The sequence below is a fragment of the Microbacterium sp. AG790 genome (genome assembly GCF_003634765.1).
Classification (GTDB): domain Bacteria; phylum Actinomycetota; class Actinomycetes; order Actinomycetales; family Microbacteriaceae; genus Microbacterium.
In genome coordinates, this window is sequence record NZ_RBWZ01000006.1 from 568,464 (window position 1) to 624,505 (window position 56,042).

At 70.8% G+C, this 56,042-nt stretch carries 53 protein-coding genes (2 of these 53 cut by a window edge); 29 read left to right on the forward strand and 24 right to left on the reverse strand.

Annotated features, from left to right (window positions below; genetic code table 11):
• From DEU37_RS03240 to DEU37_RS03260, 5 genes are all read left to right on the forward strand, one after another.
• Positions 1-1,219: the 3' portion of an ABC transporter substrate-binding protein gene (locus DEU37_RS03240; RefSeq protein ID WP_121189220.1), read on the forward strand. Its footprint begins 116 nt before the window's first position; the window shows 1,219 of its 1,335 coding nt (coding positions 117-1,335); its start codon lies off the left edge, out of view; it ends in the stop codon at positions 1,217-1,219.
• A gap of 117 nt (positions 1,220-1,336) precedes the next feature.
• Positions 1,337-2,683, forward strand: a complete 1,347-nt coding sequence (locus DEU37_RS03245; RefSeq protein ID WP_121189221.1) for a carbohydrate ABC transporter permease — start codon at positions 1,337-1,339, stop codon at positions 2,681-2,683.
• Positions 2,680-3,657, forward strand: coding sequence for a carbohydrate ABC transporter permease (locus DEU37_RS03250; protein ID WP_121189222.1), 978 nt, complete (start codon positions 2,680-2,682; stop codon positions 3,655-3,657). Before DEU37_RS03245 ends, DEU37_RS03250 begins: the two co-directional genes overlap by 4 nt.
• Before the next feature lie 75 nt (positions 3,658-3,732).
• Positions 3,733-6,600 (forward strand): HAD-IC family P-type ATPase, encoded by a 2,868-nt coding sequence (locus tag DEU37_RS03255; protein ID WP_121189223.1) that lies wholly within the window; start codon positions 3,733-3,735, stop codon positions 6,598-6,600.
• Positions 6,597-8,261: an amidohydrolase gene (locus DEU37_RS03260; RefSeq protein WP_121189224.1), complete on the forward strand. Its 1,665-nt coding sequence runs from the start codon at positions 6,597-6,599 to the stop codon at positions 8,259-8,261. The genes DEU37_RS03255 and DEU37_RS03260 overlap by 4 nt, the downstream gene beginning before the upstream one ends.
• A gap of 18 nt (positions 8,262-8,279) precedes the next feature.
• Here the strand turns inward: DEU37_RS03260 and DEU37_RS03265 are convergent, their stop codons facing one another.
• The gene (locus DEU37_RS03265; RefSeq protein WP_121189225.1) at positions 8,280-8,957 is read right to left on the reverse strand and encodes a DUF305 domain-containing protein; all 678 of its coding nucleotides are present in this window, start codon (positions 8,955-8,957) and stop codon (positions 8,280-8,282) included.
• Positions 8,954-9,664: a DUF3105 domain-containing protein gene (locus DEU37_RS03270; RefSeq protein ID WP_121189226.1), complete on the reverse strand. Its 711-nt coding sequence runs from the start codon at positions 9,662-9,664 to the stop codon at positions 8,954-8,956. Before DEU37_RS03270 ends, DEU37_RS03265 begins: the two co-directional genes overlap by 4 nt.
• Positions 9,665-9,723: 59 nt before the next feature.
• Here DEU37_RS03270 and DEU37_RS03275 point away from each other — a divergent pair, with 59 nt between their 5' ends.
• The 7 genes from DEU37_RS03275 (at position 9,724) to DEU37_RS03305 (ending at position 16,981) form a co-directional block, all read left to right on the forward strand.
• Positions 9,724-11,208 carry a multidrug effflux MFS transporter gene (locus tag DEU37_RS03275; protein ID WP_121189227.1) on the forward strand — a complete coding sequence of 495 codons (1,485 nt, stop codon included), beginning with the start codon at positions 9,724-9,726 and terminating at the stop codon, positions 11,206-11,208.
• A 27-nt stretch (positions 11,209-11,235) separates the two neighbouring features.
• Positions 11,236-11,880, forward strand: coding sequence for a phosphatase PAP2 family protein (locus DEU37_RS03280; RefSeq protein ID WP_121189228.1), 645 nt, complete (start codon positions 11,236-11,238; stop codon positions 11,878-11,880).
• Positions 11,881-11,885: 5 nt separating this feature from the next.
• Positions 11,886-13,808 carry a helicase HerA-like domain-containing protein gene (locus DEU37_RS03285; RefSeq protein WP_121189229.1) on the forward strand — a complete coding sequence of 641 codons (1,923 nt, stop codon included), beginning with the start codon at positions 11,886-11,888 and terminating at the stop codon, positions 13,806-13,808.
• Positions 13,809-13,882: 74 nt separating this feature from the next.
• A complete protein-coding gene (locus DEU37_RS03290; protein ID WP_121189230.1) occupies positions 13,883-15,442 on the forward strand; it encodes an SDR family oxidoreductase in 1,560 nt (519 codons plus the stop codon).
• A 9-nt stretch (positions 15,443-15,451) separates the two neighbouring features.
• Positions 15,452-16,072 (forward strand): GNAT family N-acetyltransferase, encoded by a 621-nt coding sequence (locus DEU37_RS03295; RefSeq protein ID WP_121189231.1) that lies wholly within the window; start codon positions 15,452-15,454, stop codon positions 16,070-16,072.
• A gap of 4 nt (positions 16,073-16,076) precedes the next feature.
• Entirely contained in the window at positions 16,077-16,553 is a 477-nt protein-coding gene (locus DEU37_RS03300) for a molybdenum cofactor biosynthesis protein B (protein ID WP_121189232.1), read from the forward strand.
• Positions 16,553-16,981, forward strand: coding sequence for a molybdenum cofactor biosynthesis protein MoaE (locus DEU37_RS03305; RefSeq protein ID WP_005051429.1), 429 nt, complete (start codon positions 16,553-16,555; stop codon positions 16,979-16,981). Before DEU37_RS03300 ends, DEU37_RS03305 begins: the two co-directional genes overlap by 1 nt.
• Before the next feature lie 4 nt (positions 16,982-16,985).
• On the opposite strand, the gene DEU37_RS03310 is transcribed toward DEU37_RS03305, so the two are convergent.
• From DEU37_RS03310 to DEU37_RS03325, 4 genes are read right to left on the reverse strand one after another with little or no spacing between them, the layout of a single operon-like run.
• Positions 16,986-17,219, reverse strand: coding sequence for a MoaD/ThiS family protein (locus DEU37_RS03310; protein ID WP_121189233.1), 234 nt, complete (start codon positions 17,217-17,219; stop codon positions 16,986-16,988).
• A complete protein-coding gene (gene moaC, locus DEU37_RS03315; RefSeq protein WP_121189234.1) occupies positions 17,219-17,689 on the reverse strand; it encodes a cyclic pyranopterin monophosphate synthase MoaC in 471 nt (156 codons plus the stop codon). Before moaC ends, DEU37_RS03310 begins: the two co-directional genes overlap by 1 nt.
• Positions 17,686-18,951, reverse strand: a complete 1,266-nt coding sequence (glp, locus tag DEU37_RS03320) for a gephyrin-like molybdotransferase Glp (protein WP_121189235.1) — start codon at positions 18,949-18,951, stop codon at positions 17,686-17,688. Before glp ends, moaC begins: the two co-directional genes overlap by 4 nt.
• Positions 18,948-20,057, reverse strand: coding sequence for a ThiF family adenylyltransferase (locus tag DEU37_RS03325; RefSeq protein WP_259457116.1), 1,110 nt, complete (start codon positions 20,055-20,057; stop codon positions 18,948-18,950). The genes glp and DEU37_RS03325 overlap by 4 nt, the downstream gene beginning before the upstream one ends.
• Before the next feature lie 127 nt (positions 20,058-20,184).
• Here DEU37_RS03325 and DEU37_RS03330 point away from each other — a divergent pair, with 127 nt between their 5' ends.
• From DEU37_RS03330 to DEU37_RS03345, 4 genes are read left to right on the forward strand one after another with little or no spacing between them, the layout of a single operon-like run.
• Complete coding sequence (locus DEU37_RS03330) at positions 20,185-20,580, forward strand: molybdopterin-binding protein (protein WP_061682759.1); 396 nt, start codon at positions 20,185-20,187, stop codon at positions 20,578-20,580.
• Entirely contained in the window at positions 20,580-21,389 is an 810-nt protein-coding gene (modA, locus tag DEU37_RS03335) for a molybdate ABC transporter substrate-binding protein (RefSeq protein WP_121189237.1), read from the forward strand. Before DEU37_RS03330 ends, modA begins: the two co-directional genes overlap by 1 nt.
• Positions 21,386-22,210, forward strand: coding sequence for an ABC transporter permease (locus tag DEU37_RS03340; protein WP_121189238.1), 825 nt, complete (start codon positions 21,386-21,388; stop codon positions 22,208-22,210). Before modA ends, DEU37_RS03340 begins: the two co-directional genes overlap by 4 nt.
• Positions 22,186-23,319, forward strand: a complete 1,134-nt coding sequence (locus tag DEU37_RS03345) for a sulfate/molybdate ABC transporter ATP-binding protein (RefSeq protein WP_121189239.1) — start codon at positions 22,186-22,188, stop codon at positions 23,317-23,319. Before DEU37_RS03340 ends, DEU37_RS03345 begins: the two co-directional genes overlap by 25 nt.
• Before the next feature lie 24 nt (positions 23,320-23,343).
• Here DEU37_RS03345 and DEU37_RS03350 read toward each other — a convergent pair whose 3' ends face one another.
• Positions 23,344-23,859, reverse strand: a complete 516-nt coding sequence (locus tag DEU37_RS03350) for a tetratricopeptide repeat protein (protein WP_121189240.1) — start codon at positions 23,857-23,859, stop codon at positions 23,344-23,346.
• A gap of 12 nt (positions 23,860-23,871) precedes the next feature.
• Complete coding sequence (locus DEU37_RS03355) at positions 23,872-25,383, reverse strand: HNH endonuclease signature motif containing protein (protein WP_121189241.1); 1,512 nt, start codon at positions 25,381-25,383, stop codon at positions 23,872-23,874.
• A 174-nt stretch (positions 25,384-25,557) separates the two neighbouring features.
• Here DEU37_RS03355 and moaA point away from each other — a divergent pair, with 174 nt between their 5' ends.
• Positions 25,558-26,628, forward strand: coding sequence for a GTP 3',8-cyclase MoaA (gene moaA, locus DEU37_RS03360; RefSeq protein ID WP_121189242.1), 1,071 nt, complete (start codon positions 25,558-25,560; stop codon positions 26,626-26,628).
• Between the two features lie 2 nt (positions 26,629-26,630).
• Here the strand turns inward: moaA and cydC are convergent, their stop codons facing one another.
• The 5 genes from cydC to DEU37_RS03385 form a co-directional block, all read right to left on the reverse strand.
• Positions 26,631-28,310 carry a thiol reductant ABC exporter subunit CydC gene (gene cydC / locus DEU37_RS03365; RefSeq protein ID WP_121189243.1) on the reverse strand — a complete coding sequence of 560 codons (1,680 nt, stop codon included), beginning with the start codon at positions 28,308-28,310 and terminating at the stop codon, positions 26,631-26,633.
• Positions 28,307-30,010: a thiol reductant ABC exporter subunit CydD gene (cydD, locus tag DEU37_RS03370; protein WP_121189244.1), complete on the reverse strand. Its 1,704-nt coding sequence runs from the start codon at positions 30,008-30,010 to the stop codon at positions 28,307-28,309. The genes cydC and cydD overlap by 4 nt, the downstream gene beginning before the upstream one ends.
• A 78-nt stretch (positions 30,011-30,088) precedes the next feature.
• The gene (gene cydB / locus DEU37_RS03375) at positions 30,089-31,123 is read right to left on the reverse strand and encodes a cytochrome d ubiquinol oxidase subunit II (RefSeq protein WP_121189245.1); all 1,035 of its coding nucleotides are present in this window, start codon (positions 31,121-31,123) and stop codon (positions 30,089-30,091) included.
• Positions 31,124-31,131: 8 nt separating this feature from the next.
• Entirely contained in the window at positions 31,132-32,577 is a 1,446-nt protein-coding gene (locus DEU37_RS03380; RefSeq protein ID WP_121189246.1) for a cytochrome ubiquinol oxidase subunit I, read from the reverse strand.
• A 100-nt stretch (positions 32,578-32,677) separates the two neighbouring features.
• Positions 32,678-33,301 (reverse strand): metalloregulator ArsR/SmtB family transcription factor, encoded by a 624-nt coding sequence (locus DEU37_RS03385; protein WP_005051389.1) that lies wholly within the window; start codon positions 33,299-33,301, stop codon positions 32,678-32,680.
• Positions 33,302-33,525: 224 nt separating this feature from the next.
• Here DEU37_RS03385 and DEU37_RS15140 point away from each other — a divergent pair, with 224 nt between their 5' ends.
• Together DEU37_RS15140 and DEU37_RS03395 are read left to right on the forward strand one after the other, a co-directional pair.
• Complete coding sequence (locus DEU37_RS15140) at positions 33,526-36,318, forward strand: lamin tail domain-containing protein (RefSeq protein ID WP_310790672.1); 2,793 nt, start codon at positions 33,526-33,528, stop codon at positions 36,316-36,318.
• Between the two features lie 70 nt (positions 36,319-36,388).
• Complete coding sequence (locus DEU37_RS03395; protein ID WP_121189247.1) at positions 36,389-37,693, forward strand: esterase family protein; 1,305 nt, start codon at positions 36,389-36,391, stop codon at positions 37,691-37,693.
• 278 nt (positions 37,694-37,971) lie between these two features.
• Here the strand turns inward: DEU37_RS03395 and DEU37_RS03400 are convergent, their stop codons facing one another.
• From DEU37_RS03400 to DEU37_RS03420, 5 genes are all read right to left on the reverse strand, one after another.
• Positions 37,972-38,907 (reverse strand): PHB depolymerase family esterase, encoded by a 936-nt coding sequence (locus tag DEU37_RS03400; protein WP_121189248.1) that lies wholly within the window; start codon positions 38,905-38,907, stop codon positions 37,972-37,974.
• A gap of 22 nt (positions 38,908-38,929) precedes the next feature.
• Entirely contained in the window at positions 38,930-39,574 is a 645-nt protein-coding gene (locus DEU37_RS03405) for a dihydrofolate reductase family protein (RefSeq protein WP_121189249.1), read from the reverse strand.
• Positions 39,575-39,748: 174 nt separating this feature from the next.
• Positions 39,749-40,780, reverse strand: coding sequence for an LLM class flavin-dependent oxidoreductase (locus DEU37_RS03410; RefSeq protein WP_121189250.1), 1,032 nt, complete (start codon positions 40,778-40,780; stop codon positions 39,749-39,751).
• Between the two features lie 45 nt (positions 40,781-40,825).
• Positions 40,826-41,317, reverse strand: coding sequence for an FBP domain-containing protein (locus DEU37_RS03415; protein WP_121189627.1), 492 nt, complete (start codon positions 41,315-41,317; stop codon positions 40,826-40,828).
• A 184-nt stretch (positions 41,318-41,501) separates the two neighbouring features.
• Positions 41,502-41,834: a hypothetical protein gene (locus tag DEU37_RS03420; RefSeq protein WP_147424845.1), complete on the reverse strand. Its 333-nt coding sequence runs from the start codon at positions 41,832-41,834 to the stop codon at positions 41,502-41,504.
• Positions 41,835-41,890: 56 nt separating this feature from the next.
• On the opposite strand from DEU37_RS03420, the gene DEU37_RS03425 reads away from it, so the two are divergent.
• The 6 genes from DEU37_RS03425 to DEU37_RS03450 all read left to right on the forward strand — a co-directional run bounded on the left by DEU37_RS03425 (position 41,891) and on the right by DEU37_RS03450 (position 48,451).
• Positions 41,891-42,841 (forward strand): aldo/keto reductase, encoded by a 951-nt coding sequence (locus tag DEU37_RS03425; protein ID WP_121189252.1) that lies wholly within the window; start codon positions 41,891-41,893, stop codon positions 42,839-42,841.
• Positions 42,842-42,861: 20 nt separating this feature from the next.
• Entirely contained in the window at positions 42,862-43,608 is a 747-nt protein-coding gene (locus DEU37_RS03430; protein ID WP_121189253.1) for a sulfurtransferase, read from the forward strand.
• A gap of 39 nt (positions 43,609-43,647) precedes the next feature.
• Positions 43,648-44,724 carry a DNA glycosylase AlkZ-like family protein gene (locus DEU37_RS03435; RefSeq protein WP_121189254.1) on the forward strand — a complete coding sequence of 359 codons (1,077 nt, stop codon included), beginning with the start codon at positions 43,648-43,650 and terminating at the stop codon, positions 44,722-44,724.
• Positions 44,725-44,757: 33 nt separating this feature from the next.
• Positions 44,758-45,723 (forward strand): squalene cyclase, encoded by a 966-nt coding sequence (locus DEU37_RS03440; protein ID WP_121189255.1) that lies wholly within the window; start codon positions 44,758-44,760, stop codon positions 45,721-45,723.
• A 104-nt stretch (positions 45,724-45,827) separates the two neighbouring features.
• Complete coding sequence (locus DEU37_RS03445) at positions 45,828-47,138, forward strand: O-acetylhomoserine aminocarboxypropyltransferase/cysteine synthase family protein (protein ID WP_121189256.1); 1,311 nt, start codon at positions 45,828-45,830, stop codon at positions 47,136-47,138.
• Positions 47,135-48,451, forward strand: a complete 1,317-nt coding sequence (locus DEU37_RS03450) for an LLM class flavin-dependent oxidoreductase (RefSeq protein ID WP_121189257.1) — start codon at positions 47,135-47,137, stop codon at positions 48,449-48,451. Before DEU37_RS03445 ends, DEU37_RS03450 begins: the two co-directional genes overlap by 4 nt.
• Positions 48,452-48,580: 129 nt before the next feature.
• On the opposite strand, the gene DEU37_RS03455 is transcribed toward DEU37_RS03450, so the two are convergent.
• From DEU37_RS03455 to DEU37_RS03470, 4 genes are read right to left on the reverse strand one after another with little or no spacing between them, the layout of a single operon-like run.
• On the reverse strand, positions 48,581-49,510 hold the full coding sequence (locus tag DEU37_RS03455; protein ID WP_121189258.1) for an ABC transporter substrate-binding protein: 930 nt from the start codon (positions 49,508-49,510) through the stop codon (positions 48,581-48,583).
• Between the two features lie 36 nt (positions 49,511-49,546).
• Positions 49,547-50,260, reverse strand: a complete 714-nt coding sequence (locus DEU37_RS03460; protein WP_121189259.1) for an ABC transporter permease — start codon at positions 50,258-50,260, stop codon at positions 49,547-49,549.
• The gene (locus DEU37_RS03465) at positions 50,257-50,949 is read right to left on the reverse strand and encodes an ABC transporter permease (protein WP_121189260.1); all 693 of its coding nucleotides are present in this window, start codon (positions 50,947-50,949) and stop codon (positions 50,257-50,259) included. Before DEU37_RS03465 ends, DEU37_RS03460 begins: the two co-directional genes overlap by 4 nt.
• Positions 50,946-51,770 (reverse strand): ABC transporter ATP-binding protein, encoded by an 825-nt coding sequence (locus DEU37_RS03470; RefSeq protein ID WP_121189261.1) that lies wholly within the window; start codon positions 51,768-51,770, stop codon positions 50,946-50,948. The genes DEU37_RS03465 and DEU37_RS03470 overlap by 4 nt, the downstream gene beginning before the upstream one ends.
• Positions 51,771-51,863: 93 nt before the next feature.
• On the opposite strand from DEU37_RS03470, the gene DEU37_RS03475 reads away from it, so the two are divergent.
• Positions 51,864-53,291 carry an NAD(P)/FAD-dependent oxidoreductase gene (locus DEU37_RS03475; RefSeq protein WP_121189262.1) on the forward strand — a complete coding sequence of 476 codons (1,428 nt, stop codon included), beginning with the start codon at positions 51,864-51,866 and terminating at the stop codon, positions 53,289-53,291.
• Between the two features lie 28 nt (positions 53,292-53,319).
• Here DEU37_RS03475 and DEU37_RS03480 read toward each other — a convergent pair whose 3' ends face one another.
• On the reverse strand, positions 53,320-54,180 hold the full coding sequence (locus tag DEU37_RS03480) for an NmrA family NAD(P)-binding protein (RefSeq protein ID WP_121189263.1): 861 nt from the start codon (positions 54,178-54,180) through the stop codon (positions 53,320-53,322).
• 95 nt (positions 54,181-54,275) lie between these two features.
• On the opposite strand from DEU37_RS03480, the gene DEU37_RS03485 reads away from it, so the two are divergent.
• A complete protein-coding gene (locus DEU37_RS03485) occupies positions 54,276-54,638 on the forward strand; it encodes a helix-turn-helix domain-containing protein (RefSeq protein WP_121189264.1) in 363 nt (120 codons plus the stop codon).
• A gap of 9 nt (positions 54,639-54,647) precedes the next feature.
• On the opposite strand, the gene DEU37_RS03490 is transcribed toward DEU37_RS03485, so the two are convergent.
• Positions 54,648-55,349 (reverse strand): NADPH-dependent F420 reductase, encoded by a 702-nt coding sequence (locus DEU37_RS03490; RefSeq protein WP_396652193.1) that lies wholly within the window; start codon positions 55,347-55,349, stop codon positions 54,648-54,650.
• Positions 55,350-55,364: 15 nt separating this feature from the next.
• On the opposite strand from DEU37_RS03490, the gene DEU37_RS03495 reads away from it, so the two are divergent.
• The gene (locus tag DEU37_RS03495) at positions 55,365-55,745 is read left to right on the forward strand and encodes a DUF3054 domain-containing protein (protein WP_005051347.1); all 381 of its coding nucleotides are present in this window, start codon (positions 55,365-55,367) and stop codon (positions 55,743-55,745) included.
• A 27-nt stretch (positions 55,746-55,772) separates the two neighbouring features.
• A protein-coding gene (locus DEU37_RS03500) for a M18 family aminopeptidase (protein WP_121189265.1) crosses the window boundary here: on the forward strand, positions 55,773-56,042 show its start. Its footprint extends 1,011 nt past the window's final position; only the first 270 of its 1,281 coding nucleotides appear in the window; it begins with the start codon at positions 55,773-55,775; the stop codon falls past the right edge of the window.

The window sequence follows — 56,042 nt, forward strand, 5'->3', positions numbered from 1 at the left end:
GGCGGCCGGGGGGACGGTTCGCATCTCGGGCGGTATCACCGGCTCCGAGGCCGACGCCCTCCAGAAGGTCTTCGACGACTGGAGCAAGACGAGCGGGATCACGGTGCAGTACACCGGTGACAAGAGCTTCGAGGCCAACATCGTCACGAAGGTGACGGGTGGCGACGCCCCCGACATCGCGATCGTGCCGCAGCCGGGTCTGCTGAAGACCCTCGTCGGTACGGGTGACGTGAAGGCGGCGCCGAAGGGTGTCGAGGACAACGTCGACGCCAACTGGTCGCCGGACTGGAAGAAGTACGGCACGATCGACGGCACGTTCTACGCGGCGCCGATGCTCGCCAACATCAAGGGCTACGTGTGGTACTCCCCGGCGAAGTTCAAGGAGTGGGGCGTCGAGATCCCCAAGACGTGGGACGAGCTGCTCACGCTGACCAAGACGATCCAGGAGAAGACCGGGGCGGCGCCCTGGTGCGCCGGGTTCGAGTCGGGCGGCGCATCCGGCTGGCCGGGCACCGACTGGATCGAGGACCTCGTCCTGCGCCAGTCCGGTCCCGACGTGTACGACCAGTGGGTCGACGGCACCGTGAAGTTCACGGACAAGCCGATCTCCGACGCGTTCACGGCGGTCGGCGACATCCTGCTGAACCCGGCGTACGTCAACGCCGGCTACGGCGACGTCAAGAGCATCAACAGCACCGCCTTCGGTGACGTCGCGGCGAAGGTGGCGGACGGCTCCTGCCCGATGACCCACCAGGCGTCGTTCCTCACGGCCAACTTCCTGACCGTGAAGACGGCATCGGGGCAGACCCCCAAGGTCGCGCCCGACGGCGACGTCTACGCGTTCGTGCTCCCCGGCTACAAGGAGGGCGCGGCCACGATCGAGGTCGGTGGCGAGTTCGTCGCCGGCTTCTCCGACAGCGAGGCCACGCAGAAGGTGCTCGAGTTCATGTCCAGCGCCGACTTCGCCAACGCCCGCGTCAGCGAGGGCGGCGCCATCTCGGCCAACCTCAAGGCGGACCCGAGCAAGGCGTCGAGCGAGTTCCTCACCGAGGCGATGAAGCTGCTGCAGGACCCGAACACCACGGTCCGCTTCGACGCGTCGGACCTCATGCCCGCCACGGTCGGCTCCGGCTCCTTCTGGAAGGGCATGGTCGACTGGATCGACGGCAAGGACCAGGCCACGGTCCTCAGCGACATCCAGGCCGGCTACAACAACTAGTCACACCTGCCGCGTGACACCGCGGGCGGGATGCCGTAGCCTCGGCATCCCGCCCGCGGCGCCCGCGCCCCGTCTTGCCCCTATTCCGCGTCCACCGAAGCACACGGAGGCTCATCGATGTCCGCACCCACCGCCGCGCCCGCGCGAGACAAGACCGACGGGCTGACGCCTGACTCCGGTCCGCGCCGCGCCTTCTCTCCTCGCGTCACCGCCGGCATCGCCACCGGCGCACTCGTCATCCTGCTGGCCCTGGTCGTGCTGCTCCTGCTGAGCGCACCCGTGGAAGACCCCGCGAAGATCGTCATCCCCGGGGTCTCGCTCACCGCCTTCTTCCAGTGGCTCGGCGTGATGGGGCCGATCGTGCAGATCCCCATCATCCTCGCCGTGTTCGCCGCCGTGGTCGGTGTGCTGCTGCTGCTGATCGAGTACGCGCCCCGTCCCGGGCCGGTGTACTTCTGGATCCGCCTCGTGGCCTGCTTCGCGATCCCGGTCCTCGCGCTGCTGCTGCTGCGACCGTACGCGAACGCCTTCATCTACGTGCTCGGCATCGCCCTCGTCTCGGGAGCCGCGCTGTTCGTGCTCGACTACCGTGCGCGCAAGGGCGCCGGCTACCTCTTCCAGCTCGTGCTCTTCGCCGCGCCCGCGGCGGTGCTGCTGCTGATCGGACTCATCTACCCGTTCATCGCCACGTTCGTGCAGTCGTTCTTCGACAAGACCGGTGCCGAGTTCGTCGGCTTCGACAACTACGTCTGGGTCTTCACACAGCCCGAGGGCACCTGGTCGGTCATCAACACCGTCATCTGGGTGCTGATCTGCCCCACCATCGCCACGATCGTCGGGCTCGCCTACGCGGTGTTCATCGACCGCGCGGCGGGAGAGCGATTCCTGAAGGTGCTGATCTTCATGCCCTTCGCGATCTCGTTCGTCGGCGCCGGCATCATCTGGAAGTTCATGTACGACTACCGCCAGGGCGATCAGCTGGGCCTGCTGAACGTCATCATCACGGCGTTCGGCGGCGACCCGGTCGCCTGGCTCAGCGTCACCCCGCTGATCAACAGCCTGCTGCTGATGGTCGTCTTCATCTGGAGCCAGACGGGACTGGCGATGGTCATCCTCTCCGCCGCGATCAAGGCCGTGCCGCCGGAGCAGGTCGAGGCCGCGGAGCTGGACGGCGCGAACGCGTGGGAGCGGTTCAAGAACGTGACCGTGCCCGGCATCCGCTCCTCGATCGTCGTCGTGGTGACCACCATCGCCATCGCGGCGCTGAAGATCTACGACATCGTCGCGGTCATGACCGGCGGTCGCGCCAACACCTCGGTGCTCGCGTTCGAGATGGTCAACCAGCAGCAGCGGTTCCAGAGCTACGGACACGCCGCGGCGCTGGCCGTCGTGCTGTTCATCTTCGTCACGCCGCTGATCGTGTTCAACATCATCCAGATCCGCAAGCAGAGGGAGATCCGATGAGCACCGGAGTCGACATCATCGAGCCCGTCACCGACACCCGCTCGGCCCGACAGGTCTCCCGCGACACGCGCAAGCACGAGGCCATGGCCCGCAAGCGCCTGACCTCCAAGGGCGCGACGATCGCGGCGCTGATCATCGCGATCTTCTGGACCATCCCCACGTTCGGCCTGCTCGTCACCTCGTTCCGCCCCGGATCGGACGTGCAGAGCACCGGCTGGTGGACGGTGTTCACCGACCCGTCGTTCACGCTGGAGAACTACCAGAAGGCGCTGACCTCCGGCGGCACCGCGCTGACGCTGGGGGAGTCGTTCCTCAACTCGCTGGCGATCACGATCCCCGTCGTCTTCTTCGCCCTGGCGGTCGCCTCGCTGCTGGCCTACGCCTTCGCGTGGATCGACTTCAAGGGCCGCAACCTCGCCTTCATCGCGGTCTTCGCACTGCAGATCGTGCCGCTGCAGATGGCCCTCGTGCCGCTGCTGAGCCTGTTCTCGCGCGGCATGACGATCGGCGACGTCACGGTGTTCCCGGCCCTGGACCTTCGCGGGCTGGAGCACAGCTTCGCGACGGTGTGGATTGCGCACACGATCTTCGCCCTGCCGCTCGCGGTGTTCCTGCTGCACAACTTCATCGCGGAGATCCCCAGCGAGGTCATCGAGGCGGCGCGGGTGGACGGTGCCGGCCACGGGCAGATCTTCTTCCGGATGATCCTGCCGCTCGCCGCGCCGGCGCTGGCGTCCTTCGCCGTGCTGGAGTTCATCTGGGTGTGGAACGACCTCCTGGTGGCGACGATCTTCGCGCCGTCCTCGTCGCTGCCGATCACCCAGTCGTTGAACTCGCTGTCGGGCACGTGGGGCGACCAGTGGTTCCTGCAGGCCGCCGGAACGTTCATCTCGATCATCGTGCCGCTGGTCGTGTTCTTCGCCCTGCAGCGCTTCTTCGTGCGGGGGCTTCTGGCGGGGGCGACGAAGGGCTGATTTTCGGCGGGGCCCTTCGGGAGCGGCGCGGAACTCGTGGGCACACGAGCCGCGCCGCTCCTTTAGTGTGATGCCATGACCAGTCTCGCCTCATCGGCGCCCTCACCGATCGAGGAGGTCGATCCCGCGGTCGGACTGCGCGCCGCCGAGGTCGATGTCCGCACGGCGGACGGCCGGTCCAACGCCTACCGCGCCGAGACCAGTCGCAGTGCGCTGAGCATCATCCGCGCGAACGTCTTCACACTGTTCAACGGCATCGTCTTCGCGTGCTTCGGCATCCTGTTCGCGCTCGGACGCTGGCAGGACGCCCTCTTCGGTTTCGCCGCCGTCGCCAACGCGGTCATCGGCTCGGTGCAGGAGTTCCGGGCGAAGTCCGCCCTCGACAAGCTCGCGCTGCTGAACGCCGCGCAGGCGCGCGTGCGCCGAGACGGGGCGGAGCAGGACGTCGCGCAGTCGGCCGTCGTGCTCGCCGACATCCTCGTGCTGCGCGCCGGAGACCAGGTGCCGGCCGACGCGCGGATCGTGCGATCGCGAGGCTTGCAGATCGATGAGTCCATGCTGACGGGCGAGTCGGATGCCGTCGACAAGCACCCCGGCGACGAGGCGCTGTCGGGGTCGATCGTCGTCGGCGGGGAGGGTGATGCGCAGGTCGTCCGTGTGGGCGCCGACGCCTACGCGAATGCGTTCGCCGACGAGGCGAAGCGCTTCTCTCTCGTGGGCTCGGAGCTGCGCGATTCGATCAACCGCGTGCTGACCTGGGTCGGCTGGGCGATCGGGCCGATCGGTCTGCTCGTGCTCAACGCCCAGATGCAGGTCGCCGGCGGATGGCGGGCCGCGTGGGAGAGCGGCAGCTGGGTGCAGGCGGTCGTCAACACGATCGCGTCGCTGACGGCGATGATCCCGCTCGGGCTGGTGCTGATGACCTCGATCACCTTCGCGGTGGGAGCGGCACGCCTGGCCGCGCGACAGGTGCTCGTCAACGAGCTGCCTGCGGTGGAGGGCCTCGCCCGGGTCGACGTGATCTGCCTCGACAAGACCGGCACCCTGACCGAGGGGGAGATCACCTACGACGACGCCCACCTGCTCGACGAGGTCGCCGGCTGGCGGCGGACGCTCGGCTGGTACGGGAGCGCTCCGGATGCGAATGCGACGGCGCGCACCCTCCGCGAGCCGTTCGCACGCGAGGCGGCGGACCGGCCGCGTGCCGCTCGGGAGAGCATCGGGTTCTCGTCCGCGCGCAAGTGGAGCGCCGTGGCGTTCGACGACGACGGCGATCCGGCGGGCACGTGGGTGCTCGGCGCGCCCGAGATGGTGTTCGGTGCCGCCGCGACCGACCCCGCAGACCCGCTCGGAGCGGCCGTGATCGAGCGCGCCTCGACCGGCCGCCGCACGCTCGTGCTCGCCTTCTCGCCGCGGCCGCTCACGGCAGTCGACGTCGACGCGGAGCGTCTGCCGGACGAGCTGGCGGCCGTCGCCGTGCTGACCTTCCGCGAGAAGGTGCGCGCCGACGCCGCGCAGACGCTCGAGTACTTCCGCGCCCAGGGCGTCGGCATCCGCATCATCTCCGGCGACAATCCGCGCACCGTGGCGGCGATCGCGCGGGAGGTGGGTGTGGATGCCGCGGAGGGCTACGACGCCCGCGCGCTCCCCGACGACGATGCGGCGCTCGCCGCGGTGCTCGAGGAGCACACCGTCTTCGGCCGCGTCACGCCGGATCAGAAGAAGCGCATGGTCCTGGCCCTTCAGTCCCGCGGGCACACGGTGGCGATGACGGGCGACGGTGTGAACGACGCGCTGGCGATCAAGACCGCCGACATCGGCATCGCCATGAACTCGGGTGCGGCGGCGACGAAGGCGGTCGCGCGCCTCGTGCTGCTCGACGGGCGGTTCTCGCACCTGCCCGACGTCGTCGCCGAGGGGCGGCAGGTCATCGCCAACATCGAGCGGGTCTCGATGCTGTTCTTGACCAAGACGACGTACGCGACGCTGCTGGCGATCCTGTTCGGCGTGCTCGTGCTGGAGTTCCCGTTCTTGCCCCGCCAGCTGTCGATCACCGACGGGCTCACCATCGGCATCCCCGCCTTCTTCCTCGCGCTCATGCCCAACGCGCAGCGCTACATCCCGGGGTTCCTGCGCCGTTCGCTGAGCTTCGCGATTCCGACGGGCGTGGTCGTCGCACTCACCCTCACCCTGTACACCCTCATCGTGCGCGGCGCCGGGACGCCGGTCGACGAGGTGCGCACGGGGGCGACGATCATCCTCGCCGTCGTGGGCATCTGGATCCTCGCGGTGCTCAGCCGCCCGCTCAACCGGTTCAAGGGAGCCGTCGTGGGCGCGATGTTCATCGCCCTCGTTGTGATCTTCTCGGTGGCCCTGTCGCGCCAGTTCTTCCTGCTGGTCGATCCCGGCCAGACGACGGCGCTGGTCGTGACGGCCGGCTGCATCGGCGCCATCGTGCTGATCGAGATCGTGCGGGCCGTGCAGCGCCGCTACATCGCGCGTGCGCTGCGGGATGCCGCGCCGCACGCCACCTCGCACACCCGGGAGGTGTCGCGGCCGGTGCCGGTGACCATCGCCGTGGCGCTCGTCTACGTCGGCGGCCTGGCGAACGCCATGTTCGGAATCCTCTTCCTGCTCACCCGCTACGACGTTCCCGGATCACTGGTGATGAGCGTCTCGCTGATCGGTGCCGGCATCATCCTCTTCGGGCTGCTGTCGGTGGCCGCGGCCGCCGGGCTCGGACGCGGCAGCGGACTGTCGCGTCTGTTCATCAGCATGCTCGCGGTCGCAATCGTCGGCCTACAGCTGTGGAGTCTCGCCGTCGACCACGACTGGGACGGCTGGTCCATCGGCCAGATCGTCGTCTACGCGGCGGTGCTCGTGGCGGTGTGGGCACCACCGGCGAATCGCTTCTTCCGCCCCGTCCTGCGAGCCGGATCATGACGGCGCTCATCGTCACCGGCGGACCGGTGTTCGACGGGGAGCGGCTCATCCCGGCGCAGGCCGTCGCCGTCCGTGACGGGACGATCGTCGCGGTGGGATCGCTCGCCGCCGCGCGCGCGGCGGTGCCGGGCGCCGATGAGGTGGATGCCGCGGGCGGCGTGATCGCGCCGTCGTTCGCCGACGCCCACGTGCACCTGGGGCTCGTCGCGCTCGAGGCGCTGGATTGCAGCCTCGACGATGCCGGGTCGGAGGCGGCCTGCCTGGAACGGATCCGCGCGCACGCCGCCTCGCTGACCGACCCGCAGGCGTGGGTGCGCGGCGGGGGGTGGCGCGCCGAGTGGTTCGCAGACGGTACGCCCTCGCGGGAGGCGCTCGACGCCGTCGTGCCCGACCGACCGGTGCTCCTGCTGGACAGCGACCGACACGGCGGCTGGGCGAACTCGCGCGCGCTCGCCCTCGCGGGCATCGATCGCACGACGCCCGACCCGCCGGACGGGCGCATCGTCCGCGGTGCGGACGGCGAACCGCAGGGGACGCTGCGCGAAGGCGCGGTCGACCTCGTCGGACGCGTGGCGCCCGAGCCGAGCCCCGCCGCGCTGGCGCCCGGCATCCGTGCCGCCGCCGACCACCTGATCTCCCTCGGCGTCACCGGCTGGCAGGAGGCCGCTCTGGCGTCGTTCGGCAGCATCCCCGACTTCACCGATGCGTACCATCTCGCGCTCGCCGCGGGCCTTCGCGGTCGGCCCACCGGAGCGATCTGGGTGCCTCGCGACCTGACCATGGATGCCGTCGACGCCTTCGTCGCGGGAGTGCGGGCGCGGGCCGACGCGGGGCAGGCCACGGGCTTTTCCACCCGCACCGCCAAGCTGATGCTGGACGGGATCATCGAATCGAAGACCGCCGCGCTCCAGGACGGCTATCCCGACGGCTCCGCGGGCCTGCGCTACTTCCCTGATGAGCTCGTCCGCAGCGTCGTCGCTGCGCTGAACGCCGCCGGTATCGCCGTCCATGTGCATGCGATCGGCGATGCGGCCGTGACCCAGGCGCTCGATGCGTTCGCCGCCGCCGGCACCGCCCCGACCGGTGTGCGCAATCACATCGCTCATCTGCAGGTCGTGAACCCGCACGACGTCCCGCGGTTCGCGGCGACCGGCACCACCGTGAACGCGCAAGCGCTCTGGGCCTGCCGCAACGACGTCATGCGCACGGTCACCGAGCCGCTGCTCGGAGCCACGCGCAGCGGATGGCAGTTTCCCTTCGGCTCCCTTCGCCGCGCGGGTGCGACCCTGGCGATGGGCTCGGACTGGCCGGTCTCGACCCCCGACCCGTGGGAGGCCATCGGTGTCGCCGTCACGCGTCGCGAGGTCGGTGTCGCGGATGCCGCGCCCCTCGGTGCCGGTGAGGAGCTGCCGCTGAGCGCGGCGCTCGCCGCTTACACGAGTGGCTCGCACGAGCTGATCGGCGACGGCGCGGCCGGACGGATCCGTGTCGGTGCCGCCGCCGATCTCGCGGTGGCCGATCGCGATCCCTTCGTCGGTGCGCCCGAGGAGATCGGGTTCACGCGCACCGCATGGACGGTGTGCGCCGGTGAGGTCATCGCCGCCCACACGCATACGGGGGCAGAGCGCGGCCGGGCAACGGCGTGCCCCGCCTGCGCGTGAACGTACGGCGTCCGCGCGTCAGATCGCGCAGCCGAGTCCGGCGCGCAGCGAGTTCATCAGGTCGATCTCGGCGGACTGCGTCGCGATGACGCCCTGAGCGACCGCGAGTGCGCGGGGCTCGTGTCCGAGCTGCCGCAGCGCCTGCGCCATCGGCAGTGCACCCTCGTGGTGGCGGATCATGAGGCCGAGGAACGTGCAGTCGGCGGTGGTGCCGGACTGCGCCCGCATCGCCGCGAGCTCATCGGCGCTCGCCATTCCCATCTGCGTCATCAGCTCCGCGTCGGTCGGGCGCGCCGCGCCGCCGCCGTGCGTGTGGGAGGTGCCCGCGGCATCCATCCACGCCATGAGCGGACCGCCGCTCTGCGGCAGGCCCCACTTGACGAGCCAGTCGTAGAACTCGCCCTTCTGTGCCGACTGCGTCGTCGCGATGTCGTAGGCCAGGACCCGCACGTCCTCGTTCTGCGTCGTGCGGTAGATGTCCATCGCCATCTCGACCGCCTGCCCGTGGTGCAGCTGCATGTCGCGGGCGAACCCGGCCTCGGGGGAGTCGGAGGCGGGTGCCGCCGCAGCCCCGGCCGCGGCGAAGGTGGAGAAGCGGCCGATCGCGAACGCGAGCGCGGCGACGGCGAGCGCGACCAGGAGCACCGCCCACCACGGGGGGAGGGCGCGCCCGTTCGCCGGCTCAGGCGCGGTCACGACTGCTTGCCCGGCCCGTCGACCGCACCACTGCAGGATGAGGTCGGCTCGGGGACGTTCTGGTTGCGCCAGTACTCCTCGAAGAAGGATGGGATGCGGGGGTCGGCCGCACTGTCGAGCTTCAGCTGCGCGTTCCACGCGCTGAGCACGATCGGCGTGGGAAGGCCCTCGTACGGCGAGAGGATCACGTACGACGACGGCAGCTGCGCCGTCAACGCATCGAGATCGGCGGCGCTGACCCGCGTCTTGTCGTACGTGACCCACACGGCACCGTGCTCGAGCGAGTGCACGGCGTACTCGTTCTGCTGGGGCTGGTCGTAGATGCCGCAGTTCAGCCAGTACTGGTTGTGCGGGCCGCCCGCGGGGGGATTCTGCGGGTAGTCCACGGTGCCGGCGACGTGCTGCGTCGTGTTCGTGAACGTCTCGACACCGTCGATGGCGGCACCGGTGCCACCGGCCTGGTAGGTGACCGGCTTCGGCGCGAAGGCGATGGATGCCGCGACGACCGCGACGACGGCGACGGCAGCCGTGGCCCCGACGATCCACCACGTGAGACGGCTGCGCCGCCGGCGCGCGAGCTGACGCTGGTACTCGGCGAGCTTCTCCTGCTTCTGGAGCTCGCGTTGCTGCTTGACGGTCAGCTCGAGGTTCGCGCGCGTGGCGGGGTTGCCGCTCGTGCGCTTCTTGTCGGACGGAGTGGGGGTCATGGGTCCTCGGCTCGATTCGCGGTCGGGGGCTGCTCCCGCAGGGTCAGCATGTCGATCGTATGCGGCTGCATGACTCCGAGGCTGGGGAAAAGGTTAGGATCGAGGTCTGCTCGAATCGTTTCGAGCCCTCTCTGCCGGTGTGGTCGCGCGCCGATCCGCTCGCGGCGACCACTCCCTCCGCTTTCACTCGTCTGGACCCCGTGCGCGAAGATTCTGCCCCCCGACCCGCTCCGACCCGCGTCCCGTCCGGCCCCGGGCGCACCGCCACGGGTGCCATCCGCACTCTCGGCTCGCACCCCGCCACTGCTCCGGTCGTCCTGCACCCCGGTGACGCGATCTCGACGGCACGTCGCGTGGTCTACATCATCCTTCTGGGCGCCCTCACGGCACTGGGGCCGTTCACCATCGACCTCTACCTCCCCGCGTTCCCGACCCTGCAAGCCGACTTCCGCACCTCTGCCGCAGCGATCCAGCTCACCCTGACCGGCACCATGGTGGGCTTCGCGCTCGGTCAGCTGATCGTCGGCCCGCTCAGCGACAAGGTCGGGCGCCGCATGCCGCTGCTCGCGGTCACCGCGTTGCACGTCGTGGCCAGTGTCGCCGCGGCGTTGGCGCCGGATCTGACGCTCCTGGCCATCGCGCGTGTATTCATGGGTGTCGGCGCTGCCGCCGGCGGCGTGGTCGCGATGGCGATCGTCCGCGACCTGTTCGGCGGGCGCCGCCTCGTCGTGATGCTGAGCCGGCTCGCCCTCGTGTCCGGAGCCGCGCCCGTCGTGGCGCCGCTCATCGGCTCCGCTCTGCTGTCGGTCATGCCGTGGCGCGGCATCTTCGTCGTCCTGTCCGTCTACGGTGCCGTCATGCTCGTGGCGGCGATCTGGCTCATCCCCGAGACGCTGCCCGCCGCACGGCGGAAGGAGCGGGGAGCGACCACCGTGCTGCAGCGCTACCGCGCCGTCTTCAGCGACCGCGTGTTCGTCGGCGTGCTCATCATCGGGGGCATGTCCTTCAGCGGGCTCTTCTCTTATCTGTCCTCCTCCTCGTTCCTCTTCCAGGAGACATACGGCTTCGACGCCCAGCAGTACGGGCTGCTGTTCGCCGCCAACTCCCTCGGCCTCGTCGTCGGTGTGCAGGTGGCCGCGCGCCTCGCGGCCCGGTTCGGTCCGCAGTGGGTGCTGTCGGTGTCGACCGGCGTACTCGTGGTCGCCGCGATCGCGATCATCGTGTGCGACCAGCTCGGATGGGGCCTGTGGGGGACCATGGTGCCGCTGTTCGTGTTCATGACGGCGTGCGGCTTCACGTTCCCCTGCGTGCAGGTGCTCGCGCTCGATCGCCACGGCAAGGCCGCCGGCACCGCGGCATCCATCCTCGGGGCGACGAACTTCGGCGTCGCGGGACTCATCTCCCCGATCGTCGGATGGGTGGCGCGCGATGCCGGGATCACGGCGACGACGATGGCATCGGTCATGGTGGGATGCGCGCTCATCGGGGCGATCTCGCTCTGGGCGATCGTGCGACCGTGGACCGTGGAGCGGCTCGCGCCCTGAGCCGCGGGCGTCGGGCACAATGGGGCGATGAGAGCGCCCTTGGACGATGACGTCACCACGGTCATGCTGCAGCGGCTCGTCGTGGGCGTGCTGCTGATCGCGATCACGGTGTGGCTCGGCATCCAGGTGGTGGTCGAGGCCGACGTGAACGTCGACGAATGGTGGAACGTCTTCGTCGACCGCTTCGCGTTCCTCGACGGCGCCGCCCTCGCGATGAACTTCCTCGGCGGCGGCTGGTTCGCGACCTTCGTGGTGCCGCTCGGCGGCGTGGCGCTGATGCTGTGGCTGCGCCGGCCCCGCGGCGCCCTCTTCGTCGTGGTCGCCTCGCTCGGCAGCGTCGCACTCGTGCAGCTGCTCAAGGCGCTGTTCGGGCGCGCACGCCCCGAAGACATGATCGTCTTCTCCGACCACGGCTCGTTCCCCTCCGGACACACCGCCAATGCCGCGACCATCGCGACGATCGCCGTCATCCTCTTTCCGCGGGTGTGGGTCGCCGTCGTCGGCGGCGCCTGGGTGTTCGCGATGGCGTTCAGTCGCACGCAGGTGCACGCCCACTGGCTGAGCGACACCGTCGGCGGAACGCTCGTCGGGGTCGGCGCGACCCTCGTGATCGCGGGGATCTGCGCGCGGATGCTCGAGCGCGAGAACGAGCGGTTGCGCTCGCTAGGCTGAGCGCCATGAGCGCTGTCGATGACGCAGAACTTGCCCGACTTCAGGCCGAGGCAGAGGCGGCGGAGGCCGCGCTGAAGCTCGCCCAGGCCAAAGCCGCGCTCGCCGCCGCCCAGGCCGCGCGCGCCGCCGGCCCTGCGCCCGCCGCCGGCCCTGCGCCCGCGGAGGAGATTTCCGCTCCGGAGGTTGCCGAGGCCGCTTCTGCTCCTCCCGAGGTGATATCTCCTGCCGAGGAGCAGACCCCGCCGGCCGCTCCGGCGGCGGATGCCGCGGCGGCACCGGATGCCGCGGCATCCGGACCTCTCGACGGCGACCAGGTCGCCGCCATCGCGAAGGGGTACGCCTTCGAGGGTCTGACCCTCGATCTCGGTGCCCTGATGAACACCGAGCCGGTGCCGTCGGCGCAGATCCGCATCCCGCTGGCCATGATGAACCGGCATGGCCTCGTCGCGGGAGCCACCGGCACCGGCAAGACCCGCACGCTGCAGGGGCTCGCCGAACAGCTCGCCGCGAAGGGCGTTGCGGTCTTCGCGGCTGACATGAAGGGCGATCTGTCGGGCGTGGCGACGCCGGGCGCGCCGAGCGAGAAGCTGCTCGCGCGGACGGCGGCGATCGGACAGGAGTGGGCGCCCGCGGCATCCGTCACCGAGTACTTCGCCCTCGGGGGCGTCGGCAAGGGCGTGCCGGTGCGCGCGACCGTCTCGGGGTTCGGGCCGCTGCTGCTGAGCAAGGTGCTCGGCCTCAACGAGACGCAGGAGTCCAGCCTCGGACTCGTCTTCCACTACGCCGACGCGAACGGGCTGGCCCTGGTCGACCTGTCCGACCTGCGCGCCGTGCTCACGTGGCTCACGAGCGACGAGGGCAAGGACGAGCTGAAGGAGCTCGGCGGGCTGTCGCCCGCGACGGCCGGCGTGATCCTGCGCAAGCTCATCACCTTCGCCGACGACGGCGCCGACGTCTTCTTCGGCGAGCCCGAGTTCGACGTGCGCGACATCCTGCGCACCGCTCCGGACGGACGCGGCGTGATCTCGCTGCTGGAGGTGCCCGGCGTCGCCGACAAGCCGGCGCTCTTCTCGACCTTCCTCATGTACCTGCTGGCCGAGCTGTTCGAGATCCTCCCCGAAGTGGGCGACCTCGACAAGCCGAAGCTCGTGTTCTTCTTCGACGAGGCCCACCTCTTGTTCCGCGATGCGTCGGAGGCGTTCTTGGCCGCGATCACGCAGACCGTCCGCCTCATCCGGTCCAAGGGCGTCGGCGTCTTCTTCGTCACGCAGACGCCGAAGGACGTGCCCTCCGACGTGCTCGGCCAGCTCGGTTCGCGCGTGCAGCATGCCCTCCGTGCCTTCACCCCCGACGATGCCAAGGCGCTGCGAGCGACGGTGGGCACGTATCCGACGAGCGGCTACGACCTCGAACGGGTGCTGCAGGAGCTCGGCACCGGAGAGGCGATCGTCACCGTCATGAACGAGAAGGGTGCGCCGACGCCGGTCGCCTGGACGCGACTGCGCGCGCCGCAGGGCCTCATGTCGCCCACCCCCGACCCGGACATCGAACGAGCCGTGCACGCCTCGCCACTGCTGGCCCGCTACGGCACGCCGATCGATCGCGAGTCGGCGCGCGAGATCCTCACCGCGAAGATGAACGCCGCCGCGGAGGCGGACGCCGCGGCCGAACAGGCCAAGGCGCAGGAGCAGGCGGCGAAGGAGCAGGAAAAGCAGCGGGCCGCACAGGCGAAGGCGGATGCCGCCGCCGAGCGCGAGCGACAGAAGGAGTACGACCGGATCCTGCGCTCCACCGGCGGCTCGACGCGGACGACGCGCACCTCCCGCGCGTCACAGAAATCGCCCATCGAGCAGGTGTTGAACTCGAAGTCGACCCAGACGATCCTGAACTCCGTCATCCGGGGGCTCTTCGGCACCGGCCGCCGCTGACACATCCCCTTGCGCGCGGCGACCCCGTGCGCAAGGGGATGCGCCGCGCGCAGCAGCCGTCTACCGTGACACACATGAGCGAGCTGTCGAGCCCCACCGGTCGGGAAGAGGAGCTGCGCGCCGTACCCCGCGCGGACGGCACGGCGCCGCGGGCGCTCGTGCTCGGCGCGACCGGCTACATCGGCGGAAGGCTGGTGCCGAGGCTGATCTCCGCGGGCTATCGCGTCCGCGTGCTCGTGCGCGATGCGGCCCGTCTGAGCGCCTTCTCCTGGGGTGAGGAGGTCGAGGTCGTGGTCGGCTCCGCCGTCGACGAACCGGCGCTCGCGCAGGCCTGCGCCGACGTGGACGTCCTCTACTACCTGATCCACTCCATGGCGGCCGGCGCCGGATTCGAGCAGGCCGACCTCGCGGCCGCGCGCGCCGTCGCCACGGCGGCGGCCGCGGCATCCGTCGCTCGTCTGGTCTACCTCGGCGGACTGCACCCGGAGGGCGTGCCGCTGAGCCCGCACCTGCGCTCCCGCGTCGAGGTGGGAGAGGTGTTCCTCGCCAGCGGTGTGCCGACGCTGGTGCTGCAGGCCGGGGTCGTGATCGGGTCGGGGTCGGCGTCGTTCGAGATGATCCGCCACCTCACCGAGGTGCTGCCGTACATGCCCGCCCCCAAGTGGGTGCGCAACTTCATCCAGCCGATCGCCGTCCGCGACGTCATGTACTACCTGCTAGGGGCCGCACGCGTCGCCGCCGACGTGAACCGCGCCGTCGACATCGGCGGCCCCGATGTGCTGCGCTACGGACAGATGATGAACGGCTACGCGGTCGAAGCGGGCCTGCCGCAGCGGCCCATCGCGCCCCTTCCGGTGCTCACACCCGGGTTGGCGTCGCACTGGGTGAACGTCGTGACACCGGTGCCGCGCGCGATCGCCCGGCCGCTCATCGCCTCACTGCAGAACGAGTGCGTCATGGACGACCACGACATCGACGCCATCATCCCGCCGCCCGCGGGTGGTCTCACGCCCTATCGTCGGGCCGTGGCGCTGGCCCTGGGCCGCGTCGCGGCCGACAGTGTGGAGACGAGCTGGCAGGATGCCGAGGTCAGCGGCGTGCCGTCGGATCCGCTACCGTCCGATCCGGACTGGTCGGGGCGCACCGTGTTCACCGACGTGCGCACGGCGACGACGACCGCGAGCCCCGCGCGGCTCTGGGAGGTCATCGAAGGGATCGGCGGCGAGAACGGTTGGTACTCCGCGCCCGTGCTGTGGGCGCTGCGCGGCTGGATGGACCGGGTCGTCGGAGGCGTGGGGCTCGTGCGCGGACGGCGCAATCGCAGCCGCGTGGCCGTCGGCGATGTCATCGACTTCTGGCGTGTCGAGAAGGTCGAGCCGGAGCGACTGCTGCGCCTGCGTGCCGAGATGAAGGTGCCGGGTCTGGCGTGGCTCGACCTCGGCTGCGAGCCGGGCGCCGACGGCGGCGCCGTGTACCGCCAGCGCGCGGTCTTCTTCCCGTCGGGGCTGTCGGGCCGGTTGTACTGGCTGGCCGTGCTGCCCTTCCACGGGTTCATCTTCCGGGGGATGGCCAACCGCATCACGGCGGCGGCCGAACACACCGCTGCCGCCGAGCACGTGGACGCTGCGGCCTAGACTCGCGCCGTGGCCCATCTGCGTTCCTTCCGCCCCGGCGACGAACCCGCCCTCGCCGAGATCTGCCTGCGCACCGCCGACACGGGCAGCGACGCCACCGGCATCCTGGACGACGACGACATCTGGGGGGCGGTGTTCGTGCTGCCGTACGTCGCGCGTCACCCCGAACTCGCCGTGGTCGTCGAGACGGACGATGGGCGGGTCGCGGGCTACGCCGTCGCCACCGACGACACCGACGCATTCGAGGAGTGGTTCCTGAGCGAGTGGTGGCCGCGCTTCGCGCAGCGCTGGCCGAAGCCGGTCGGCGAGCCCGCCACGCGACAGGACTCCGTGCTGGCGTACGCCTACGGGCGCCGCCCGGGCGCTGAGCCTTTCGCAGAGTCCTTCCCCGCACACCTGCACATCGATCTGCTTCCCGACGTTCAGGGGCAGGGGTGGGGGCGCGGGCTGATCACCGCGCTCCTGGAGCGACTTCGCGCCGCAGAGGTTCGGGGCGTGCACCTGGTCGCCGCCGGCACCAACGCCGGTGCCATCGCGTTCTACGAGCGTCTGGGCTTCACGCGTCTGGACGCTCCCGCCGACGTCGCCGCTTTCGGCATGCCGGTGTCTCGGCACCCGGGCGTAGGCTGACGGCGTGGGCAGCCTCGCCGTCGTGATCACCGTCTCGGATCGGTCGGCTGCGGGTGCGCGTGCCGACACAGCGGGCCCGCTGGCCGTCGCGGCGCTGCGCGAGGCGGGGTGGGATTGCGCCGACGCGCGCATCATCGCCGACGGCGCCGACAGCGTCGAGACCGCGCTGCGCGCCGCCCTGGCCGACGGTGCGCGCCTCGTCGTCACGACCGGGGGCACCGGCGTCGCCAAACGAGACGAGACGCCCGAGGGTGCGGATCGCGTCATCGAGCGGACGCTCGACGGCATCCCCGAGGAGCTTCGCCGTCGCAGCGTCGCCGAGAAGCCGGCCGGCATGCTCTCTCGCGGTCGCGCCGGCACCGCGGGGCGTGCCCTGATCGTCAACCTGCCCGGGTCGCCGGCGGCCGTGACCTCCGGGATGCCTGTCATCCTCTCGGTCGCCGGCCACGTGGTGCACCAGCTCGACGGAGGAGATCACTGATGGCTGCCGTTCGCATCGCCCGCATCACCGAGGAGCCGCTGGATGCCGCCGCGCACCTCGCTGCCGTCGACGACCCCCGCGCGGGGGCCGTCACGAGCTTCATCGGCACGGTGCGCGATCACGACCCCGACGCCGCGACGGCCGTCCTCGCGCTGGAATACTCCTCGCACCCGGATGCCGAGGCGACGCTGCACGACATCGCCCTGACCGCCATCGGCGACACGCGCGCGACCGTCGCCGTGAGCCATCGCGTCGGGCGCGTCGAGGTCGGCGAGGCCGCCGTCGTCATCGCCGTCTCGACGCCCCACCGTGCCGAGGCGTTCGAGGTGTGCCGCGCCATCATCGAGGCGATCAAGCGCGAGCTGCCGGTGTGGAAGCGTCAGCTGACGGCCGACGGAGCCGCGGCGTGGAAGGGGATCGGCGGCTGAGCGCTCAGCCGCCGGCGAACGGCGGCAGCACGTCAACGAGGGTATCGGCGCCGAGCGGCGCCGAGCCGTCGGTGCGGCGTCCGTCGACGAGCACGGCGCAGCGGGGGAGGATCCGCCGGAGTGCCGGATACTCCCGCGTGAGCGCGGCGCGCAGGCCGTCGAGATCGGTTTCGGTTCGCGCTTCCTCGTCGCGCCCGGCGAACTCCGCGGCGGCGGCGAAGTAACGGACCCGCGGCATCAGGGCTCCCGCACCCAGTCGCCCGACTTGCCGCCGGTCTTGGCGATGAGGCGGACGTTCTCGATGGCGGTGGCCTTGTCCATGCCCTTCACCATGTCGACGATCGTCAGGGCTGCGACGGAGGCCGCCGTCAGCGCTTCCATCTCCACCCCGGTGCGGTCGGCGGTGCGGACGGTCGCGGTGATCTCGACGCCGTCGTCGGTGATGGACAGGTCCACGCTCGCGCCGTGGACCCCGATCACATGGGCGAGCGGCAGCAGCTCGGGCGTGCGTTTGGCGGCCTGGATGCCCGCGATGCGTGCGACGGCGAGCACATCGCCCTTCGGCACCGCTCCGTCGCGGAGCGCGGCGACGACGGCGGGCGCGCAGCGGACGAGCGCAGCAGCGGTGGCAGCGCGCACCGTCGGCTGCTTCTCGGTCACATCGACCATGCGGGCGTGACCGGCGCCGTCCAGGTGGGTGAAGCTCATGCGTCCCATCCTTCCAGCAGGTGCACCATGACCGGGTCGCCCTCGTGCACCTCGGCGACGTCGGCGGGGACGACCGCGAGGGCGCGCGCGAGCCCGAGGCCGCCCGCGAGGTGCGATCCCGATCCGCCCGCCGTCGCCGGTCGTACGCTCCAGTGGTCGCCCGCGGTGTCGATGACCGCGGGCAGATACTGCCGCCGTCCCTCCGGGGTGCGCCACGACGTCGCGGCGGGCAGGGTGAGCCGGGGGCGCTGGGTCACCCGTCTCCCCTGCATCGCCAGCAGGGCGGGACGGACGAACACCTCGAACGAGACGGCCGCGCTGACGGGGTTTCCCGGCAGGCCGAACAGCAATGCCACGCCCGCGGGCGTGGGCAGGGTGCCGAAGCCCTGCGGTTTGCCGGGCTGCATCGCGACGCGGCTGAAGGTCATGGCCGCCGCCAGCTCGGTGCGCACCACTTCGAAGGCGCCGGCGCTGACGCCGCCGGAGAAGATCACCGCGTCGACGGATGCCGCCAGCAGCCCCGCCACCGCGTCGCGGAGAGCGCCGCCCTCGTCGTCCACGCAGACCTGCGCGATCACGTCGGCGCCAGCCGCTGCGGCCAGGCCCGCGAGCAGGACGCCGTTGGATTCGGGGATCTGCCCGCGTCGCAGTGGTGTCCCGGCCGGGGCGAGCTCGCTGCCCGTCGAGACGACGGCGACGCGGGGCCGGGCCGAGACGACCGCGTGTGTGCGTCCCGCGGCGGTCGCCGCAGCGACCTGGAGAGGTCCGAGCATCACGCCCGCCTCCAGGACCACGTCGCCGGAGCGGAGGTCATCGCCCGCGCGGCGGACGAACGCTCCGACTGAGCGCGGGGCGCGCTGGACCGTCGCGGTCTGCAGGGAGTCGGAGAGCCCGCCGGCGGTGTCTTCGAAGGGGACGATGGCGTCGGCATCCGAGGGCACGGGCGAGCCCGTCATGATGCGCGCCGCCTCGCCCGCAGCGAGAGGTGGATCGTCGGCGGTGCCCGCCGGCAGGTCCGCGACGACGCGGAGGATGACGGGAGCCGCGGGGCCCGCGTGCGCGACGTCGGCGAAGCGCACGGCGAAGCCGTCCATGGCCGAGTTGTCGAAGACGGGGATGTCGAGGGCGGCACGCACCGGCTCGCGCAGTGTCGCGCCGGTCGCCTCCGCCAGTGCGACCCGCGCGGTGGGCAGCGGACGCACGGCGGCGAGCACGTCGCCGAGCTGCTCCTCGACGGTGCGCAGCGGCGCGCCGGCGCTCATGACTGCTGCCACGCGGCGAGACCGCCCACGAGAATGTCGGCGTCGACGCCGCGGGCCCGGAGGGCGTCGGCAGCATGGCGGGCGCGGATGCCGTGCGCACAGATGACGACGACGTGCTCGTCGTCGATCTGCGCCGGATCGTCCAGCAGATCGCCGAGGGGGATCAGGACGGAGCCGGCGACGACGCCGGTCTGTGTCTCCCACGGTTCGCGCACATCGAGGAGGGTGGCGCCGGCCTCCTGCGCGGCGAGCATCTCGCTCGCCGTCAGCTCGCGGATCGCCGCGGGGGCCGCCGCGGCGGGAGCGTCGATCGGCTGCGGCGTCGTCGGAGCGGCGGGAGCAGCCCCGCGCAGCGCGACCTCGCTCTGCGTGCCGCGCAGGGCGTCGATCACGAGCACGCGGCCCAGCAGCGGCTCGCCGGTGCCCACGATGAGCTTGATCGCCTCGACGGCGAGGATGCCGCCCACCTGCAGGCAGAGCGCCCCGAGCACGCCGACCTCGGCGCAGGTGGGCGGCGTGCCGACCTCGTCGGCGGGATGCAGGTCGGACAGCACGACCGGGTCGATCCCGGCCGGTGGTGCGCTCCAGAACACCGTGACCTGTGCGTGGAACTCCTGCAGCACGCCCCAGACGAGCGGGATGCCGAGACTCTCGCAGGCGGCGGCGACCGCTGCCCGGGTCTCGAACGTGTCGCTGCCGTCCACGACGAGATCGGCGCCGTGGAGCAGGTCCTGCGCGTTCTCGGTCGTGAGGCGTTCGGTGACGGGGATGACCACCGTCTCGGGGGACAGGTCGGCAGCGACGCGCTCCGCCGATGCGGTCTTGTGCGCGCCGATGTCGGCGTGTCGGTGAAGAAGCTGCCGCTGGAGGTTGCTGAGGTCGACGACGTCGTCGTCGATGACCGTCAGGGTGCCGATGCCGGCCGCGGCCAGTGCCATGACGACGGGGGAGCCGAGCCCGCCGGCGCCCACGACGGCGACATGCGCGGCCGCGAGTCGGCGCTGACCGAGATCGCCCACGCCGTTCAGCACGAGGTGGCGCTGCGTGCGTGCGCGTTCGGCGGGGCTGAGGTCGGGAGCGGGGTCGACGAGAGGAGGCAGCGGCACGGTGCCAGCGTATCCGCCGTGCCCGTCCGCGGGGCCGTGCGGCCACAAGCGCCTCCCGCTGTCGAAATCCGCAAATGCGTCCTCTGAGGCGGCCTTCTGTCCGCAGATGCGCGCTATCGTCGGCGGTATGCGTTCATATCGTGTCACCGAGGCCGCGCGTCTGCTCGGCGTGAGCGACGACACCCTCCGTCGGTGGGTCGATCAGGGCATTCTTCCGACAACGGGGGCCTCGCCGGTCGAGATCCCCGGCGATGCGCTCGCCGCCCGTGCGGTCGCACTCGCCCACGCCGCCGCAGACCCCGCGGATGTCCTCTCCAGCGCACGCAACCGCTTCGTGGGGCTCGTCACGCGCGTGCAGCAGGACGGAGTGATGGCGCAGGTCGACATCCAATCCGGCCCCCACCGCGTCGTCTCGTTGATGTCGGCCGAGGCGGTCCGCGACCTGGGGCTCGAGCCCGGTGCGCTGGCCGTGGCGGTCATCAAAGCCACCTCCGTCATCGTCGAGACGCCGAAGGAGAGCTGATGCGCACGCGATCGCGGTACGTCCTCGCCGCCCTCATCGCCGCAGCCATGGCGCTCGCCGGCTGCAGCGCCGGCGGGGGATCGGCGGATGCCGGCCGAGCCGCCTCCGGGACGGCGACCGCGTCGTCGGACAGCATGTCCGGCGAGCTGACCGTCTTCGCCGCGGCGTCGCTGAAGGCGGCCTTCACCCGGCTCGCCGATCAGTTCCAGGCGGCGCACCCGGGTGTGACGATCCGTCCCATCAGCTACGACGGCTCGTCGACGTTGGCGACCCAGCTGATCGAGGGCGCCCCCGCCGACGTCTTCGCCTCCGCCGACGAGAAGAACATGCAGAAGGTCGTCGCCGCCGGGCTCGCCTCCTCGCCGCAGCCGTTCGCGACGAACGTCCTCACCCTCATCGTCCCCTCCGGCAATCCGGCCGTTGTGCAGGGGCTCGCCGACCTCGCCAACCCGTCCCTGCGGGTCGTGCTGTGTGCGGCCGACGTGCCGTGCGGCGCGGCCTCGCAGACGCTCCTGCGGAAGGCGGGCGTGACGGCATCCGTCGACAGCTACGAGCAGAACGTGACCGCCGTCCTCACGAAAGTGGCCAGCGGCGAGGCGGATGCCGGGCTCGTGTACGTGACCGACGCCACGACGACCGCCGAGGTTCAGACCGTGGCGACGCCCGGCGCCGATGCCGTGGTCAACACGTACCCGATCGTCGCCCTGGACAACGCTGCGAACCCTGCGGCCGCGCGGGCGTTCGTGGACTTCGTGCGCTCCGATGCCGCACGCGCCACGCTCACCGACCTCGGCTTCGGCACGCCATGACGGTCATCGCGCCGGGGCGGCACGGGCAGCCGCGGGGATTCGTCCCGCTCGCGCTGGGGGTGCCGGCCGTGCTGGGGCTGGCGGTGCTCGTCGTGCCGCTGACCGCGCTCGTCGGGCGCGTCGACGGGGCGACGCTCTGGGGAGACATCACGTCGCCGACGGCGGTGTCGGCGCTCGGGCTGTCACTCGTGACCGGCGCGCTCGCGACCCTCGTCTGCATCGTTCTCGGCATCCCGCTGGCGCTCTGGATCGCGCGGTCGGGTCCGCGCCTGGCGGGAGTGCTGCGGGCGGTCGTCACGGTGCCGCTCGTGCTGCCGCCGATGGTCGGCGGGGTCGCGCTGCTGTTCCTGCTCGGACGCAACGGCTGGCTCGGGCAGTGGCTCGCCGTCGTCGGCGTGCGCCTGCCTTTCACGACCGCGGCCGTCGTGATCGCGCAGACCTTCGTCGCGCTGCCGTTCCTCGTGCTCGCCGTCGAAGGAGCCCTCCGTGCGACGGGCACGGGCTACGAGCAGGCGGCGGCGGCGCTCGGTGCGGGGCGCTGGCGCATCCTGTGGCGTATCACGCTGCCGCTGGCGGCTCCCGGCCTCATCGCCGGCACCGTGCTGTGCTTCGCGCGTGCGATCGGGGAGTTCGGCGCGACGGCGCTGTTCGCCGGCAATGCGCCGGGGGTGACGCAGACGATGCCGCTGGCGATCTACACCGCGTTCAACGGGGCCGGGGTGTCGCAGGGCACCGCGGTGGCGCTGTCGCTGCTGCTGCTCGTGACCGCGCTGGCGGTGCTTCTCGCGGTGCGGGCATGGCGCCCGGGGGCGACCCGGTGAGCGGCGCGGCGATCGAGGCGCACGTCGTCGTGCGACGCGAGGGGTTCGTCCTGGATGCCGAGATCTCGGCATCCGCGGGAGAGATCGTCGCCGTCATGGGCCCGAGTGGTGCGGGCAAGTCCACCCTCGTCTCGGTGATCGCCGGGCTGCTGGCGATCACCGAGGGCCGTGTGCACGTCGCCGGCGAGGTCGTGTCGTCGCCGCGCGTGCAGCTTGCGCCGCAGCGCCGCGGGGTCGTGCTGCTGGGGCAGGATCCGCACCTGTTCCCCCATCTGTCCGCGCGGGACAACGTCGCCTTCGGCGTGCGCGTGTCCGCCGGGGAGGGGCGCGCGGCCGGGAGGGTCGAACGGCGCTCGCGTGCCGAGCGGGCGCTCGCTGAGGTGGGCCTCTCCGGGATCGGGCATCGTCGTCCGGCGGAGCTGTCCGGCGGACAGCAGCAGCGGGTCGCACTGGCGCGCGCACTGGCCACCGAGCCGCGGGTGCTGCTGCTGGACGAGCCGTTCACGGCGCTCGATCCGGTGACGGTCGCGGACATCCGCCGCACGCTCGCCGAGCGGGTGCGCGCGGCGGGGTGCACGACGGTCTTCGTGACGCACGACGTGGTCGACGCCGTCGCCGTCGCGGATCGCCTCGTCGTGCTCGAAGCGGGGCGGGTGTCTCAGCAGGGCCCGGTGCGTGAGGCGCTCACGGCCCCGGCCACGGATTTCGTCGCCGCCCTCGCCGGCGTCAATCGGGTGAACGGGCGTGTGGGGGACGGCGTGTGGGGTGCCGGGGTGCTGCGTCTGCGAGCTGCGGGGGTGCGCGGCGGGGACGCGGTGGCGCTGATCCCGATCGGCGCCGTACGCCTTGAGAGCGAAGGGTCCGGGGCATCGGAGGGCGGGGCCGCGGGGGCCGGCGCCGCCGAGGCGGCGCGGGCAGCCGGCGCCGCGACGTGGACGGCGCGCGTGGAACGCATCGAGGCGACGCCCGCGGGCGCCCGCGTGTACACGGCGTCACCGCCGGTCGTCTGCGAGCTCACCGTCGCGCAGATGCTCGCCGCGGAGACGGCGGAAGGCGACGCGGTGCGCCTGTCGGTGGATGCCGCGGACGTGCGGATCGTCGCGAGCTGAGTGCGCGTCGATGGCGGCGTGCTGTCACGCCCCGCCGTCTGCGGCGACGTCCAGATCTCGCAGGTAGTCCGCGTTTGCGCGCAGCGATGCGCGGTAGCGATCCAGCTCCGTCGCCGGCGCGTGCGCGGCGACGACATCGAGCAGCTCGGCGAAGGCCGCGTGGACCTGGCCAGCGGCGTGGCGGCTGAGGGCCTCGAACACGGCGAGCGAGACCGAGCCGGGAAACTCGCGGCGTGCGTCGGCGAACACCGCGAGAGAGTCGTCGAACCGGTCGAGGTTTCGCAGCGTACTGGCGTACTGGAGCAGGCATCGGCGGCGGGTGTCGCCGCTCAGACCGGCGCCGAGCGCGCGCGGATACAGGACCGCGGCCGCACTCTCGTCACCGGCGGTGTCATGCGCCCCCGCGAGCTCGTACAGGACGCGCGCGTGATCGGGATGCCGGGAGTGGATCTCCTCGAGTGCCGCGATCGTCGGCGCCATCGCATCGCGATCTCGCGCCGCGAAGATGCGGTCCAACTCGGCATCGAGGCTCTCGCTCATCCGTCGATCCTCTCAGAACGGTGGCGGCTCGTCCGCGCCAGGTGCCGGTGTGGTGGTGTCGGGGACGAATCGGACGCGGCTGGGCGGGTGGTCTTCGTAGTGGCGTCCGGTGGGAGAGGTCCATTGCAGGGTTCCGCCTCCGAAGTGCCGTACTCGCCAGGTGGTGTGGTGTTTGAGCGTGTGGTGTCGTCGGCACAGGTGGGCGAGGTTATCGTGCGCGGTCGCTCCGCCGATCGCGGCGGCGGTGGTGTGGTCCTGGTCGCATCGGTGTGCGGGGCGGGTGCATCCGGGCGTGCGGCACCGTTCATCCCGTGCGCTCAGGTAGCGGCGAAGGCCCGCGGGCGGCCGGTATCGGTCGACGGCGACCGGAATGCCGGCGATGGGGTCTGTGAACACCCGATCCCACACGGGTGCGAGCCCGGCGAGTCTTCGGGCGAGGGCGGGCTGGATCGGTCCGTACCCGGTCAGGATCGCCGGACCTGCGTCCGGGTCGCCGGCGAGAGTGGGTGCGGGGATCGTCAACTGAATCTGCGCGATCACCGTCTCGAGCCCCGCCCCGGTGGCTGTGGTGGTGGGAGTGGCGGTGAGCAGCAGGTCGCTCAGGATGTCAGCGCGCACCTGCGCGAGCGTGCGGTGATCCTTCTCCTGCACGCAGGTCGCACCACCGCAGGATGCGGGATCGGTGTCGGCGTTGCCACGGTCGCTGGTGGTGCGAGCCCTCCCCGTGACCACGCTCGGTCCGCCGTTGTCATCACCATCTCCACTGTCTGCATCACCTTCACCGCCGCCGCTCGCGGCCGCACTGTCGGCGGCGCCGTCGGGGTGGTCGAGGATGTTGCGGGCGCGGTTGGTGAGGGCGTCGTGGATCGCGTAGGCGAGGGGTGCGGGAAGGTCGGCGATCAGGCGTGCCATCCCGTCATCCAGGTCGAACAGTCGGACCGAGCGGGTCTCGTACGCGCGGTCGGTGGCGTCGGTGAACGCGTCGGGGTCGATGGTCGCAGCGATGACTTTCAGCGCCGCCGTCATCCGCGCCGGAGACTCCGTGCGAGCGGCCTCCAGGGCGAGGGCTTCGAAACGGGCACGATCGTCGGGCGTGCGAAGCAGCATCCCGGTGCGACTGATCGCCCACGCGTGCGCCGCATCAATGCCGCCGTCCTCCCACACCTTCAAGGTGGTGGGGAAGTGCTCACGCAGCAGGAACGCTTCCGACATGCGCCGCTGCACACCCCGATCCGACACCCGCAGCGCCATCGCGAGCTCCAATGCGACCTCTCGCAGTGGCAGGTCCGCTTCGGACGAGCGCGCGCGTGCCCGCCCCTGTTGCTGTGCTTCCTGCCGCAACAGTTCCACCCGATCCGCAACCAGATCCACCGCAGCCGCCAGCAACCGGGCTTCGGCCGCCTGCGCCGCCGCCGCGCGACGACGCGTGTCGACGACGCCATCGACCAGCTCGTCCAACGCCGGCCACGCCGAACCCGCGGACCCGACCGACTCGACCGGACGAGCGTCCGATATCGCGAGCATGATTCACCCCCTAGAGACCTACAGACTGGCCGGCGCATCGCGGCCGATCTCACCCGCCGCGAGGGGGGACATGCGACGGGTGACTCTCCCCTCCACTATAGAACAAATGTACGAAACTGGCAAGAGACTGCGCTATTCGGCCTTCGCCGTCGATCTGCCGGGTAGCCTCGGTGCATGGTCGCCGTCCCGCTCACGCTGCGCACGGGACACGCCGCGCCCCTCGCGACCTCCGACGCGCCCCGTCGGCCGGGCGCCCCGCTCGTCGACCGTTTCGGTCGCGTGCACCGTGACCTGCGGATCTCGCTGACCGACCGGTGCTCACTGCGGTGCACCTACTGCATGCCCGAGCAGGGCAACGAGTGGCTCGCGCGCACCAGCATCCTCTCGACCGATGAGATCGTGCGGGTCGCACGGCTGGCGGCGGCATCCGGGATCACGACCTTCCGGCTGACGGGCGGCGAGCCGCTGCTGCGCGCCGACATCGTCGACGTCGTGCGGCGTATCGCCGCGATCGTCGGTCCCGACGGCCCCGTCGAGGTCGCCCTCACGACGAACGGCATCCGCCTGGGCGAGGTGCTGCCCGACCTCATCGATGCCGGGCTCGACCGCCTCAACATCTCGATCGACACTCTCGACCGCGACCGCTTCCGCGAGCTCACCCGACGCGACCGCCTCGACGATGTCGTGGCGGGCATCGCCGCGGCATCCGCATCGGGCCTTCACCCGCTCAAGCTCAATGCGGTCGCCATGCGTGGCGTCAACGACCACGAGCTCGTCGACCTCGTCGCCTTCGCGCTCGATCACGGCGCCGAGATGCGCTTCATCGAACAGATGCCTCTGGATGCCGGTCACACGTGGGATCGCGCCCGCATGGTGACGCGCGACGAGATCCTCTCAGCGCTCTCGCAACGCTGGAGCCTCGACCCCGTTCCGGGTCGCGGGGGAGCGCCGGCGGAGCGTTTCCTGCTCGATGGCGGACCCGCCGCTGTCGGCGTGATCGCCTCGGTCACCGCCCCGTTCTGCGGCGCGTGCGACCGCCTGCGGCTCACCGCGGACGGTCAGCTGCGCAACTGTCTGTTCTCCAACGACGAGTACGACCTCATGCCGCTGCTGCGCGCCGGCGCCGACGATGTCGCGCTCGACGCGCTGCTGCACGACTGCATCGCGGGCAAGCTTCCCGGCCACGCGATCGACGATCCGTCGTTCCTGCAGCCTGCGCGCGGGATGAACGCGATCGGCGGCTGAGCTCAGGCGTCGATGCGCCCGCCGGTCAGCCGCACCGTGCGGTCGACGAGCTCGGCGGGGACGTCGACGTGCGAGATCAGCACGACGGCGTGGTCGGGTCCGACGGCACCGAGCAGGTCGGTCAGGAGGGCATCGGAGGCATCCGCGTCGACGCCGGCGGTCGGCTCGTCGAGCACCAGCACGGGGAAGCCGTGCAGCAGCGCCCGTGCCAGCGCGATCCGCTGGGCCTGCCCGCCCGACACGAGGGCTCCGCGCTCCCCGACGCGCGCATCCAGGCCGCCGCGCGCGGCGAGCCAGTCGCCCAGGCCCACCCGCTGCAGCACCGCCTCCAGTTCGGCATCCGTGGCCGTGTCGCGGGCGAAGAGGAGGTTCTGCCGGATGTCCTCGTCGAAGAGCATCGGCTGCTGTTCGCAGAGCCCGACCGTCTCGCGGACGGTGTCGGGGTCGAGGTCGTGCACATCGACCCCGCCGATCGTGTAGCGGCCGGCGGTCGTCTCCAAGAAGCGTACGAGGACGTGCGCCGCCGTGGTCTTGCCGGCGCCGCTGGAGCCCACGACCAGAATCCGCTCGCCCGGGGCGACCGTCAGATCCAACGCGTGCAGGGCATCCTCTGCGGCTCCCGGCCAGCGCGCCGCGACGCCCTGCAGAACGAGGCCATCGCCGAGAGCGGCGTCCGTTCGTGCGTGCGCATCGGCGTCGCGGGCGACCTCGAGCGGGATGCCCGCCGGTGCCTCGTCCGGCACGGCCTCGGCGATGCGTGCGGCCGCGGCGCGCACCTGTCGCCATGAAGACGCTGCCGCCGGAACCGCGGCGAAGACCTCGAACACGGCCATCGGCACGAGCACCGCCACGGCGAAGGCGGGAGCGGTGATCGTCCCGTCGCCGAGCGCCGGAACGGCGGCGAGCACGGCGAAGACCGAGGCCGCGCCGGCCAGCACCGACACGACGGCCGTCGAGCCCGCCTGCGCACCGGCCCGGCGGGTCACCGCCCGCCGCAAAGCGCCATCCGCCGCGGCGATGCGCTGCGCACTGTGCGCGTCGGCTCCGTACGCGGCGAGAACGTCCAGGCTCGCGAGATGATCGAGCACGGCATCGGCGAGGCGTGCGCGCAACGGCGCGATGGAACGTTCGGCGCGCGATCCGGCCACCCATCCCCAGCCGACCGCCACGACCGCCGCCACGAGGAGGCACGCGAGCAGGGTGAGCGCCGCCGGCCACCAGACGATCCCGACGAGCACGACGGCGCCGAGGGCCACCGTCGCCGACGACACGAGCGGCAGCACGACCCGCAGCGGCAGGTTCTGCAGCTCGTCGACGTCGTCGACGAGAGCGCCGAGCACCGAGCCGCGCCGCGTGCGGGTCAGCCCGTCGGGGGCGAGCGGAATGAGCCGGCGCACCAGATCGGTGCGCGTCACCGCGAGCTGTCGCAGCGCCGCATCGTGGCTCGCGAGCCGCTCGGTGTAGCGGAAGGCGGCCCGGCTGAGAGCGAAGGCGCGCACGCCCACGACGGCGGCCGACAGGTACATCACCGGAGGCTGCTCGCTGGCGCGCACGATGAGCCACGCGCTGCAGGCGAGCAGGGCGACCGCCGACGCCTCCGAGAGGAAGCCCGACGCGGCGCCCGGCCAGAATCGGCGCAACGACGGCATCGCCCGCCGCAGCACCTCCGTCGTCGTGGTCATGCGTCGACCTCCGCCGGTGCCGCCGACAGTGTCACGACGCGGTCGGCGATCTCCCGCGCGCTGCGCCGGTGAGAGATGAGAAGCACCGTTGCCCCACCATCGGCGAGATCTCGGATGCCGCGCCACAGGGCCGCCTCCGTCGCGGCATCCAGTGCGGAACTCGGCTCGTCGAGGGCGATCACGGCGGCGCGAGCGCGAAGGTGACGGAACACGGCGCGCGCCACGGCGACGCGCTGGGCCTGTCCGCCGGACAATCCCGCGCCCTGCACCCCGAGCTGCTGATCGGGATCGAGCGCGCCCGCCTGGGCGAGCTCCAGCGCGCGTGCGACCAGGGGGCCCCGCGATGCCGCGGCAGTCTCATCGTCGCCCAGCGCGACATTGTCTGCGATGGTGCCGGAGATCAGTCCCGGATGCTGCCCGGCCCAGGCCAGCCACGTCGCGGGGGAGAGCGCGCTCACCGGCGTGCCGTCCAGCTCGGCGTGCCCGTCGAAGGTGACCGCGCCGCGGAGGGCCGCGAACACGCTCGACTTGCCCGCGCCGCTCGGTCCCTCGATGAGCGTGACGGTGCCGGGCTCCGCGACGAGGTCGACGGAGGGCAGAAGCAGGTCGCCGCGCCGGACGCGCAGTCCGGTGAGCACGAGCCGTCCCGGGCCGGCGCTCACCGTCGCGGCGTCGGCCGTCCGCGGCGCACGCCGTGCACGGGCGGCGAGCTCGCGGGCCTCGTCGAGCACCGCGAAGACGTCGTCGGTCGCGGCCACGCCTTCTGCAGCGGCATGGAACTGCACGCCGACCTGGCGCAGCGGAAGGTACGCCTCGGGCGCCAGCAGCAGCACGAACAGGCCGACCGCGAGCGCCAGCGACCCGTCGACCAGGCGGAAGCCGATCGACACGGCCACGATCGCGACCGAGATCGACGCCAGCAGCTCGAGGGTGAAACCCGACAGGAACGACACACGCAGCACCCGCATCGTCTCGACGCGGTAGGTGTCGGTGACCTTCTCGATCGACCGCACGGCGCGATGCTGACGGCCGAAGACCTTGAGCGTCGACAGGCCCTGGACCGTATCGGCGAAGCGGGCGGCCAGGCGCCCCAGGGTGCGCCACTGCTTCTGCTGCACCGTGCGCGTCGCGAGGCCGATCAGCACCATGAACAGCGGGATCAGGGGGAGCGTGAGCAGCACCGTGAGCCCGGAGATCCAGTCCTCCCACCACATCACGGCGACCAGCACCGGGGTCGCGATCACGGTGAGCACGAGCTGTGGCAGATAGCGTCCGAAGTACGCGTCCAGCGCTTCGAGGCCGCGCCCCGCGGTCACCGCGAGCTGCGCGCTGTTGCGGCCTGCCAGCCATCCCGGGCCCAGGATGCCGACGGCATCCACGAGCTGCGCCCGCAGCTGCGCCTGCACGCGCGCGGCGGCACGCGCCGAAAGGGCTTCGCGTGCCCACAGCAGCAGCGCACGGGCGGTGATGACGGCGGCCAGTGCGGTCAGCAGCGTGGTCAGCTCGGCCCACGGCATCCCGTCGATGGCGCGCGTGATCACGCGTGTCAGGAGCCAGGCGAACGCGACGACGACGGCGGTCTGCAACGCGCCGATCACGGCGATCGCGGCGAAGAACGCCCGCGACGCCGACGCGTAGCGCACCAGTCGCGGGTCGACGGGCCGCACCCGCGTGCGGCCCTGGTCGGCTTCGGTTGCCATTGTTCGATCCTGCCTCATAAACGGACACCGGCCCCGGTCCTCACCCGTGGGGCGAGCGCCGGGGCCGGTGAGGCGGCCTCAGTGGGCTGCGGTCAGTTCCGCCTTCTCGATCGTCGCGCGGGTGACCCGCTTGCGGAAGATCCAGTACGTCCACGCCTGGTAGGCGAGCACGAGCGGCAGGAAGATGAGCGCGGCCCACGACATGATCTGCAGCGTCATCGGCGTGCTGGACGCGTTCGAGATCGTCAGGCTGAACGCATCGTCCGTCGTCGACGGCATGACGTAGGGGAACAGGGCGAGCCACAGCGTCAGCACGGCGAACACGATCGTGACCGCGCCGGCCGCGAACGCCTTGCCGTCACGGTCGGCGATGTTGAACCACACCGACAGCAGCAGGGCGACCGCCGCGATCACGCCGCAGGCGATGACCGCCCACAGCAGCGGGGCGCCGCGACCGGCGGCGAGGAAGATCGTCCACACCACGGTTCCGGCCGCGAAGATCACGGTCGGGATCGCGAGCTTCTTGCCGAGCGCCTGCGCGTCGTGGTGCACCTGGCCGTCGGTCTTGAGGCCGACGAAGTAGACGCCGTGCAGGAAGAACAGCAGCAGCGTCGTCACTCCGACCCAGAGGCCGTAGGGGTTCAGCAGCGTGAAGAGCGAGCCGGTGAAGTTCTTGTCGGCATCGATCGGCACGCCCTGCACGATGTTCGCGACCGCGACGCCCCACAGCAGGGCAGGCAGTGCCGAGCCGACCACGATCATCCAGTCGAAGCGACGCTTCCACCGCAGGTCGTCACGCTGGTGGCGGTATTCGAACGAGACGCCGCGGGCGATGAGGGCCAGCAGGATCAGCAGCAGCGGCAGATAGAACCCGCTGAAGAGCGTGGCGTACCACTCCGGGAAGGCCGCGAACAGGCAGGCGCCGGCGACGATGACCCAGGTCTCGTTGAGGTCCCAGACCGGTCCGATCGTGTTGATCACCTGGCGCCGCGACACCTCGTCCTTGCCGAGGAAGGGCAGCGACATGCCGACACCGAAGTCGAAGCCGTCGAGCACGAAGTAGCCGACGAACAGCACTCCGACGATGAAGAACCAGAGGTAGGCGAGGTCCATGACAGCTCCTAGTACACCGTGGACGGGGTCTGATCGACCGGGACATCGGACGGGTCGGGGTCATCCGGTCCGGGCAGTGGCTGCGGGCCCTCCTTGACCGTCTTGACGATGAGGCCGAACTCGACGACCGCGAGGATGGCGTAGATCGCGGTGAAGGCGATCAGCGAGATCAGCACGGTCCAGCCGGGGACGTTCGGCGAGACGCCGTCCTGCGTGAGCATCAGACCGAACACGATCCAGGGCTGACGTCCCATCTCGGTGAAGATCCACCCGACGAGGATGCCGAGCAGGGCCAGCGGCGCCTGCCAGACGGCGAGCCGCCACATCCAGCCGGCGACCGGGCGCTTCGCGTTCTTGCGGGTGACCCAGAGGCCCGCAGCAGCGATCGCGGTGGAGAGCAGGCCGAAGCCCATCATCCAGCGGAAGGCCCAGTACGTGACCCACAGGACGGGCGCGAAGTTGCCGTTCACCTGGTCGGCGAACTGCGGGAACAGCTGCGTCGTGTAGAGCTGGTTGAGGTCGTTGATGCCCTCGACGCAGCCGTTGAAGTCGTGCGTCGACAGGAACGCGAGTACGTAGGGAACGCGCAACGACCACACTTCACCGGTGCCGTCGGGGGTGCCGATCGAGAAGATCGAGAAGGAGGCATTGGCCCCGCACGCCGAGTTGAACATCGCCTCGGCGGCGGCCATCTTCATGGGCTGCGTCTGGACCATGACCAGGCCCAGCTGGTCACCGGAGAGGAAGACCGCGACGAAGCCGATGATCATCGCCCAGAGGCCGAACTTCAGCGCCGGGCGCAGCATCTCGATGTTCTGCTTGCGTGCGAGGTGCCAGGCGGATGCCGCGATCACGACACCGGCGGAGAACATGAGCGCCGCGGAGATGGTGTGCGGGAACTGCGTCAGCGCGACCGGGTTGGTCAGCACCTGCCAGAAGTCGGCCATCTCGGCGCGGTGGCCCGAGGCGGACATCTGGTAGCCCTTCGGGTTCTGCATGAACGCGTTGGCCGCGAGGATGAAGTACGCCGACAGCCAGGTGCCGACGACCGTCATCCAGATGGTGAGCAGGTGGATGCGGCGGGGGAGCTTGTTCCACCCGAAGATCCACAGGCCGATGAACGTCGCCTCGAAGAAGAAGGCCATGAGGCCCTCGAAGGCGAGCGGGGCGCCGAAGACGTCGCCGACGAAGCGGGAGTAGCTCGACCAGTTCATGCCGAACTGGAACTCCTGCACGATGCCGGTGACGATGCCCATCGCGAAGTTGATCAGGAAGATCTTCCCGAAGAAGCGCGTCAGGTGCAGCCACTTCACGTCGCCGGTGCGGTGCCACACCGTCTGGAAGATGGCGACGAACAGCGACATGCCGAGCGTGAGCGGCACGAAGATGAAGTGATACAGGGTCGTCAGGCCGAACTGCCAGCGTGCCAGCAGTAGCGGGTCCAGGAAGTCCATCGTCATCCTTCCGAGGGCGGGAGTCTTCTTCGTGACTGAAGCTACACAGGGATTTCCCAGCCCCAGGCGCCCTGGGCCGTGAAAAAGAACCGAGGTCTGATCAGGCCGTGGCGCCGGCGAACATCAGCTGGACGACACACTCGCGCGGGTCGCAGGACGGGCGCATGTCATCGACGGCGAGAGGCCCGCCGGCGGCGCTGAGCACGCTCTGCATGAGACCCAGGTGCACGCGGCACAGCACTTCGCGATGCTCGGCCTGGGAGGAGGCGTGTGCGCAGGGGGTGAGGTCGACGGTCAGCTCGCGCTCATCGACCAGTGGATCGAAGCCGGCGTCGATGAGGTCCTCGACGAGGGCGTCGACCTGATGGAGGGCTTCGGTGTCGAGCTCGGGCGCGGCTCCCGGCAGCACGCGGCGCATGAGGTCGCCCCGCTCGGCGGCGGCGCGCACCTTGCGGCGCTGGATGGCGCTGGAGGCCAGGATGCCGTCGGCCGCACTGTAGAGCACGCGCGGGCGACCGCGGGTGGTGCGGTGCTCCGCCGCCGACACGACGTAGCCCTCGTCGATCAGACGCTGCAGATGCTCGCGCACGGTGTTCGGGTGCAGGCCCGTCGCCTCCACGATCTCGGTGATCGTGCGACGCGGCTGCTCCTGGACGAGGTGCAGGATCTCGACACGTGAATAGCTGGAAATGGCGCTGTACCCAACCGGGCGACCTGTGGTCATACCTCATATTATTCACGGTGTCGGTCGTGCGCGCCACCCCCGATCTGCGGGGGTTTCTTCCGGCCCCGCGGAAAGGGACGTTCGTGCCGTATCGCTGCGCGTCGGCATCCGTTCACCTGCCGTCGATCCGGCGTTCTCTCGCACCCGCAACCGTCGGCAGTGCCGCCGTCACCGTGGCCCCGCCGACCCCCTCATCGAGCGTTCGTCTCGAGTCTGGAGCCGACATGTCCTCCTCGCCCTTGCGCCTTCGCGTGACCGCGTTGCTGACCGCCGCGCTCGCCTGCCTGTCGGCGGGCATCGCCGTCGCCCTGCCGGCTGCCGCCGTTGCGACCTCCGATGGTGTGGTCATCAATGAGATCGAGTCCGACGACGGCAAGAACCCCGACTGGATCGAACTGGTCAACACCTCAAGCGCGGCGGTCGACATCTCCGGCTGGATCGTCAAGGACGACGACGACAGCCGTACCGATGCGATTGCGGCGGGGACGACCCTCGCGCCGGGCGCCTTCTATGTGTTCACCAAACCGGCGATGACGTTCGGACTCGGAAAGGCGGATGCGGCGCGTCTGTTCCGTCCCGACGGCACGACCCTCGTCGACTCCTACGGGTGGACGGCTCACGCCACGGTGACCTACGGTCGTTGCCCCGACGGCGTCGGCGGGTTCACGCAGACCACGACGTCGACGCCGGGCGCGACCAACGTCTGCGCCGCAGCCTCGCCCACCCCGACGCCCACCCCGACCTCGACACCCAGCCCCTCGCCGACGAGCGCGCTGCCGCCGTCCGGCGCCGTGGTCGTCAACGAGGTCGAGTCCAACGGCGGTGACCCCGACGACTGGTTCGAGCTCGTCAACACGACGGATGCCGCGATCGACCTCACCGGCTACGAGGTGCGCGACGACGGCGACGCCGCCGATCATCGTTACGAGCTGCCGTCGGGGTCGATCCTGCCGGCGCGCGGGTTCCTCGTCGTGCAGAAGAGTGTCGGCTCCGCGCCCGGGTTCCCGTTCGGACTCGGCGGCGCCGACAAGGTGCGCCTGTTCGCACCGGATCGCACGACGCTCATCGCCGAGGCGGCATGGACGGCGCACGCCGCGACGACGCTCGGTCGCTGCCCCGACGGCACGGGCGAGCTGCGGGAGACGGTCGCGGCGACCAAGGGTGCGGCCAACGCGTGCGGTGTGCCGGTGGCGATCAACGAGGTCGAGTCCAACGGCGGCAGCCCCGATGACTGGATCGAGCTCGTCAACCGCTCCCACGCTGAGATCTCGGTCGCGGGCATGGTCGTCACCGACTCCGAGACCACGAAGAACCGCTACACGATCCCGACGGGGACGACGATCGCGCCTCAGGGCTACCTCCTCCTGCAGAAGTCGGCCTTCGGCTTCGGACTCGGGGGCGCTGATGCCGTGCACCTCTTCGACCGCGACGGCACCACCGAGATCGATGCGACCTCGTGGACGGCCCACGCCGGCACCACCTGGGGACGCTGCCCCGATGCGACTGGTGCGTTCGCCGATACCTCGGCATCCACTCCGGGCACCGCCAACGCGTGTGCCGGCGACCCGCCCGCGGCCGAGGCGTGGCCGGGAGGCGCGAGCGTGCGCGTGCTCGATCAGAAGAACGAGTACCCCGACGCGAACCTCAGCGGTCTCGACGTCGCGGACGGCACGCTCTGGGCCGTCGAGAACGGCCGTGGACGCCTGCACCGGCTCGTCGCCGACGGCGACGCGTGGGGACAGGCGCCGGGGTGGGCGGACGGCAAGGCGCTGCACTATCCGAACGGGTCGGGGCGGGTGGATGCCGAGGCCGTCACCGCCGTCGGCGACGCCGTCTACGTGGGCAGCGAGCGCGACAACGACGACAACAAGGTGAGCCGTCCCGCGGTGCTGCGCTACCAGCCATCGGCAACGGCGAGTGAGCTCACCGCCACGGCCGAGTGGAACCTCGCCGCCGACTTCCCCGGCCTCGGCGCCAACTCCGGCATCGAAGGGCTGACCTGGATTCCGGACGCGTGGCTCAGTGCCCGCGGATTCGTGGACGCCACCACCGGCGCCCCGTACGACCCCGCCCGCTATCCGGGGCACGGCGACGGGCTCTTCTTCGTCGGTGTGGAGGGCATCGCCGCGGTGTACGCCTACGCTCTCGCCACCGACGGCTCGTTCGCGCGGATCGCGACGATCGCCTCGCCGTTCCCCGTCGTCGCGGAGGTGCAGTTCTCTCGAGACCAGCTCTGGATCGTCTGCGACGACGCCTGCGACGGACGGATCGCGACGTACGCGATCGCCGGGGCGGGGGCATCGGCTGGAACATTCCAGCAGACGCATATCTACGCGCGCCCCGCGCAGACGGCGAACGTCGCAAACGAGGGGTTCGCCCTCGGCGACGCCTGCATCGACGGTGTCACGCCCACCTTCTACGCGGACGACGCCCGCACCGACGGGTTCTCGCTGCGCAGCGGAACGCTGACCTGCACCGACGCCTCGCCGACCCCGACTCCGGCTCCGACGGGCACCCCGGCGCCCACGGGCACGCCGCAGCCCACCGGCCAGCCGTCTGCGACGCCCACGCCATCGGCCACGCTCGCGCCGACGGCCGGTGCGGCCCCCTCCGCAGCAGCGCTGACGACGGCGACGCGCGGCGGGCTGCAGGCCCCGGCATCCGCGGTGCCCGGCCAAGCCGTCACGATCACCGTGCCTGCGGCGGTGCCCGGCGAGCGTGTGCACATGTGGATGTTCTCGACGCCCACCGATCTCGGCACGGCCACCGTGAGCGCAGAGCGCACCGTGGCGGCCATCATCCCGGCGGGCATGGCGACGGGCGTACATCGCATCGTGGTGACGGATGCCGAGGGAGCCGTGCTGGGCTGGACCGAGATCACCGTCGGCGCCGCTGTCCTCGCCTCGACGGGCGACGACGGCGCGGCCTTCGCTCCGGTCGCGCTGGCGGCGGTGCTGGCGGTGCTCCTGGGAGCCGGGCTGTTGCGCCGTCGGCGCTCGGTCAGCCTCGTCCTCTGATCTGCGCCGACGCGGAGCGCGTGCGCGCCGCACTCAGCGTCGATGGAGGCTCTGCCCATAGAGTCGGTGCATGCAGATCTGGCAGTTGCCCATCATCGATGGCGCTGTCCCGATCATCGTCTACACCGTCGCGGGAGCGTTCCTTCTGGTCGTGCTCGTGCGTCGCTGGGACAGGCGCACCATTCTGTGGGCTGCGGGGGGCGCGATCGCGGGAGCCGGGCTTGGCGTGGCGCTCGTGCACGTCGTCGACCGGATGCAGCTGTTCGGCCCGGCGCCCCTGCCGGGATTCGTCGTGCCGTGGGCGGCCGGCGCCCTCGCTGCCTCCGGGGTCGCCCTCGGCGCACTGGTGGGTGCAAGGTGGTGGCGGCGGATCGTGTCCGCCCTCGCCGTCCTGGTGTTTCTCGTCGCCGCGGCGATCGGCATCAACGCCGGTTTCGGGTTGAACCCGACCTTGGCGACGCTCTTCGGTGTCTCGGGCTACGACCCGCTCGATCTGCCCGACGTCGGGCCCACAACCGATGTTCCTGCCGTTCCGCTCGCGCAGTCCTTCGTGCCGCCCGCCGGAATGCCGGCCAAGGGGTCACGCGGCACGCAGGTCATTCCTGCCACGGCATCCGGCTTCGCCGCCCGCCCCGCGGGCATCTACCTGCCTCCCGCCGCGCTCGTTCCGAACGCGCCGGCCCTGCCGCTGGTCATCATGATGATGGGCCATCCCGGAAACCCCGACCCGACCGCGATCAGCGACGTGCTGGACGAGTTCGCCGCCCGCAACCACGGCCTGGCGCCCATCGTGATCGTCGCCGATCAAGTCGGCTCCGCCAACGCCGACACCGCGTGCGCCGACTCTGCGGCCTTCGGCCGGGCGCGCACCTACGTGACGCAGGACGTCGTCGCGTGGGCGAAGGCGCACCTGCGCATCATCAACGACCCCGCCTTCTGGACCATCGCCGGATACTCCAACGGAGGAGGGTGCGCGATCTCCTTCGGGGCCGACTACCCCGCGATGTGGAAGAACATCCTCGACATCTCGGGAGAGCCCTTCCCGGGATCCGAGCAGGTCGCCAACATCACCAAGACCGTCTACGGCGGCAGCAGCGCGGCGTTCGAAGCCTCCAAGCCCGTGAACATCCTGGCGGCCGCTCCGGCCGGGACGTACGCCGGGATGACGGCGGTGTTCACGGCGGGATCCGCCGACCCCGCATACATGGCGCACGCCGACACCCTCGCTGCGGCCGCGCGGAAGGCGGGGATGGTCGTCACCCGCTACGACATCCCGGGCGTCGGGCACACCGGGGACGCGTTGAAGCTCGGTCTGGTCGAGGGCTTCACCGTGCTCTATCCCGTTCTCGGACTCTCGGTCGCTCAGACGCGGTAGCGAGCTGTTGACTTCTCGTCAAGATCGAATTCCTCAAGACTTGCGCAAGATCCGTGCGCTCCGAGCGGCTCGCGAGGCCGCAAGAGCGCTCTATTCAACCGAATGTGCAGGTTGGCGCAAGATTGGCCATATTCACTGGGCGTCTGCGGCTCGAAGACGTAGCGTCGTGACTAAGCGATCCGGCGCCCGAAGCCGGGCAGCGATACGATGAAGGCGACTGTCGGTCTGGGGGGATGCGACGGTCGCCTTCATCGTTCATCTTCACCGTTCGTCTCCGCTCAGCCGGATGCCGCTCGTCGGTGCGTGTCGAAGAACGACCACAGCTGCGCGGTGGCATCCCATCCCCGGTAGACCTGCTCGCCCTGGGGCGTGGATGCGCCGTCGGGTGAGGGCCATTCGTGGCCGTATCCGGCGATGCTGACAAGCTGTACCGTGCGGGAGTCGGGGCAGGCGGCGGTCTCGGTGCTCAGCGGCGGCGCCGAGGTGGTGACATCCTCTTCGCACGAGGCCGCCCGTGCCCAGAGCGCGTGCACATCCCGTTGCGCGGTGGCGTCGATCCGCGCGGTGCCCACGGTGGACGCGCCCCCGTCGTAGAGCACACGGGTGTCGTCCACACCGTGCACGGCCATCACCGAGGTCGGGGCGGGAGCGGTGCACTCCAGCCCGACCGGCATCGTTCCTGACACGGGGCCGATCGCGGCGAAGAGCGTCGTCTCGCACGCGAGTCGGTAGGCCATCATCGCGCCGTTGGACATGCCGGCGGCGAAGACGGCCCCGGCGTCGATCGAAACCCGCTTCTGCACATCGGCAACCGCCGCGGCGACGAACGCCACATCGTCGGTGCCGTCGCGGGCGGACGAGCCGCAGCATCCCCCACCTGCATTCCAGGCCCGGCCGTCACCGTCGGGGTAGAGGATGACGACGCCGTGCTCGTCGGCGATCCGGTCCCATCCGTACGACGCCTCGGCCTGCTGAGCAGACCCGTAGCCGCCGTGCAGCATGACGACGAGTGCGGCCGGCGCGGAGGGAAGAGCGGGCACGTACAGCCGATACGACCGCTCCTGGCCGTCGACGGTGAGCTGATGCTCCGACCTGCCGACGGGGGCGCCTGCTGTGGCAGGGGAGGGCGCGGGTGGATCCACCCTAAAGCGTGCGCACGCGGCGAGGCTCGCCACGAGGGTGAGCAGTGCGATGACGGCGATCGCCCGGCGCATCTGCGGCTGCCTTCCCGATCCCTCAGCGGCGGAATGTGAGGTGGGTCACGCCGCTTTCGGCCGCCTCGGCGCGGACCTCGTACCCGTTCTCCAGGCCGCGCAGGTCGTCCCAGAGGCGGATGCCCCGGCCGAGGATGATCGGCACGACGGCCACATGCAGGTCGTCGACCAGTCCGGCATCGAGGAAGGAGCGCGCGGTCGCTCCGCCTCCGCCGATACGGATGTCACCGCCGGCGGCGACGGCGCGCGCCTGGGCGAGGGCATCCTCGGCCGATGCGTCGATGAAGTGGAAGCTCGTGCCGTTGGCCATCTCGATGGGCGGCCGCGGCGTGTGGGTGAGGACGAACACGGGCACCCGGAAGGGCGGCTCGTCGCCCCACCAGCCCTGCCACTGGGGATCGTCGCCGTGTTCGTGCAGGCCGAACATGCCCGCGCCCATGATCTCGGCGCCGAGGTCGGCGAAGTAGCGCTGCGCATACGCGTCATCTACGCCGGTGGTCCCTGCACCCGTGTCGTCGTGCAGGACGCGCGAGCGGAACGTCCGTGTCGCGGTGTAATCGCGGGTGAGGCGTCCCCAGTCCTCACCGAAGGGTTTGTCCGGGGTCTGATCCGTGGTCGTCGCGAAGCCATCCAGAGAGATGTTCAGATCCAGGCGCACGCGGCTCATGACGACCAGCGTCGGTCATGCGCCGCCGCGACGCAAGAGCGCCGGCGCCGGGGACATGGTCAGCGATGCACCGGATGCGGATCCGCGCACCGGATGCGGATGCCGCGGCATCCGCGGTCCGCATCCGGTGCGCATCTCCGAATCTGCGTGTTCGAAACCTCTGCGCGGGAGAGGTCAGGCCGACGCGAGCGTCGACTGCCAGCCGAGAGCCGGCGCGACGTGCGTCGCGAACGACTCGATGATGCGCAGGTTGAACTCCACGCCCAGCTGGCTCGGGATCGTGAGCATCAGGGTGTCGGCGGACATGACCGCGGCATCCTGCAGGAGCTGGTCGACGAGCACGTCGGGCGCGGCGGCATACGTCTTGCCGAAGGTCGAGCGGAAGCCGTCGATGTAGCCGATGCCGTCGCCCTCCTGGCTGTGGCCGAAGTACAGCTCGTCCTCGGCGGTCGTGATCGGGAACACCGATCGGCTCACCGAGACCCGCGGCGTGCCGGCGTGGCCCGCCTCCGCCCAGGCGGCGCGGAAACGATCGATCTGCTCGGCCTGCAGGATGTCGAACGGGCGCCCGTCGGCCTCGGTGACGAGGGTCGAGGACATCAGGTTCAGTCCCGTGCGTCCCGCCCACTCGGCCGTGTCGCGCGAGCCCGCGCCCCACCAGACGCGCGAGCGCAGACCCGGCGCGTGAGGCTCGATGCGCTGCAGTCCGTGACCGCCGCCGAAAGGCGAGTTGGCGTCGCGCTCGGCCAGGCCCTCGCCGTCGATCGCGCGCAGGAACAGGTCCATGTGCTCGCGTGCGAGGTCGGCGCCGCGCGGGTCGGATGCCGTGTAGCCGAACTTCTCGTAGCCGCGCACGACCGTCTCGGGTGACCCACGGCTGACGCCGAGAGCCAGCCGACCGTCGGAGATGAGGTCGACCGCGGCCGCCTCCTCGGCGAGGTACAGCGGGTTCTCGTAGCGCATGTCGATGACGCCGGTGCCGACCTCGATCCGCTTCGTCTTCGCGGCCATCGCCGCCAAGAGCGGCATCGGCGCCGCCTGCTGGCGGGCGAAGTGGTGCACCCGCACCGCGACACCGTTGACGCCGAGATCGTCCATGCCCTGCGCGAGATCGATCGCCTGGTGCAGCATGTCGCCGGCGGTCAGCTCGCGACCGCCGCCGAGCGGGCCGTAGTGGCCGAACGAGAGAGTTCCGAAACGTTGCATGATGACGACAACGCTACGCTTCCGATATCCATTCCACTGAATGGGTCAACGGCCGTCGCGGACGCTGCGCACGAAGGCCTCGACGTTCTCGCGCAACGCGGCGATGCGCGTCGCGCGCGCGGCCTCGATGTCGAACCCGATGTATGCCGACGCGGGGCGGCGTCGCACGTTCTCGTTGCACTGGAAGCGGTCGCAGGCGAGCGTGCCGACTGTGTCGCCGCGCCGTCCGGCGTCGCCGACGCGCTTGGCCGTGAACAGCAGCACGTCGTTGGGCAGATGGATGTCGTTGCACCACGAGCACTGCGCGCGACTCTTCGGTCGTGCGTCGGCCTGTCGCAGCAACAGCCCGGTCGGTTCCCCGTCGAGTTCGACGACGACGTAGCCCACCAGCGCGAGCTTGCGGTCGCGTGCGCCGTAGAACTGCAGCGCGTCCCAGGGCGTGTCGGAGACGCCGTTCGGGAGGGTGAGGTTGCGGCGCTCGGACTGGGTGACGTTGATGAGCGATGCGCGGATCTGCGCTTCGGTGAGTGCGTGCATGAGCATGCCTTTCGTGAGGTCGTAAGGGCGGATGCCGTGGCGGCATCCGTGAAGCGAGGTCGACGTTCGGCGCCGGGCGCGTCTGAAACGCGGCTCACGGCGCCGAGGCGAACTCACCTCTCATCGGCGAAGAGCTCGCCGATGACCTCCCTCTGGCCCACACGTCGGGGGCCGTTCCCGATACTCACCCCTCCAGGCTACGCCTCTGGTCTGCGGTGGTGGCGCGCGGGGGTCGAAGGCCGGTCTCGATCACGATGCGACCGCCCGTGATCACGCCCGGGCCGTCACCGGGAATCGGGGCGGGGGCGGGAGTGATCTGCTCCGCTTCCCACACCGCTTGCGCCTCTGCCGCGCTCGGACGCCAGATCTCGTCGAACCCGAAGGAGCCGCCGGACGGCCGAGAGACGGCCTCGCCTCGCCGGCGTCGGCGCGCCGTGTCCCAGGCGTACCAGCAGAACCACAATGGTGCCGCGCTGAGGATCACCAGGAAGAACCACATGACGGTAGCCCCGATCATGACGTCAGCGTAAGGCCCGGGGAACACGTCCGCCACGCCGGTGGTTGGATCGAGGTATGACCCGCATCGCGCACACCGACATCGACGTCTTCCCCCTCGCCCTCGGCGGCAACGTGTTCGGCTGGACGGCCGACCGCGAGGAGTCCTTCCGGATCCTCGACGCGTTCCACGCCGGTGGCGGCACCTTCATCGACACCGCCGACTCCTACAGCGCGTGGGCGCCGGGACACACCGGAGGCGAGAGCGAGACGATCATCGGCGCCTGGCTCGCCGAGCGCGGCCACACCGACGTCACCGTGGCCACCAAGGTCAGCCAGCATCCGCAGTTCCGGGGCCTCGCGGCATCCACCGTCCGTGCCGCCGCGGAGGCGTCGCTCGAGCGGCTGGGCGTCGAGTCGATCGACCTGTACTACGCGCACTTCGACGACGCCGATACGCCCCTGGAGGAGACGGTCGCGGCCTTCGGCCAGCTCGTGTCCGACGGTCTCGTCCGCTACACCGCCGTGTCGAACTACTCCGCCGACCGCATCCGTGAGTGGGTGCGCATCGCCCGCGAGCTGGGTGTCGCCGAGCCCGTCGCGATCCAGCCCCACTACAACCTCGTGCACCGCGAGACCGAGAACGACATCGTGCCCGTCGCCGAGGAGTTCGGCCTGTCGCTGGTGCCCTACTTCTCGCTCGCGAAGGGGTTCCTGACGGGCAAGTACCGTTCGACGGATGCCGCGGCCCACGACACGCCGCGCGCGCAGGGTGCCGCGGTCTACGCCACGCCGCAGGGCCTGCAGATCATCCAGGTGCTCGAGCGCATCGGCAAGGCCCACGACGTCTCGATCGCCGCGACCGCCCTCGGTTGGCTGCGCGCGAAGCCGACCGTCGTCGCCCCGATCGCGTCGGCCTCGAAGCTGTCGCAGGTGGCCGACCTTCTCGACGGCGGTCGCGTGGAGCTCACGGCGGACGAGGTCGCCGAGCTCGACGAGGTCTCGGAGTGGACTCCGGCTGACATGTGAGCGCGCCGTAGGCTCGAACGGTGTCTGCCGCTCCCGCCGTGCTCAACGTCTCCGCCTACCTGTTCACCCCGCTGACGGATGCCGCGCAGTTGCGCGGGCCGCTGCGGGAGCGGGCGGTCGCGGCGGGACTGACCGGGACGATCATCCTCGCCGAGGAAGGGATCAACCTCTTCCTGGCGGGTGCGCCGGAGCCGTTGCGCGCCTATCTCGACGAACTGCGCACAGACCCCCGGTTCGCGGCGCTGCGGGCCACGGAGAGCTGGTCGTCCGCGCAGCCGTTCCGCAAGATGCTGGTCAAGCTCAAGCGGGAGATCATCCGGATGGACCGCCCGACGATCCGTCCGGCGCGGGGTCGCGCTCCGGTGGTCTCGCCGGAGACGCTGCGCCGGTGGCTCGATCAGGGGCACGACGACGCGGGCCGCGAGGTCGTCATGCTCGACACGCGCAACGCGTTCGAGGTCGACGACGGCGCCTTTGAGGGAGCCGTGGACTGGCGCCTGCAGCGGTTCACCCAGTTTCCGGATGCCGTCGCCGCGCACAGGGACGAGCTGCAGGAGAAGACGGTGGTCAGCTACTGCACCGGCGGCATCCGCTGCGAGAAGGCGGCGCTGGTCCTCCGCGAGGAGGGGGTGGACGCCTGGCAGCTCGACGGCGGCATCCTGGGGTGGTTCGCCGCGCAGGGCCAGGCGCACTACCGCGGCGACTGCTTCGTTTTCGATGAGCGCGTCGCCGTCGACAGCGCACTCGCGCCGACCGCGGCGGGGTGACGGGCGGCGCGCGTCCGCAGCGGCGAGTACGCTCGCGGCATGCATCACCTGAGCCGGGAGCAGGCGCGTCGCATCGCGGTGCGTGCGCAGCTGCTCGACGCCGACCGTCCGGGCGACGTCGTCGAAGTCGGTGAACAGCTCGGGTCGATCAAGATCGATCCCACGGCGACGATCGCGCCCGCCGAGCAGACCATTCCGTTCAGCCGGATCGGGTGGGGTTACGAGCCCGGCCAACTGACGAAGGCGGTCGAGGACGACCGGGCGCTGTTCGAGTTCGACGGACAGTTCCACGCGGCATCCCTGAAGCCCGCGTTGCTCGCCGGCATGCGCGCGCGGGTGTTCCGCGCGCAGGCGGCCGGGTGGTTGGAGGCGAATGCGCGATTCCGTGCCGACGTCATTGCACGCCTGCGGGCCGACGGCCCGCTGCTGGCCGGCCAGATCGACGACACGAGCCAGGTCGCGCACAAAGACGAGGCCGGCTGGTACGGCTCGAACCAGGTGCCGCGGATGCTCGATCTTCTCTCCTACGTCGGCGAGGCGGCGGTCGTCGGCCGCCAGGGGCGACAGCGCGTGTGGGACCTCGGCGAGCGGGTGTACGCCGGCGTGCCCGCGATCGATCCCGACGAGGCCGCGCACGTGTTGCAGCAGCGCCGGCTGCAAGCCGCCGGCATCGCACGACAGAACTCGCGATGGACCCCGGTCGGCGCGGCCGGGGAACCCGCCACGGTCGAGGGTTCGGCGTGGTCGTGGCGGGTCGATCCGGCCGCGCTCGCCGCACTCGACGACGACGCGGGCGGTCGGGTGGCGATCCTCAACCCCTACGACGGCATGCTCTTCGACCGTCCACGGTTGACCGAGCTCTTCGAGTTCTCCTTCGTGCTCGAGCAGTTCAAGCCCAAGACCCAACGTCGCTACGGATACTTCGCGCACCCGATCCTCGTGGGCGATCGCTTCGTCGGCCTCCTGGATGCAGAGCTCGACAAGAAGAAGGAGAACCTCGTCGTCACGGCCGTGCACGAGTTCATTGAGCTCGAACCCGAGGAGCGCGAGATGGTGGATGCCGAGATCGGTGATCTGGCCGACTGGCTCGGTGTTCCCGTCCAACGGGCGCGGTGACGCACGCGGGCCCGCTGAGAGAGGGGTGAGCGCATGATCGACGGCACCGTTCGGGACTGGCTGCTCGACTCGGACCCGACGCTGCGCTGGCAGGTGCAACGCGACCTTCTCGGTGCGTCCCCGGACGTGTGGCGCGCGACGCGCGCGCGGATCGCCCTCGAGGGCGACGGCGCGCGCCTGCTCTCCTACCAGGACCCCGACGGGCGGTGGGCGGGTGGCGCCTTCTTTCCGGGCGGCTTCGATTTCGCCGCGCAGGATCAGATGCCCGGCCAGCCGTACACCGCGACGACCTGGACACTGACGACACTGCGCGAGTGGGGGGTGGATGCCGCCGTGCTCGGCGACACGGCGGACCGGCTCGCCGAGAGCGCCCGTTGGGAGTACGACGATCTGCCGTACTGGGACGGTGAGGTCGATGTCTGCATCAACGCGATGACGCTGGCGAACGGGGCGTGGCTGGGGCGCGACATGACGCCGTTGGCCGCATGGTTCCCGGCCCATCAGCTGGAGGACGGCGGATGGAACTGCGAGTGGGTCGACGGTTCGGTGCGTTCCTCGTTCCATTCGACGATCAACGCCGTACGCGGTCTGCTGGCCTATGAAGAACTGACCGGCGACAGCTCGGTGGCCGCCTCGCGGCGGCGGGGGGAGGAGTACCTGCTCGCCCGGCGTCTGCGCACTCGCCTGTCGACCGGTGAACAGGTCGGGGCGTGGACGGACCTGCTCGTATACCCCTACCGTGCGCCGTTCAGCGCGCTGAAGGCGGCCGACCACGTCACCGCGGCAGCGGTGCACGACGGCATCTCGCTCGATCCGCGTGCCGCGGACACTCTCGAGATCGTGCGCCGCGCCGGTCAGAGCGATGGTCGATGGCTTCAGGGACACGTCTTTCCCGGAGAGGTGTGGTTCCCGCTCGATGTGCCGGTCGGTGAGCCGTCCCGATGGGTGACGTTCCTCGCGCTGCGCGCGCTGTCGCGGGCGGCGGGGGTCTCGATCTGAGCGGGTCGTCACACGACGAAACGCGATTGGTCCTCCACCTCGCCTGACCGCGACGATGGGTCGGTCATCGACGCCCGATCCGTCGATGCCGACAGGAGGACCCCGTGAGCAGGCGAGCATTCACCACACGGCAGCTGCATGACCGCCCGCGCCGAGAGGACGGCACGATCGCGGCGGCCCGCGCGACGCCGATCTACCTCACCGCGGGGTTCGAGTTCGGCGAGTACGACGACGCCGCCGCGCATTTCGGTCGCGGAGAGGGCTACGCGTACACGCGCATCGGCAACCCCACGATCGACGCGGTCGAGCACACCCTCGCCGCGCTGGAAGGCGGCTCGCAGGCGCTGCTGCTGGCCAGCGGACAGGCGGCCACGACGGTCGCGCTGCTCTCGCTGCTCGAGGCCGGCCAGCACATCGTCGCCTCGACGCACATCTACGAGGGCACGCGCGGGCTGCTGCGCGAGAACCTGCCGCGCTTGGGCGTGACGACCGACTTCGTCAGCGAGATCGACGACCTCTCCGCGTGGGAGGCCGCCATCCTCCCGACGACCCGTGCCCTGTTCGCGGAATCGATCTCCAACGCGAGCAATCGACTCGTCGACATTCCGGCACTCGCCGCGCTCGCGCATCGGCACGGGATCGTGCTCGTCGTGGACAACACTTTCGCGACCCCGTACCTCGTCCGGCCGCTCGAACTCGGCGCCGACGTCGTCGTCCACTCGGCGAGCAAGTTCCTCGCGGGCCACGGCAGTGTGCTCGGCGGCGCGATCGTCGACAGCGGCCGGATCGACGCCGCCACGGTCGCGCACCGGTACCCGCATCTGGTCGCGCCGGGTCGCGGCGGCGCGCCGAGCCTCTTCGAGCGGGTGGGACAGGACGCGCGCATCGCTTATGCCCGTGAGTCGGTCGCCCCGCGATTCGGGCCCACGCCCTCGCCGCTGAACGCCTTTCTGATCGGGCAGGGCATCGAGACGCTCAGCCTGCGCGTCGAGCGCCAGAGCGCCAACGCCCAGGCCCTCGCCCAGTGGCTGGAGAGCCGCCCGGAGATCGCCTCGGTCGACTACGTCGGCTTGGCCTCCCATCGCGACCACCAGCTCGCCGTGCGAGACCTCACAGACGGGTTCGGAGCTGTGTTCAGCTTCACCCTCCGTGGCGACGCCGAGACGGCGCGCCGGTTCGTCGAGGCTCTCGAGGTCTTCACGCACATGACGCACCTCGGCGATGTCCGTTCGCTCGTGCTGCACCCGGCATCCACCTCGCACGCGTCTCTGACCGACGCCGAGCGCACCGCCGTCGGTGTGCACCCCGGAACGCTCCGGGTTTCGATCGGCATCGAAGATGTCCACGACCTGATCGACGACCTCTCGCAGGCACTGTCGGTCGCCAGCGACGTTCCCGTCGCGGTGCTCGCGTGAGCCGTCTCCAGCACTTCGGATGGTTCCTCGCGCGCGGCTTCGGCCCGCACGGCTGGGGCCATCCGTACCTGGACTGGAACTGGCAGTGGACGCGTCCCGAGCTCTATCAGCAGTCGGCGCGAGAGCTGGAGCGTGCCGGTTTCGAGTTCGTGCTGATCGAGGACGCCCCGTCGCTCGGTTCGCCCGACACCATCGACCTGAGGGTGCGGCACGCCTTCGGCGGTCCGAAGCTCGACCCGCTGCTGCTGGCCCCCTCCCTCTTCCAGGCGACGACACGCCTCGGCGTGATCCCGACCGTCAACCCCGCGGCCTTTCTGCCCTACACGGCGGCACGCCAGTTCGCGACGCTGCAGCATCTGAGCGGCGACCGGCTCGGCCTCAACGTCGTGACCGACACCGGAAGCGCCCGCCACTTCGGCGACGCCCCGCAGCTGAGCCACGACGCCGCCTACGACCGTGCGGAGGAATGGCTTGACGGCATCCGCGCGCTCTGGAACTCCTGGGGAGAGGGCGCACTCGTGCGCGACACCGCGACCGGCGTCTACGCCGACGGCACCAAGCTGCGTTCGGTGCGCCACCGCGGCGAGTACTTCGCTTTCGACGGTCCGCTCAACGCCGTGCCGTTCGAGCGCGGCGAACCCGTCATCGCCTCACCCGGCGGTTCGGGGCGGGGTTTCGGCTTCGCGGGCGCGAACTCCGACGTCCAGCTCGCCCTGGCGCCTCTCACCGAGCAGAGCGTGCGCGCCTACCGGGCCAAGATCCACGCCGCCGCGCTCGAGCGCGGGCGCTCACCCTCGGACATCACCATCATGTTCGCGATCCAGCCGGTCATCGTCTCCTCGCCGGAGGAAGCCGACCGCGTCGTGGCGGCGTCGGCCCACCCCGACGATGCGGTGTTGCGCGTGATCGCGCAACGGCAGTCCAGCGACCTGGAGACCGACCTCACCGTGCTCGATCTGGACGCCCCGCTGCCGGAGGGACTGTTCGCCGAGCACGTCTCGCAGGGCTCGATCCGCCGGCTGATCGGAGATCGGGATGCCGCGACGGCGCCCCTTCGCGCCCACTTGAGCGCCCTCTCGCGAGCCGGGCGCATCTCGGATCGCAGCGGCTTCGTCGGAACCGCCGAAGAGTTCGCCGACATGATCGAGGAACTCGGCGAGTGGGGCAACGACGGCGTGCTGCTGTGGGGCGACCTGCACCCGGTCACGATCCACCGCACTCTCGACGATCTCGTTCCGGTGCTTCGTCGCCGCGGCATCCTGCGCGACGAGCTGTCGGACGGCGGCCTGCGCGCGAGTCTGCGCTCGTTCTGAGCCGCGACCGGGGGTGCGGCGTTTCGACTCGCTGTGCTCGCTCAACGACCGGGGGTTTGTACCCGGTCGTTGAGCGAGGAGCGCAGCGACGAGTCGAAACGCAGACGAGTCGAAACGCGGCGCGACGGCTCAGCCCAGGCCGTTGGCCTTCAGCCAGGAAGCCGCGATGTCCTTGGTCGACTTCTGGTCGACCTTGGACTCGACGTTCAGCGCGATCAGGCCCTCGGGGGTGAGCTTCGCGTCGACCGCGTTGATCACATCGGCCGCGTCGGAGGGGAAGGAGCTGTTCACGAGCGGCACGACGTGCGACGCGAGGAAGAGACCCTTCGGGTCCTCGAGCGTGACGAGGTTCTTCGTCTTGATGCTCGGGTCGGCGCTGTAGACGTCGGCCAGCTGGATGCCGCCCGCGACAAGCTCGTCGACGGTCGTGTCGGCCGTGGCGCTGAAGCTCACCGTGACGCCGTAGATGTCCTTCAGCCCGGTGGGGCCGTACGGGCGCTGCTCGAGTTCGGGCGCGCCGCCGAGCACGAGGTTGGGCACGTTCGCGAGATCGGCGATGCTCTTGAGGTTGTGCTGCGCCGCGAAGGCCGCCGTCACGTTGTACGAGTCCTGGTCGGTCGCCGAGGCCTGGTCGAGCACGCTCAGTCCTTCGGGCAGTGCCTTCTTGAGGGCCGCGTACACGTCCTCGGTGGTCGTCGCAGTGGTGCTCTTGTCGAAGTACTGCAGAAGGTTGCCGGTGTACTCCGGGGTCAGCGAGATGGTGCCGTTCTGCAGCGACGGCACGATCGCGTCGCGCTGGCCGATGTTGAACTTACGGTCCACTGTGAAGCCGGCGCCTTCGAGTGCCTGAGCGTAGATCTCGGCGATGATCTCGTTCGAGTAGTACGCCTGGGAGCCGATCGTGATGGTCTCGGACGAGCCGGTCGCACCGCCGGTGGCGGCGGGCTGCTCGAGTGAGCTGCTGGAGCCGCAGCCGGTGAGGGCGAGGGCGGTGACGGTGAGCGCCGTGGCCGCCAGGGCCAGGCGCGCTCCGAAGCGGGAGGTGCGCAGTGCGGACATGAGGGGTGCCTTTCGTTGGGTGCTGTGGAGAGGAAGTCAGGATGCCGTGGCAGCCCGGGTCGCCGCCCGCGGCCGGGCGGAGCGGCCGGCGACGCCGCGGGGCACGACGATGCGCTGCAGCAGCGCGAAGACGCCGTCGAGCACGAGCGCGAGCGCGACGACGAGGAGGGAGGCGCCGAGGATCTGCGCGGTGTCGCGCAGCTGGATGCCCTGGATGATGTAGAAGCCGAGCCCCCCGAGGCCCACGTAGGTGGCGATCGTCACGGTGGCGACGACCTGGAGGGTCGCGGAACGGATGCCGCCGATCAGCAGCGGCAGCCCGAGCGGGACCTCGACCTTCCACAGGATCTGGCGGCCGGTCATGCCGACCGCGCGCGCCGCGGAGATCGTGGAGCGGTCGATCGCTTCGAAGCCCGCGTAGGCGCCGGCGAGGATGGAGGGGATCGCCAGGATGACGAAGGCCACGACGGCGGCCTGGCTCTTGTAGACGACGCCCACCAGCAGATACAGCAGCACGACCAGACCGAGCGTCGGGATCGCGCGCGCCGCTCCGGACAGGGCGACGGCGAACTCCCGTCCGCGTCCGGTGTGGCCGATCGCCCAGCCGGCCGGAATGGCGATGAGCGCGGCGAGGAGCACCGAGCCGAAGGTGAACGCGAGATGCTGAGCGACCGCCTCGGGCAGGGGAAGCGAGCCGGTGAGGCGGTCGGGGGAGAAGATCCACGCGAAGGCGTCGACGAAGAGGTTCATGCGACCCCCTCCGACGCGAAGCGCCGCAGCGCGCGACGCTCGGCCCGACTGTCGTCGCGGCGGGGCGCCCAGGGCATGAGCAGGCGGCCCGCCAGGACGAGCAACAGGTCGAAGAGGAGGGCGATCAGCACCACGATCACCACGCCCGCGAGCACTTCGGGGATGATCCGCCGCTGCAGGCCGTTGGTGAACAGGTATCCGAGGTTCTCGACGCCGATGAGGATGCCGACCGTCGCGAGCGCGATCGTGGAGGTGGCGGTGACGCGCAGACCCGCGAGCAGTACCGGTCCCGCCAGCGGCAGGTCGACGGTCCAGAACCGTCGCCAGGGTCCGTAGCCGACCGCGATGGCGGCGTCGCGGGTGGCGGCGTCGACGGAGTCGAGGCCATCGGTGACGGAGCGTGTCATGATCGCGACGCCGTAGACGGTCAGCGCGATGATGAGGTTGTTCTCCGACAGGTAGGGGATGCCGAAGACCGCCCACAGCAGCGCGAACAGCCCCAGCGAAGGGATCGTGTACAGCAGGCCGATCGTGGTGAGCACCGAGCCCCGTAAGGCCGTGTAGCGCCACGCGACCCAGCCGAGCGGGAGCGCGATGACGAAGGCGGCGACGATCGCGATCGCGCTCTGGCGCAGATGCGCGAGGGTCAGCCCGCCGATCAGATCGAGGTTGTTGACGACCCAGTTCATGGCGTCCCGTCGACCAGCACGCCCTGTGCGCGGCCCGCGGCATCCACGAGCACGGTGCCGTGCGCGGTCTTCTTCGCGGTGAGGGCGCGCGAGCCCCGCTCGACGCCGACGAACTCGGCGACGAAATCGCTGGCGGGCGCGGCGATGATCTCGTCGGGGGTGCCGACCTGAGCGATGTGGGCGCCCTTCTCGAGGATGACGACCTGATCGCCCAGGAGGAAGGCCTCGTCGATGTCGTGCGTCACGAACACGACGGTCTTGTCGAGGTCGCGCTGCAGTCGGATGGTCTCGGCCTGCAGCTCTTTGCGCACGATCGGATCGACGGCGCCGAACGGCTCGTCCATCAGCAGGATGTTGGGGTCGGCGGCGAGACCGCGGGCGACGCCGACACGCTGCTGCTGCCCGCCGGAGAGCTGGCGCGGGTAGCGGTCGGCGAGAGCACGATCGAGCCCGACGATGTCCAGCAGCTCGAGCGCACGCTCTCGCGCCTGCTTCTTCGGCGTGCCGTTGAGGATCGGAACCGTGGCGACGTTCTCGACGACGCTGAAATGCGGAAGCAGTCCCGCGTCCTGCAGCACATAGCCGATGCCGCGGCGCAACTGAACGGGGTTCCGATCGCGGATCGGCTCTCCGTCGATCGTGATCTCGCCGCTGGTCGGCTCGATGAGCCGATTGATCATCCGCAGCAGCGTCGTCTTGCCGCAGCCCGAGGAGCCCACGAACACGGTGGTCTTGTGGGCGGGGAGGACGAGGCTGAACTCGTCCACAGCGGTGGTGCCGTCAGCGAAGCGCTTCGTGACGGAGCGGAACTCGATCGCCATACGTCCTCCGGTTCGGATGATCCACCCAACCACATCCCTCCGACACCGTGACAGGGGGTGGAATCTGGCGTCACAGTCGGGTATGCGTGGGGGATGGAATCCGCAGAGTACGACCTCATCGTGATCGGTGCCGGGCCGGTGGGCGAGAACGTCGCCGACCGTGCCGTGCAGGGAGGGCTGACGGTCGCGATCGTCGAGTCCGAGCTCGTGGGGGGTGAGTGCAGCTATTGGGCGTGCATGCCGTCCAAGGTGCTGCTGCGGGCGGGCGCCGCCCGCGCCGACGCCGCCGACGCCCCAGGCGCTCTGTCCGGTGCGCCGTCGGGACCCGTCGACGTGGCGGCGGTGCTCCGCCGGCGCGACGAGATCGTGCATGACTGGAACGACTCCGGTCAGGTCGAGTGGCTCGACGGCGCCGGCATCGCTCTCGTTCGCGGCCACGGGCGCCTGAGCGCGGAGCGCGAGGTCACGGTGCGCCGGGGCGGGACGGATGCCGTCGTCCTGCGCGCCCGCCACGCCGTCGCCGTCTGCACCGGATCGGCGGCGCTGCTGCCGGACATTCCCGGGCTTGCCGATGTCGATCCGTGGACCTCGCGCGAAGCGACGGGCGCACAGCAGGTGCCCGCGTCGCTGGTCATCCTCGGCGGCGGCGTCGTCGCCTGTGAGATGGCGACCGCCTACGCGTCGTTCGGCTGCGCCGTCACCGTCCTCGCCCGCTCCGGCCTGCTGAGGGGGATGGAGCCCTTCGCCGGCGATGCCGTGACCGCGGATCTGCGCTCGGCCGGTGTCGAGGTGCGCACCGGCGCCGAGATCGAGGCGGTGTCGCGGGATGCCGCCGCCGGCACCGTCACGGTGACGCTCGCAGACGGAGCGGTCACGGCATCCGAGATCCTCGTCGCGACCGGACGCGTGCCGCGGACGGGCGACGTCGGGCTGGAGACCGCAGGCCTCGAGCCCGGCTCGTGGCTCGACGTCGACGACACGATGCGAGTCCACGGCAGCGACTGGCTGTACGCCGTCGGTGACGTCAACCACCGCGCACTGCTCACGCACCAGGGCAAGTACCAGGCGCGGGCGGCCGGTGACGTCATCGCGGCACGGGCGCGGGGGGCCGCGGTCGACGATCAGCCGTGGGGTACGCACGTCGCGACGTCCGATCATGTCGCCGTCCCCCAGGTGGTGTTCACCTCGCCCGAGGTCGCGGCCGTCGGTATGACGGCCGCGCAGGCGCAGAAGGAGGGGCTCGCGGTGCGGGTCGTGGATTACGACCTCGCGAACATCGCGGGAGCGAGTACCCGCGCCGCCCACTATCGCGGGCAGGCGCGGGCGGTGGTCGACACCGACCGCGACGTGCTCGTGGGCGCGACCTTCGTCGGGGCCGACACGGCGGAGCTTCTGCAGGCCGCCACGATCGCGATCGTCGGCGAGGTGCCGCTGGCCCGGCTGTGGCATGCCGTGCCGGCCTACCCCACCCTCAGCGAGGTGTGGCTGCGGTGGCTCGAGGCGATCGGGCGCCCGGTCTGAGCGCGGCCGATCGCCTCGAGCCTTCGGTTCAGCCCGCCAGCGCGGCGCGGAACGTGTCGACGACCGGGGTCGTCGGGCGGCCGATGAGGCGCGACAGGGTGCCGTCGGTGTCGGCGAGGACACCGCCGCGGATGCCGTCCTCCATGCTGGCCACGAACTCGGCGGTCCCGGCGTCGAGACCCGAGCCCTGCAGCGCGGCGACGAAGTCCTCACGCGAGACCGGCACGTAGGTGACGTCCCGTCCGAGGGCCTCGCCCGCGGCGGCAGCGAGGTCGGCGTAGCCGAGGCTCGCATCGCCGGCGAGCTCGTAGATCCGACCGATGTGTCCGTCTTCCAGGAGCACGACCGCGGCGGCTTCGGCGTAGTCGGCGCGGGCGGCGGGGGCGACCCGGCCCTCGGCGACCGAGGCCGCGATGACGCCGGACGCGGCGGCACGCTGCACGTCGACGGCGTAGTTCTCGGTGTACCAGTCGTTGCGCAGGATCACGGTGGGCAGCCCGCTCGCGGCGAGTGCCTCCTCGGTGGCCTTGTGCTCGGCGCCCAGCGGCCAGTCGAAGCTCGTGGCCTTCGACACGCTCGTGTAGACGAACTTCGAGATGCCGGCGGCGACCGCCGCGTCGATGACGTTCTTGTGACCGGCGTAGCGGCGGCCCGCCTCCGAGCCGGAGATCAGCAGCACGGTGTCGACGCCGTCGAGAGCCGCCGTGATCGTGGCGGGGTCATTGTAGTCCAGGTGCACGGTGCGCACGCCGCGTGCGGCGAGGTCGTCGATCGCGGAGAGGGTGCGCGCGCCGGCGACGATGTCGGATGCCGTGGCGCCGCGAGACAGCAGTGCGTCGACGACGAGGTGGCCGAGGTGCCCGCTGGCACCGGTGACGAGGATGGTCATGGGAGGTCCTTTCGTTGGGGTCCGAGGAGAAGAACCGTGCCCGGCATCCCATGCATTCCTGAGATCGGGTACCCACTTTTTGGTAAGGTACCTACATGGCGGTAAGTCTCGCGGAAATCCGGACCCAGCACGACCAGGTCTTCACCGAGAACTGCCCCACTCGCACCGTGCTGGATCACGTGATGAGCAAGTGGGGCATCCTCGTGCTGTTGGCGCTCAGCGAGGGCACGGCCCGGTGGGGTCAGCTGCGTCGAGCGGTCGATGGCATCAGCGAGAAGATGCTCGCCTCGACGCTGCGCACCCTCGAGGCCGACGGGCTGGTCGTTCGTACCGCCTACCCCGAGGTGCCGCCCCGCGTCGAATATGCCCTCACCGCTCGCGGAGACGAGCTCATGCAACGAGTGCTGCCGCTGATGGCCTGGATCGCCGACAACGCGGACGAGATCGTCGCGCGCTGAGGACATGCCTCAGCGCGTCGCGCGGGCCAGGTTCGCGCGCAGCTCGTCGGCGCCCTGGCGGACGACGTACGCGGGCTGGTCACGCTCGACGCGCCAGCTCTCGGCGACCGATCCGATGTCGACCGTGTCGAAGCCGAACTCGTCGTAGACGGCGCTCGCAAGGGCTGCGGCATCCGCATGGTCGCTCGCGATGGCGAGAGCCCGGCGACCCGGGGTGCCGGCCGCGGCGCCGTCGGTGAGGATGGCGGCGGCGGGGATGTGGTTGAACGCCTTCACGACGTGCGCGCCGGCGAGGTGCTCCTGCACCATCTGCGTCGTGGTCGTCTGCTTGTCGTCGAGTGCGGCGATGTGCCCGTCGCGCTCCCAGTAGTAGTTGTTCGTGTCGAGGACGATCTTGCCGGACAAGGGGGCGGCCGGGATGTCGTCGATCGCCTTCAGCGGCACGGTGACGATTGCCCAGTCCGCCGCCTCCGCGGCTTCGGCGGGGGTCGCTGCGCGCGCCGTCGCACCGAGCCGGGCGACGAGGTCCGCAAGGGTCTCGGGCCCGCGCGAGTTGCTGATGACCACCTCGTAGCCGCGGGCGACGAGGCCCTCCGCGAGTGCGCTGCCGATGTGTCCTGCTCCGATGATTCCTACTGTCGTCATGTCGGTGGCAACGCCCGGTGTCCGCGCCGGCATTCCGACGCGCTGCCCGAGACCGCCGTTCGACAGGAGGAGGATGGAGGCATGTCGCGATCCGCCTCCGTTCTCCTCTCCTTCGTCCTCGACGCCGCGCTGGTCGTGACTTTCGCGGCCGTCGGGCGGGCGAGCCACGATTCCGACGTGTGGACGGGGCTTGCGATCACGGCGTGGCCGTTCCTGGCGGCTCTGGTGCTCGGCTGGCTGATCGCGCGGGCCTGGAGGGCGCCGCGTGCGGTGGCGCGCACGGGTCTGCCGGTGTGGGCCGTCACCCTCGCCGGCGGCATGCTGCTGCGCGTGGTGTCGAGTCAGGGCATCGCCGTCTCCTTCGTCATCGTCGCGGGCATCGTGCTGGCGGTGTTCCTGCTGGGGTGGCGCCTGATCGCGCTGCTCGTGCAGCGCGCGCTGACGCGGCGCCGCGCGGCGTGAGCACAGGGCCCGAACTACGCTGAGAAGATGCCCGCCTCCGCTGCCGTCCGTGCCCACGCCGACGACCTCGCCGACTTCGTCGCCGCGTCCCCTTCGAGCTTCCACGCGGCCGCGGAGGTCGCACGCTGCCTCGAGGATGCCGGGTTCACCTCGCTCGTCGAGGAAGAGGGGTGGTCGCTCGTTCCTGGCGGGCGCTACGTCGTCGTGCGCGACGGCGCCGTCATCGCCTGGGTGCTGCCCCGCGGGGCAGGCGCGCGCACCGGCATCCACGTCTTCGGCGCGCACAGCGACTCCCCG

Coding starts and splice junctions, on each gene's coding strand:
- DEU37_RS03245 (WP_121189221.1), top strand. CDS start 1,337: ATGTCCGCACCCACCGCCGCGCCCGCGCGAGACAAGACCGACGGGCTG.
- DEU37_RS03250 (WP_121189222.1), top strand. CDS start 2,680: ATGAGCACCGGAGTCGACATCATCGAGCCCGTCACCGACACCCGCTCG.
- DEU37_RS03255 (WP_121189223.1), top strand. CDS start 3,733: ATGACCAGTCTCGCCTCATCGGCGCCCTCACCGATCGAGGAGGTCGAT.
- DEU37_RS03260 (WP_121189224.1), top strand. CDS start 6,597: ATGACGGCGCTCATCGTCACCGGCGGACCGGTGTTCGACGGGGAGCGG.
- DEU37_RS03270 (WP_121189226.1), bottom strand. CDS start 9,664: ATGACCCCCACTCCGTCCGACAAGAAGCGCACGAGCGGCAACCCCGCC.
- DEU37_RS03275 (WP_121189227.1), top strand. CDS start 9,724: ATGCGGCTGCATGACTCCGAGGCTGGGGAAAAGGTTAGGATCGAGGTC.
- DEU37_RS03280 (WP_121189228.1), top strand. CDS start 11,236: ATGAGAGCGCCCTTGGACGATGACGTCACCACGGTCATGCTGCAGCGG.
- DEU37_RS03285 (WP_121189229.1), top strand. CDS start 11,886: ATGAGCGCTGTCGATGACGCAGAACTTGCCCGACTTCAGGCCGAGGCA.
- DEU37_RS03290 (WP_121189230.1), top strand. CDS start 13,883: ATGAGCGAGCTGTCGAGCCCCACCGGTCGGGAAGAGGAGCTGCGCGCC.
- DEU37_RS03305 (WP_005051429.1), top strand. CDS start 16,553: ATGGCTGCCGTTCGCATCGCCCGCATCACCGAGGAGCCGCTGGATGCC.
- DEU37_RS03310 (WP_121189233.1), bottom strand. CDS start 17,219: ATGCCGCGGGTCCGTTACTTCGCCGCCGCCGCGGAGTTCGCCGGGCGC.
- moaC (WP_121189234.1), bottom strand. CDS start 17,689: ATGAGCTTCACCCACCTGGACGGCGCCGGTCACGCCCGCATGGTCGAT.
- glp (WP_121189235.1), bottom strand. CDS start 18,951: ATGAGCGCCGGCGCGCCGCTGCGCACCGTCGAGGAGCAGCTCGGCGAC.
- DEU37_RS03330 (WP_061682759.1), top strand. CDS start 20,185: ATGCGTTCATATCGTGTCACCGAGGCCGCGCGTCTGCTCGGCGTGAGC.
- modA (WP_121189237.1), top strand. CDS start 20,580: ATGCGCACGCGATCGCGGTACGTCCTCGCCGCCCTCATCGCCGCAGCC.
- DEU37_RS03340 (WP_121189238.1), top strand. CDS start 21,386: ATGACGGTCATCGCGCCGGGGCGGCACGGGCAGCCGCGGGGATTCGTC.
- DEU37_RS03345 (WP_121189239.1), top strand. CDS start 22,186: ATGGCGCCCGGGGGCGACCCGGTGAGCGGCGCGGCGATCGAGGCGCAC.
- DEU37_RS03350 (WP_121189240.1), bottom strand. CDS start 23,859: ATGAGCGAGAGCCTCGATGCCGAGTTGGACCGCATCTTCGCGGCGCGA.
- DEU37_RS03355 (WP_121189241.1), bottom strand. CDS start 25,383: ATGCTCGCGATATCGGACGCTCGTCCGGTCGAGTCGGTCGGGTCCGCG.
- moaA (WP_121189242.1), top strand. CDS start 25,558: ATGGTCGCCGTCCCGCTCACGCTGCGCACGGGACACGCCGCGCCCCTC.
- cydC (WP_121189243.1), bottom strand. CDS start 28,310: ATGACCACGACGACGGAGGTGCTGCGGCGGGCGATGCCGTCGTTGCGC.
- cydD (WP_121189244.1), bottom strand. CDS start 30,010: ATGGCAACCGAAGCCGACCAGGGCCGCACGCGGGTGCGGCCCGTCGAC.
- cydB (WP_121189245.1), bottom strand. CDS start 31,123: ATGGACCTCGCCTACCTCTGGTTCTTCATCGTCGGAGTGCTGTTCGTC.
- DEU37_RS03380 (WP_121189246.1), bottom strand. CDS start 32,577: ATGGACTTCCTGGACCCGCTACTGCTGGCACGCTGGCAGTTCGGCCTG.
- DEU37_RS03385 (WP_005051389.1), bottom strand. CDS start 33,301: ATGACCACAGGTCGCCCGGTTGGGTACAGCGCCATTTCCAGCTATTCA.
- DEU37_RS15140 (WP_310790672.1), top strand. CDS start 33,526: ATGTCCTCCTCGCCCTTGCGCCTTCGCGTGACCGCGTTGCTGACCGCC.
- DEU37_RS03395 (WP_121189247.1), top strand. CDS start 36,389: ATGCAGATCTGGCAGTTGCCCATCATCGATGGCGCTGTCCCGATCATC.
- DEU37_RS03400 (WP_121189248.1), bottom strand. CDS start 38,907: ATGCGCCGGGCGATCGCCGTCATCGCACTGCTCACCCTCGTGGCGAGC.
- DEU37_RS03405 (WP_121189249.1), bottom strand. CDS start 39,574: ATGAGCCGCGTGCGCCTGGATCTGAACATCTCTCTGGATGGCTTCGCG.
- DEU37_RS03410 (WP_121189250.1), bottom strand. CDS start 40,780: ATGCAACGTTTCGGAACTCTCTCGTTCGGCCACTACGGCCCGCTCGGC.
- DEU37_RS03415 (WP_121189627.1), bottom strand. CDS start 41,317: ATGCACGCACTCACCGAAGCGCAGATCCGCGCATCGCTCATCAACGTC.
- DEU37_RS03420 (WP_147424845.1), bottom strand. CDS start 41,834: ATGATCGGGGCTACCGTCATGTGGTTCTTCCTGGTGATCCTCAGCGCG.
- DEU37_RS03425 (WP_121189252.1), top strand. CDS start 41,891: ATGACCCGCATCGCGCACACCGACATCGACGTCTTCCCCCTCGCCCTC.
- DEU37_RS03435 (WP_121189254.1), top strand. CDS start 43,648: ATGCATCACCTGAGCCGGGAGCAGGCGCGTCGCATCGCGGTGCGTGCG.
- DEU37_RS03440 (WP_121189255.1), top strand. CDS start 44,758: ATGATCGACGGCACCGTTCGGGACTGGCTGCTCGACTCGGACCCGACG.
- DEU37_RS03455 (WP_121189258.1), bottom strand. CDS start 49,510: ATGTCCGCACTGCGCACCTCCCGCTTCGGAGCGCGCCTGGCCCTGGCG.
- DEU37_RS03460 (WP_121189259.1), bottom strand. CDS start 50,260: ATGAACCTCTTCGTCGACGCCTTCGCGTGGATCTTCTCCCCCGACCGC.
- DEU37_RS03465 (WP_121189260.1), bottom strand. CDS start 50,949: ATGAACTGGGTCGTCAACAACCTCGATCTGATCGGCGGGCTGACCCTC.
- DEU37_RS03470 (WP_121189261.1), bottom strand. CDS start 51,770: ATGGCGATCGAGTTCCGCTCCGTCACGAAGCGCTTCGCTGACGGCACC.
- DEU37_RS03475 (WP_121189262.1), top strand. CDS start 51,864: ATGGAATCCGCAGAGTACGACCTCATCGTGATCGGTGCCGGGCCGGTG.
- DEU37_RS03480 (WP_121189263.1), bottom strand. CDS start 54,180: ATGACCATCCTCGTCACCGGTGCCAGCGGGCACCTCGGCCACCTCGTC.
- DEU37_RS03485 (WP_121189264.1), top strand. CDS start 54,276: ATGGCGGTAAGTCTCGCGGAAATCCGGACCCAGCACGACCAGGTCTTC.
- DEU37_RS03495 (WP_005051347.1), top strand. CDS start 55,365: ATGTCGCGATCCGCCTCCGTTCTCCTCTCCTTCGTCCTCGACGCCGCG.